Here is a 56478-nt window from a genome sequence, read left to right as displayed (position 1 = left end):
CGAAGCGCGGTACCTCCTCGCCGCTATGGAAGGTGGAGACGATCTTCTCCACGTGCTCCGGCAGCAGGATGTTCTGCGCACGCTCGGCGTGGAACTCTCGGTCGGCGTTGATGAAGAGGACCTTGTCGTCGCGACCCGCCCGCTTGCGGCCGTGGGAGCGCAGCACCAGGACACAGGCCGGGATGCCGGTGCCGTAGAAGATGTTCGACGGCAGGCCGATGACCGCCTCCAGCAGATCGGCCTCGATGAGCTTCGCGCGGATCCTCTCCTCCGCGCCGCCGCGGAACAGCACCCCGTGCGGCATGACCGTGAAGACCGAGCCGCCCCGGCGCACCACCATGTGCAGCATGTGCTGGAGGAACATCAGGTCGGCCTTGCCCTTCTCGGACGTCTGGCCGTACGGCATCCGCTCCTCGATGTCGGAGATCTGGGCGGCCTTGTAATCCATGGAGAACGGCGGGTTGCTGAGCACGATGTCGTACGACTCGTCCAGGTGCGCGGGGCTGGTGAGGGTGTCTCCGATGCGCAGGCTGAAGTCGGCGGCTCCGTGGAACAGCATGTTCATGGTGGCCATGACCCAGGAGCCGTTGTTGGCGTCCTGCCCGGCAAGCGCAAGGTCCTCGGTGTCGCCGCCGTGCTCCTCGATGTACTCTTTGGCGTGGATCAGCATGCCGCCCGAGCCGACGCACGGGTCGTACACCCGCTGTCCCGCACGGGGCCGCGCCAGCTCGACCATCATCCGCACCACCGCGCGCGGGGTGTAGAATTCCCCGCCCTTGGCGCCGGCCGAGTCGGCGAAGTCCTTCAGCAGGTACTCGTACGCGGCGCCGATGACGTCCGGGAACTCGAAGTCCTCACCGCGCAGCCGCATGCCGCCGAAGTGCTCGATGAGCCCTTGGAGCCGTTTGTCGGCAAGCTTGGCCGCCGCCGTACCGGTGCCCCCGCCGCCACCGATCCGGTTGAAGTTGACGTGGTCGAAGAGGTGGCGCAGCCGGGGGTTGTCGGCCTCCATCGCGTCGAGCGCGGGCTGGAGGTGCTTCGTGGCCACGTCGTCCACCGCACCGGCCAACCGCGCCCAGCGGGCAACCTCAGGGACGTACATCACACCGCGCGCCGTATACTTGGCCGGCTCGTCGGCCTCCTCCTCCGCCTCCTCACGCGTGGCGCCCGCCGTCATCTCCTCGGCGACGACCTTCTCCCAGACCGCCTCGAACTCGTCGTTGGCCCGCTTGAGGAAGAGCAGGACGAGCAGGAAGTCGCGGTACTCGGCGGCGTCCATGGTGCCGCGGAGAATGTCCGCGGCGGCGAAGAGGTGACGCTCCAGTTGTTCGAGCGTGATCCTGGCCACGTTACGGCTCCCTGTTCACGTGTGACGAGCGGTGGGGGGGGCAGCGGCCGACGGGTGGTGCCGTCGGTCCGCTGCGCGTACATCAGTGCAGCCTAGTAGCCGCTGAGAAGCAGTCCATCCTCCACGAAACGCCACATGTCCGTGTAGGGGTCCCAGTCGTTGGGATTGGCCGTGGAATGACCATCGTTGATCTTCTGGGCGTGCTTCTTGGCCGTCCTGTAACGGCTGAGGTCATCATCAGTGGCAGGGGTCAGTACCTGTCCCTCACGAACGTGCTTCGACTGCTGCTCGGTGACCGTCCGCACACCGCGTCCGTACGTCGCGGCAAAGCCGGGGCGGGAGCGCAACCGGCTGTTGGCGTCGCCGCACGCCCCGCCGAAGGTGGACGTGTAGTTGGTGTAGTGCAACAGCCGCCACAGCTCGAAGCACGGATGCGAGTAGGCGACGTGGACGCCCTCCTTCTCCGCGAGGTCCCGGGCTTCACGGATGCCCTGGTGGTCGTCGCGGTCGAAGAGAACCCACACCTGGGGCCAGTTCCAGTCCTTACCCCGCCTGATCCCGGCGTCCTCGGCCTCGCGCTCGACCTTGCGCAGGGTGCGGACGGCCTCCTGGACCATCCGTAACGGCTTGCGGTGCTTGCCCTCGGCGTTGGGGTTCGCGATGTGGTGCTGCACCGTGCGGCCCGGCTCGGCCCACGTGCCGCTGCGGACGATGATGTCGATGTACTCGGGCTCGGTCACCTCGCCCTCGGTGTAGACGTACACCTGACGTGCCCGGCCGGCCCGGCCCTTCGCGCCGCCGCCCTTCCTGCGGGAGACGCTGTCCCCTCCCCGTGCCCTCGCCATCAGAGCCCTTCCGTCCCCGTCCGTACGTCGTCGTCCGCTGTTTCGGCGTCCAGCGCGGCCGTCTCCTCCGTGCGCAGCAGTCGTCGGCCGACCTGGCCCTCCGACATCCTCGGTACGGCTCCGAAGGATCCAGCCAGGTAGGACGTCATCAGGTCCTCCTCCGCCGTCGGCTCCCAGTCGGCGACCGGGGTCAGGCTGGTGGCGCCCCGCTCGTCCTTCTCGGTGAGCCAGATCTGGCCCGGGTGCAGCAGCCGGCCGCCGCCCGGGGTCCGCAGGAGGGAGAGGTCGTGGGCGGTGAAGACGAGTTGCGCGCCCTTGCGGTTGAGCCAGGGGGCCTGGAAGAGGCGCACGACCTCGGCTGCGAAGCGCGAGTGCAGGCTGGCGTCGAGTTCGTCGACGAGGAGGACCGCTCCGGTGTCGAGGGCGAGCAGCAGCGGGCCGATCAGGGCGAACCAGGAGCGGGTTCCCCATGACTCGGCGTCCCAGTCGAGCGCGGTTCTCTCGCCGCTGCCCTCGTGGACGAGCCGTACCAGAGGCCTGTCGGAGGACGTCTGCTCGACCTCCACTCCGGCGATGCCCAGATCGGCCACCTTCAGCAGCTCCTCGGCACGTTTACGGAAGCCGTCGTCGCGCAGCAGCTTCAAAGCCGTGTAGTCCTCGCGCTGAGTCCGCTCGGTCTCGGGAGTGACATCCCAGAGGTTGTTCTTGAACCAGTCGAAGACGGGCGTGAGCTGGTCGTGTCCGTCGTTCGCGGCGCGGGTCAGCAGCAGGGCGTCCGGGCGGGTGGTGCGGGCCAGGCGGGTGCGGTCGTGGAGCCGCTCGCCGGGGAAGTCGAAGTCCTTCTCGCGGGTGGCGTCGCGCTCGAACCACACCTGGCGGCGGCCTTTGGGATAGGCGTAGAGCCACTCCGCTTCCACGCGTCGCTGCCCGAGTTCGAAGCCGTACGTCCAGCGCACCCCACCGGCGAGGACGAAGTCAGCCTCGTACAGCGAGGTCTCGGCGACCGCCTTGGGGTCCAAGGCGAACTCGTCACGAGGGATGCCGTCGTATGAGGTCCAGTCGGCATAGGACCGCAGTACGCAGTGGCGCATGTTCCGCAAGGCGGCGATCACGTTCGACTTGCCGGAGGCGTTGGCGCCGAAGACGCCGAGGACGGTGTGGACAGGGAGCCGCCTGCCGTCGGAAAGTTCCGTCTCGCGCGCCGTGGCCCGCTCGGTCTCGTCGTCCTCGGGCGCGACGAACGACAGTTCCTGCTCATCGCGCAGGGACCGGACGTTGGCCACTCGGAATCTCAGCAGCATCCCGCTTCCTTCACGACGGACAGAGTGGTCGTCTTCCCCATCCCGCTCGGCGCTGTAGACAATGGGATGGCCGGTCGGGTTCACCGCACCGGCCATCCCATCAGATCCCCGGGCCTCGGGAAAGGGACTCTCAGAGGAACGAGTTGATCTCGATCGTCTCGTCCCGGCCCGGGCCCACGCCGATCGCGGAGATCGGGGCGCCGGACATCTCCTCCAGCGCCTTGACGTAGTTCTGGGCGTTCTTCGGCAGGTCCGCGAAGGACTTCGCCTTGGTGATGTCCTCGCTCCAGCCCGGCAGCGTCTCGTAGACCGGCTTCGCGTGGTGGAAGTCCGTCTGCGAGTACGGCAGTTCCTCGACCCGCCTGCCGTCGATCTCGTACGCCACGCAGACCGGGATCTGCTCCCAGCCGGTCAGCACGTCCAGCTTGGTGAGGAAGAAGTCGGTCAGACCGTTCACGCGGGTCGCGTAGCGGGCGATGACGGCGTCGAACCAGCCGCAGCGGCGGTCACGGCCGGTCGTCACGCCCCGCTCGCCGCCGATCCGGCGCAGCGCCTCGCCGTCCTCGTCGAACAGCTCGGTCGGGAACGGGCCGGCGCCGACGCGGGTCGTGTACGCCTTCAGGATGCCGATGACCCGGCTGATCTTCGTCGGACCCACGCCGGCGCCGGTGCAGGCGCCGCCGGCGGTCGGGTTGGAGGAGGTGACGAAGGGGTACGTGCCGTGGTCGATGTCGAGGAGGGTGCCCTGACCGCCCTCGAACAGGACGACCTTGTCGTCCTCCAGCGCCTGGTTCAGGACCAGGACGGTGTCGGTGACGTACGGCTTGATCTGCTCGGCGTAGCCCAGCAGCTCCTCCACGACCTGGTCCACGGCGATCGCGCGCCGGTTGTACAGCTTGGTCAGGAGCTGGTTCTTGACGTCGAGGGCCGCCTCGACCTTCTGGGTCAGGATCGACTCGTCGTAGAGGTCCTGGACCCGGATGCCGACGCGGTTGATCTTGTCGGCGTAGGTGGGACCGATACCGCGCCCGGTCGTGCCGATCTTCCTCTTCCCGAGGAAGCGTTCCGTCACCTTGTCGACGGTCACGTTGTACGGCGTGATGACGTGCGCGTTACCGCTGATCAGGAGCTTGGACGTGTCGACGCCACGCTCGTTCAGACCGCTCAGCTCGGAGAGCAGGACCGACGGGTCGACGACGACACCGTTGCCGATGACCGGCGTACAGCCGGGGGAGAGGATTCCGGAAGGGAGGAGGTGGAGCGCGTACTTCTGGTCGCCCACGACGACCGTGTGGCCGGCGTTGTTGCCGCCCTGGTAGCGCACTACATAGTCCACCGAGCCACCGAGCAGGTCGGTCGCCTTCCCCTTGCCTTCGTCACCCCACTGAGCACCGAGCAGCACAAGTGCGGGCACGCGCGTACACCCCTTCCGGGCGGGGCATGTCCAAGGTCGGGGGCGTGGGCGTAAGGTTCACCGCCGCGTGCCACAGCGACCGCCGTTGGTCGCACAACCGTCGGACCGGATGCCCCGGAATAGACGAAGCCCCTGGCGCAATAGCGCAAGGGGCTCTTGCACAAAGATGCTACCCGAGGAAGCGAGGCAGGACCGAGGTGGCGACTTTCGCGATGTCCGACCAGCTGCTGGTGATCATCGATCCGGCGGCACGGCAGACGGACGGCGAGTCCGTTCGGATCGCGAAAGACGTGCTCAGCGCGGGTGCGGCGGCGAAAGTGTGCCTCCCGGACGGCCCCGAGGAATTCGCCCGGGCGCTGGGCCGAAGGGGTTCGCGGCGGCCGGTCGTCATCGGCGACGACCACGCTCTGCTACGGGCCGTCACGCTGCTGCACCGCGAGCGCGAACTGGCCGGATGCGGTCTGTCGGTGGTGCCGGTCGGCGGGGCGGGAGACACGTCCCTGACGGAGTCGCTGGGCGTGCCCGGCGGCGCGGTGGCGGCGGCCCGGGCGGTCCTGGAGGGCACCGAACGGCGGCTGGACCTGCTGGTCGACGACAGCGACGGGGTCGTCCTGACCGGGCTGGCGATCCCGCCGGCCCGGCGCGTCCCCGCGCCCGTGCCCGAACCGGTGGCGCCGGCCGCCGGCCGCTGGTACCGCACCCTGCTGGCCCGCACGCTGCCCGCACGCCCGCCCCGGCTCCCGTCGGTCCCCTCCCCCGGCCCCACCCGGCTGCGCGTCCAGCTCGACGGCGAGACGCTCGTGGACCTGGACGAGCCGCTGGAGTCCCTGACGGTGACTCCCGGAGCGCCGGGAGCACCCGGAGCGCTCGGCGCACCCGGGGCGCCCGGCGCCGGCACGGCCGAGGTGGAGTTCCGCCCCCTGTCGGTGGGCGCCGAGGCGACCCCGCTGCGGGCCTGCGGGCGGACGGTGACGGTCACGGGCCCGGACTTCCGCTACCGGGCCGACGGGACCGTCTCGGGCCCCGTACGCAGGCGCACCTGGAGGGTGGCGGAGGCGGCCTGGGGGCTGGTGCTGCCGTCCTGAGGGACCCCCACGAGCCGCCCCTAAAGGTCTGGTGACAAATATTTAACCCGGCCGACCCCTTCCCGCGGCCCCCGCTCGTCCACCATCCTGCTCCATCAGGACCCACCAGGACTCACGGACCGGACACGGAGGGGGCCACCCGATGGCAGTGGACGAGGGCGTTGCCCCGACGGCGGAGGCGGATGGCTCGGATGCGGTTCACCGGCTGAAACCCAACGCGGTCGGGTTGCTGGGGGTCGTCTTCATGGCCGTGGCGACCGCCGCGCCGATCACCGCGATGACCGGGAACGTGCCCTTCATGGTGTCGTCCGGCAACGGGATCGGGGCGCCCGCGAGTTATCTCGTGGCAATGGTCGTCCTGGCAATCTTTTCCGTCGGTTTCACCTCGATGGCGAAGCACATCACGTCCACGGGCGCCTTCTACGGGTTCATCTCGTACGGGCTGGGGCGGACCGTCGGGCTCGCCTCCGGGCTGCTCGCGACCTTCGCGTACGTCGTCTTCGAGCCCGCGCTCATCGGGATCTTCTCGACCTTCGCGACCACGACCCTGAAGGACCAGACGGGTGCGCACGTGCCCTGGTGGGCCTTCGCCGTGCTGATGCTCGCGATCAACGCGACCGGCACCTGGTTCGGGGTCAGCGTCGCCGAGAAACTGCTGGTGGTGCTGCTGGCGACCGAGGTGACCGTGCTGGCCGCGATGGCGGTGTCGGTCGCCCTCCACGGCGGCGGCCCGCACGGGTTCACCTTCGCGCCGGTCGACCCGGTCAACGCCTTCAAGGGCACGTCCGCCGGGCTCGGGCTGTTCTTCGCCTTCTGGTCCTGGGTCGGCTTCGAGTCGACCGCGATGTACGGCGAGGAGTCCCGCGACCCGAAGAAGATCATCCCCAAGGCCACGATGATCAGCGTCCTGGGCGTCGGCGTCTTCTACGTCCTCGTCTCCTGGATGGCCATCTCCGGCAACGGCGAGGCCGAGGCCGTGAAGGCGGCCTCCTCCGCCAACCCGCTCGCGATGTTCTTCAACCCCACCGAGCGCTACGTCGGGCACTGGGCCGTCGACGTCATGCAGTGGCTGATGATCACCGGCTCGCTGGCCTGCGGCATGGCCTTCCACAACTGCGCCGCCCGCTATCTCTACGCCCTGGGACGGGAAGGCGTCCTGCCCTCGCTCCAGCGCACCGTCGGCCGCACCCACGCCCGGCACGGCTCCCCGCACATCGCCGGGCTGGTGCAGACGGCGGTCACCGCGGTGTTGCTCGGCGCGTTCTGGGCCGCGGGCAAGGACCCGTACACCGGCACGTACGTCCTGCTCGCCATCCTCGGCACCATGGCGATCCTCGTCGTGCAGGCCGTGTGCTCCTTCGCGGTGCTGGCCTACTTCCGCTCCCACCACCCCGAGAGCCGCCACTGGTTCCGCACCTTCACCGCGCCGCTGCTCGGCGGCATCGCGATGCTCGCTGTCGTCGTGCTCCTCGTGTCCAACATGGGCGCGGCGGCCGGTCCCGAGTCCGGCTCGCTGGTGCTGAAGGCGACGCCGTGGCTGGTGGCCCTGGTCGCGGCGGCGGGGGTCGGGGGCGCGCAGTACCTCAAGCGGCGGGCGCCCGAGCGGTACGCGCTGCTGGGGCGGACGGTGCTGGAGGAGACGAAGGAGCGCTGAGCGGGCTCAGTCCCCGAACCTCTCCTGCCGGTACACCCGCCACCGCTCCATCATCAGGGCCACGTCCTGCTCGATGAACTCGAAGAAGGCCAGCGTCTGCGCGAGCCGGCGGCCCGAGGGGGTGTCGGCTCCGAGGCTGGCGACGCCCTCGCGCAGGGCGTCCTCCCAGCGCTTGATGATCGCCTCGCGGCTGGTGAGCGCCTCGTACCACTGGTCGCTGTGCACCCGGTAGCGCTCCCGGCGCGAGCCGGGCTCCCGCTCCCTCGACACCATGTGGACCTGGGCGAGATAGCGCACCGCCCCGGAGACGGCGGCGGGGCTGATCCGCAGTTGCTCGCTCAGCTCGGCCGAGGTCAGGGTGCCGGTGTCGGAGGCGAGCAGGGCCGCGAAGACACGGGAGGGCATGCGCTGCATCCCGGCCTCGACCAGCTGCGCCGCGAACCGCTCCACGAACCGCGAGACCGCCTCGGGGTCCCGCGCACTCCCTGACTCCGTCCCGTTCCCTGGCTCCGTCATGCCGCTCACCCTATCCGGCGTTCATGCATTTCCTTAACTTCACAAATTTCTGAAAGAAGCGTACGTTCTGATGCATGACCAAGGCAATCACGGTCTCCGGGCTCCACAAGTCCTTCGGCCGCACCCACGCGCTGGACGGCCTCGACCTGGACGTCGAGGCCGGTGAGGTGCACGGCTTCCTCGGCCCCAACGGCGCCGGCAAGTCGACCACCATCCGCGTCCTGCTCGGACTGCTGCGCGCCGACGCGGGCGCCGCCCAGGTGCTGGGCCGCGACCCCTGGCGGGACGCGGTCGAGGTGCACCGCCGCATCGCGTACGTCCCCGGCGACGTCACCCTGTGGCGCAACCTCTCCGGCGGCGAGGTCATCGACCTCTACGGCCGGCTGCGCGGAGGACTCGACCAGCGGCGCAGGGCTGAGCTGATCCAGCGCTTCGAGCTGGACCCCACCAAGAAGGGCCGCACCTACTCCAAGGGCAACCGGCAGAAGGTCGCCCTGGTCGCCGCCTTCGCCTCCGACGTCGACCTGCTGATCCTGGACGAACCGACCTCGGGCCTGGACCCGCTGATGGAGGAGGTCTTCCAGGCTTGCGTGGAGGAGGAACGCGACAGGGGCCGCACGATCCTCCTCTCCTCGCACATCCTCAGCGAGGTGGAGGAGCTGTGCGACCGGGTCAGCATCATCCGCAAGGGGCGCACGGTGGAGAGCGGCTCGCTCGCCGACCTGCGCCACCTCACCCGCACCAGCGTCAGCGCCGAACTCGCGGGCCCGCCCGACGGACTGGCCCACCTGCCGGGCGTGCACGACCTGGACATCCAGGGCCACCGGGTCCGGCTCCAGGTCGACACCGACCGGCTCGACGCCGTCCTGCGGTCGTTGAGCGCCACCGGAGTGCGCTCGCTCACCTCGACCCCGCCGACGCTGGAGGAGCTGTTCCTGCGGCACTACACGGAAGAGACGGCGCGGACCGAGGGGGCGTCGGCCTGATGCCCCGCCAACTGGCTGGCACCGGAACCCTGTTGAGGTTCGCGCTGCGCCGCGACCGCGTCATGCTGCCGGTCTGGGTCGCGGTGAACGCGCTGATGGTCCTCTCCATGCCGAACACCCTGAAGACCCTGTACGCCACCCCCGCCCAGCGCGCCGACCTCCGGCACCAGATGACCGGCAACGCCTCGCTGCGCGCCATGGTCGGCCCGGTCTTCGACGACTCGCTCGGCGCGCTGACCGCCTGGCGCGTCGGCGTGTACGCGGGCGCCCTCGCCGCCGTCATGAGCCTCCTCGTCGTCGTCCGGCACACCCGCGACGAGGAGGAGAGCGGGCGGCATGAACTGCTCTCCTCCGGGGCGGTCGGGCGCCGGGCGCCCCTGACGGCCGCCCTGCTGGCGGCGGCCGTCGCGAACACGGCCCTGTGCGTCCTGATCGTGGCCGGACTCGCCGGGCAGGGCACGGCCGGCGCCCTGGCCTTCGGGCTCGGGGTGGCGGGCGCGGGCATGGTCTTCGCCACGGCGGCGGCGATCGTCGCCCAGCTGACCGAGAGCGCCCGGCTGGCCCGGGGGCTGACGGCGGCGGTGCTCGGCGCGGCCTTCGTGCTGCGCGCGGCGGGCGACTCGGCCTCCTCCGACGGCTCGTCCGTCCTCACCTGGCTGTCCCCGCTGGGCTGGCTGGAGAACCTGCGCGCCTTCGCGGCCGAACGCTGGTGGGTGCTGCTGCTGTTCGTGGCGGCGACGGCCCTCCAGGCCTTCCTCGCCTACGCGTTGGCGGGCCGCCGGGACATCGGCATGAGCTTCCTGCCGACCCGGCCGGGACCGGCGGCGGGCCGGCTCGGCACCGCCGGCGCCCTGGCCTGGCGGCTGCAGCGCGGCAGCGTCCTCGGCTGGTCGATCGGCTTCTTCCTCGCCGGGGTCGTCTACGGCGGGCTGACCGACGGCGCCGCGAGGCTCGTCGGCGACAACGCCCAGGCGCGGGAGATCTTCCAGCGCATGGGCGGCCAGTCGGGGCTGACCGACGCCTTCCTCGCCGCGATGGTCGGCATGCTCGGCCTGGTCGCCGCGCTCTACGTCGTCTCCTCCGTGCTGCGGCTGAACGGCGAGGAGAGCTCCGGCCGCGCCGAACCGGTCCTGGCCGGCGCGGTGGGCCGGCTGCGCTGGGCGGCCGGCCACCTGCTGATCGCCTTCGGCGGCTCGGCCCTGATCATGCTGCTCGCCGGCCTGGGCTTCGCCGTCGGCTACGGCCGGCAGATCGGCCCGGTGCTGGGCGCGTGCCTGCTCCAGGTCGCCGCCGTCTGGGTGATCGGCGGCCTCGCCGTCCTGCTCCACGGCGTCCTGCCGCGGGGCGCGACGGCCGCCTGGGGCGTGGCGGGCGCGGCCCTGCTGATCGGCTGGATCGGCCCGGCGCTGAACGTCCCCCGTGCCGTCCTGGACCTCTCCCCCTTCGGCCACCTGCCGAAGCTCCCCGGCGGACACCTGGACTGGACTCCCGTGGGCGTCCTGCTGGCCCTGGCGGCGCTGCTGGTGGCGGGCGGCCTGGCGGGCCTGCGCCGCCGGGACCTGGCCGGCTGACCGCGCTGGTCAACCGGCCACCACGGGCAGCGCTTCCAGTCCGCGCATGACGAAGTGGGGCTTCCGCTCCGGTTCCGCGGCCAGGGCCAGGCCGGGAGCCCGCTCCAGCAGGGCCCGCATCGAGGCGCCCAGCTCGATCCGGGCCAGGGGAGCGCCGATGCAGTAGTGGATGCCCGCGCTGAAGGAGATGTGCGGGTTGTCCGCACGGGTCAGGTCCAGGCGGCCGGGGTCGGTGAAGACCGCCGGGTCATGGTTGGCGGACCCGAAGAGCATGGCGATCTCCGAACCCCTCGGGATCGTCGTGCCGCCGATCTCGATGTCGTCCAGCACCCAGCGCTCGAAGAGCTGGAGCGGGGTGTCGTAGCGCAGCAGTTCCTCGATCGCGGACGGGATCAGCGAGTGGTCGGCGCGGAGCGCGGCGAGCTGGGCGGGGTTCCGGAACAGCGCGAACCAGCCGTTGACCGTCGCGTTGACCGTGGCCTCGTGTCCCGCGTTGAGCAGCAGCACGGCCGTGGAGATCATCTCCTGCTCGGTCAGCCGGTCGCCCTCGTCGTGAGCGGCGATCAGCCCGGAGATCAGATCCTCCCCCGGCTCCCTCCGCCGCGCCGCGATCAGCTCGCGCAGGAACTCCGAGAACTCCACGGAAGCCCGGACGGCCCGGGCCGCGGTCTCCTGCGACGGGTTGAGCTCGTACATCCCGCAGATGTCCGCCGACCAGGGCCGCAGCGACGCCCGGTCCGCCTCCGGAATGCCCAGCATCTCGGCGATGACGGCGACGGGCAGCGGCTCGGCCACCTCCGCGAGCAGATCCCCGCCGCCCTCCCGGACCAGCCCGGCCACCAACTCGTCCGCGAGCCGGCGCACATACGGCGTCAGCCGCTCGACCGTCCTCGGCGTGAACGCCTTCGACACCAGGCGCCGGATCCGCGTGTGGTCCGGCGGCTCCAGATCGAGCATCCCGTGATCGTTGAGCGTGTGGAACGGCTCCTGCTCGGGCGGGGGCGCGCCGCGCCCGAAGTCCTCGTGCGAGAACCGGGGCCGGTACGTCCGCCCGAGCCGCCGGTCCCTGAGCAGCGCCGAGACGTCCGCGTGGTGCGGGACCAGCCACTGGTCGGTCGCCTCGTACCGGATCACCCTGCCCCGCGCCCGCAGCTCGGCATAGGCCGGGTACGGGTCGGCGAGGAACGCCGGGTCCCAGGGATCGAAGGTCACATCGGTAGCGCCAGCCATGCGCGGACGCTAACCCGCCGAGCGGGCCCGTGACCAGGGCGACCGGCGGAGCGATACGAAGCGATCAGCCCCGCTCCCCGTGCCGGACGCCGTAGTAGTCCCTCCCGCCCACGAGGACGGACGTGACGCACGACGGCAGACCGCCGGCGTCCCGGGGAACCTCCTGGGAGGTCTGCCGGGTGGAACCCAGCGACACACCGGGGATCACCGGGTACTCGGGCGCCGCCGTGCCGACTTCGTCCACCGGGTATGCGTAGCTGCTCTGGTTCGCAAGAATCACGTCGAGTTCCGGCAGGGCGTCGAAGCCCAGGTCGTTCTCCTCGATGGTGTGGCCCCGTTCCGCGAGCTGTCCGAAGAGGTCCTCGCCCGGAGTACGGAAGACGTCCAGTCCGTCGAGCAGCACCCGCACATCGGCGGCCTCGTTCCAGAACCGGTACAGCTCCACACCGCTCAGCGCGCCCTTGGTGAACCCGAGCACGACGTTCCTCTCGGATCCGTCGTGCGTGAGCACGATCTGCCCCGGCTCCTCGTCGCTCGAAACGGTCCGGAAAAGACCCCCCTCCGCCACCGCGGCGCGCGCGTCCTCGACCGACATGCCGAACCGGAAACGCCCTGTGCCGACGTGCGGCACGAGTTCCAGTTCCATGTTCACTCCCTTGGTTACGCGTCCCCGGCCCTCAGGCCAGCAGGGCGTTCGTGTCGCCTCCCCGTTGCCGCAAAAACCCTCGCACTTGCGCAGCTTCAGATGCGCATGTTCGAACATCAGGCGATGCAAGGCCTGTTCATGAGCAACGTGACGCAGCGTCAGGCCGGCGTGACCAAACGTGCCTCGTACGCGAAGACCGCTGCCTGGGTGCGGTCTCTCAGGCCCAGTTTCACCAGGATGCGGCTCACATGGGTCTTGATCGTCGACTCCGCCACCACCAGTCGCTCGGCGATCTCGGCGTTCGACAGGCCCTGGGCGATCAGGATCAGGACCTCCGTCTCGCGTTCGGTCAGTTCGCCGTAGGTCGCCTGGGCCGCCGGGATCAGGCGCGGAGGTTCCGAGAGGCGGGAGAACTCCGTGATCAGGCGTCTGGTGACCGAGGGAGCGAGCAGGGCCTCGCCGGCGGCCACCACCCGGACGCCGTCGGCCAGTTGCCGGGCCGAGGCGTCCTTCAGGAGGAAGCCTGAGGCGCCGGCGCGCAGGGCCTGGTACACGTACTCGTCCAGGTCGAACGTCGTCAGGACCAGCACCTTCGCCGCCGCGTCCGCCGCGACGATCTCCCGGGTCGCCTCGATGCCGTTCAGCTCCGGCATCCGGATGTCCATCAGCACGACGTCCGGGGCCAGCTCGCGAACCCGGTCCACCGCCTCCCTCCCGTTGACGGCCTCGCCGACGACCTCGATGTCCGGCATCGCGTTCAGCAGGACCGAGAAGCCCTCGCGGACCATCATCTGGTCGTCCGCGATCAGTACGCGGATGGTCATGCGTCCCCTTCGCTCGCGGCGGCCGGCACCGGCAGGAACACCGTCACCTCGTAGCCCCCGTCGTCCGTCGGGCCCGCCGTCATCTCGCCGCTCAGCATCGAGACCCGCTCCCGCATGCCCGTCACCCCGTGCCCGGCACCGGGCGAGGGATTTATCAGGTGGGGGGCCGGCGGCGGGGCGTTGACGATGCGCAGGCCCAGGCCACCGAGAACGTAGCCTATTTCCACCCGGGCGTCCGCTCCGGGGGCGTGCCGCAGGGCGTTGCTCAGCGCCTCCTGGACTATTCGGTACGCCGACAGCTCCACGCCCTGCGTGAGTTCGCGGACCGCGCCCGTCACCGCCTTGTCCACCACCAGGCCGGCCTCCCGCACATTGGCCAGCAGCCCGTCCAGGTCCGCGAGCGTGGGCTGCGGGGCCTCCGGCGCCTCGTAGTCCTCCGCGCGGACGACGCCCAGCACCCGGCGCAGCTCGGTCAGGGCCGCGACCGCGTTCTCCCGGATGGTGGCGAACGCCTTCTCCAGCTCCGGCGGCGGATTCTCCACCCGGTACGGCGCCGCCTCCGCCTGGATCGCGACCACCGACATGTGATGGGCGACCACGTCGTGCAGCTCGCGGGCGATGGTCGTGCGCTCCTCCAGCAGCGTGCGGCGCGAGCGTTCGTGCGCCGTCACCGTCTGCTGCGCGGTCATCTCCTGCTGGGCCTCCCTGCGTATGTGCCGGACCGTGACGATCAGCAGGAGCAGCGCCGACAGGAACAGCATCGGGGCGGTGTCCGTGCCGTACTCGTTCCCGCCGAGGACCATGTCGCAGAAGACGCCGAACACCGCGGTCAGCGCCCACATCCAGGCCGCCGTGCGCGGGCGGGTGCGCAGCGCGACGACCGTCAGCACCAGCAGGTGGGAGAGGAAACTGGCCGGCGCCCACGGCCAGCTGCCCTCTCCCCGGCCGATCACGGACATGACGACGGTGCCCGCGAGGGACGCCCAGAACGCCCCCACCGGACGCACCAGGGTCAGCAGCACCGGCACCAGCGCGCAGAGCCCGCACAGCAGGGCGAGCAACGGCGCTTCCTCGTCCGCCATGGCGACGAACAGGGCCACCGCACCGCCGAAGGCCACCAGCAGGTGCCGGGACCAGGCGCCGTACTCCCGCATCCGGCCCGGCAGGCGCCGGGTGAGCGGGCCCGCCTCGCCCGGCCGGGGCAGCGGGTCGTATCTGAAGGCGTCCTGGAACAGTTCCTGCCGCAGACCGCGCAGGGCGTCTGCGGCCAGCCACATCTCGGGGCTGCGCCGCCGGCCGGCCCGGCCCGGCGGTGTCGTCTGCGTGTGCGTCGTCTCGGTCACGTACAGAACGGTAGGCCGAGGCCATGGTCGCGGTCGTCCCCTTGGAGAGGGGTCCTGCGGGGTCCCTCTCAGGTACTACGGGTCGCCCCTCCCGGGCGGACCAGGCCCGACTCGAAGGCGAACACCGCCGCCTGCGTGCGGTCGCGCAGCCCCAGCTTCACCAGGATCCGGCCGACGTGCGTCTTCACGGTCTGCTCGGCCACGACCAGCCGCTCGGCGATCTCCGCGTTCGACAGACCCTGTGCGATCAGCGCCAGCACCTCCGTCTCCCGTTCCGTCAGATCGCCGACGCGCTGCTTGAGCGGGGCCCGGTTCCTGCCGTCCATGCGGGAGAACTCCGCGATGAGCCGCCGGGTGATGCCGGGCGCGAGCAGGGCGTCGCCCGCGGCCACCACCCGCACCGCCTCGGCCAGCTTGTCCGCCGAGGCGTCCTTGAGCAGAAAGCCGGAGGCGCCGGCCCGCAGCGCCTCGTACACGTACTCGTCCAGGTCGAACGTGGTCAGCACCAGCACCTTGACCGCGGGGTGCTCGACGGTGATCCGCTGGGTCGCCTCAAGGCCGCCCATCTCCGGCATCCGGATGTCCATCAGCACGACGTCCGGGGCCAGTTCGGCGGTACGGGCGATCGCGTCCAGCCCGTCCACCGCCTGCCCGATCACCTCGATGTCGGGCTGGGTGTTGAGCAGCACGGTGAAACCCTGCCGGACCATCTCCTGGTCGTCGGCGATGAGTACACGGATAGTGCCGGCACCGCTCGTCATGGGGACTGCTCTCCTGTCGGGGGCTCGGGACTGTGCGGGTCGGGGTCGGGGTCGAGCTCGGGGCCGGGGCCGGACGCGGAGGGGCGGGCCGGGTTCGCCGGCTGCGGGGTGCCCTCGCGCGGCAGGAACGCCGTCACACGGAAGCCGCCGTTCCGGTCGCCCGTCGCGACGACGTGTCCGCCCAGCATGGCCGCCCGCTCCCGCATCCCGAGCAGACCGTGGCCGCTGCCGGGGGACGGCGGGGCCGGGCGGGTGGGGCGGGAGTTGGTGACGTCCAGGCATATCCCGTGCGGGTAGTGGAGGACCTCCACGGTGGCCGACGCGCCCGGGGCGTGCCGCAGGACGTTGCTCAGGGCCTCCTGGACGATCCGGTACGCCGACAGCTCCACACCGGGCGGATAGCCGCGCGGCTCGCCCTCCGTCTTCATGACGACCTCCAGACCGGCCGCCCGGGTGTTCTCGATCAGCGCGTCCAGCCGGGCGAGGTTCGGCTGCGGGGCGTCGGGGGCCGGGCCGGTGCCGGGGGCGGACAGCCGGTAGGCGTCGTCCAGGGCCTCCGGGTCGTCCGGGCCCGCCGACCGCAGGACACCGAGCACACGGCGCAGCTCGGTCAGCGCCTCCAGGGCGTTGTTGCGGATGCCCGCCAGGTTCTCCTTCAGCTCCTCGGAGGGGTTCTCGACCAGGTGGGGGGCGACCTGGGCCTGGATCGAGATCACCGACATGTGGTGGGCGACCACGTCGTGCAGCTCACGCGCGATACGGCTGCGCTCCTCCAGCAGGGCGCGGCGGGCCCGCTCCTCCGCGGTGATCGTCGTCTGCTGGGCCAGCTCCGCCCGAGCCTCGCTGCGGCTGCGCAGGGCGGTGCCGATCAGGACCGCGACGGCGAAGAGGGCGACGGCCACGACACCGGTCGGGGAGTATCTCCGGGCACCGATGGGGGCCTCCAGCACCCACGTCACCACGACGGTGATGCCGAGCGCGGCGAGCGTGCCGCGCAGGCGGGTGCGCAGGGCGAGGAGGGCCAGCACGACCATCTGGGCCAGCAGGGCGGGCGTCGTCCAGGGCCAGCCGGAGTTGGCGGTCGCGTCCGTCGCGAGATGCGGACGGGCGAGGAGGGCGGTGAGCACGGCGGCGGCCAGGGACGCGGCCCAGGCGGGGACGGGGCGCCAGATCGCCACAACGACGACGGCCCCCTGGACGAGGCCGAGGAGCCAGCCGACGACGGCCGTCAGCCCGTACTCGTTCGCCAGCTGGTCCCCGCCGCCCAGGCCGATCCCCAGCGCGGCGTACGCGACGAACAGGTAGATGAGGAAGCGGAGCCAGCGGTGCCGGGCGAAGGGGGGTGACTGGGAAGAGGGGTTCTCGCCCAGCCAGGTGCGCAGGCGGCGGCGCCGGGTCGGGGTGGGCGTGACGGGTTCGGGTGTGGGGCGGCGCTGTCGGTCGTTCTCGTCGTCGGCGGCCGCGGGCTTCACGAGGTCAACATTAGGCATTGCGCGGGGTCTTTGCTGGGGGCAGGTGGCGGCGGACCACGTGCGACGTGCGGTCCCGGGGGCGGCGCGGGCCCTGTTCGTGGTGGCGGAAGGCCGTCCAGCACAGGGCCAGGACCAGAGCGAAGACGGGGAGCCAGGCGAGGCGGTACATCACCCAGTCCGGCGAGTCCGGTGCGGTGTGCAGACCGGGCAGGCGGCCCGCGGTCAGACCCGTCGCGGTCGTGGCCATCATGGCCGTCTGGTGCCACAGGTAGATCGTCATCGCCGAGAGGTTGACGAGGGCTGTCGCCGACCAGAGCAGCGGGCGCGTCATCGCGCGGCGCAGCCGGTCGCGCAGGAGCAGGGCCAGGCCGCACTGGGCGAGACCGAAGGCGACGGCCGCGAGCGTCGGCGGGTCGAGGTTGGAGATCCTCGCTCCGGGGACGCCGACCATCGACGCCGGGTAGCCGGCGAAGCCGACGAGCAACGCCGTCGCCGTCGTACCGCCGAGGAGCAGGACCCAGGCCGCGCGGCGGGTGTCCAGCTCGCCCCGGGTCCAGGCCGCGCCCAGCGTGTACGGCACGAGCCAGCCCGCCGGCAGGTTCAGCCAGGCGAGCCAGGCGGGGCCGAGGTGCAGGCCGAAGCGGAGCAGGTCGACGTGCAGGACGACGGCCAGCGGCCAGAGGGGGTTGAGGCGGGTGAGGAGCGGGGTGGCGGCCGTCAGGGCGGCGAAGACCAGCAGGAACCACAGCGGGGACAGGGCCAGTTTGACCAGGGTCTCGATCGTGGCCGGCGGGGTGCCGGTGAGGAGGAGGGCCGTGGCGGCCACCGCCCACAGGCACAGCAGCGCGGCCACCGGGCGCAGCAGCCGGGTCAGTCGGGCGCGCAGCCAGGCGCCGTAACTCTCGCCCCGGGCCCGGGCCGAGGCGAGGCTGCGCGTGGCCACATGGCCGCCGACCAGGAAGAACACGGCCAGGGTCTGGAACAGCCAGGAGACCGGGGCCAGCCACGGCATGTGCTGGAGCGGGCTGGTGGTGTGCAGGCCGCCGTCCCTCGCCACCAGCGCGGTCACCAGCCAGTGGCCCAGGACGACGCCGAGGATCGCGAAGGCCCGCAGGGCGTCGACCGCACGGTCGCGGTCGGCCGGAGTGGCGGAGTCCACCTGGTGGGCGCCGCGGCGAAGAGCGCGGACGGGGTGAGGGACGTGCGGAGGGCGGAGCAGGTGGCGTCGCGAGGGGTGGACAGGGTCGTGAACGGGGTGGAGTACGGCTGGCTCAGGCACGGGTCACCTCCGAGGTCTCGCCGAGGGTGATCCGGGCCAGGTTGGCGAGGGAGGCCGAGCCCGGGGTGAAGTAGCCGCTGTGCTGGGCGTCGCCGGCGTCGAAGACCCGGGCGCCGAAGGCGCGGGAGACCGGGTCGGTGCCGAAGCCGATGGCGGTGCCGAACAGGTGGACGCTGGTGTGCGGGACGTGCGCGATCCAGTCGTCGCCGCCCCGGGCCGCCCAGACGCGGGCGCGGGTGTGCAGGGCGGCGGCGGAGCCCGCTCCGGCGCCGGGGCTGCCGACCAGGGCGATGTCGTCGGCGTCCAGGCCGGGGGCGGCCCGGCCGCAGACGACCGAGCCGTAGGAGTGGCAGAGCAGGGAGAGGTGGGCGTGCGGCTCGGTCGCGGCCCGCAGGTCGCGTACGAAGGTGCGCAGGTGGGGAGCGGCTTCGTCGGCCCGGGTGGTCGTGGTGACGGTGGTGCTGACCGTGGCCGGGGTCTCGTAGCCGAGCCAGGCGATGACGGCGACGCGGGTGCCGTGGGGGGCGCGGTGCGTGAGGTCCGCGTACAGCGCCGCGGCGGTCTGGTGGAAGCGGGCGTAGGTGTCGAGGGAGGTGTCCGAGCCGGGGACCAGGACGGCGATGTGGTCGGCACGGGAGAGGTCGCCGAGGACCTCGGTGGCCCGGCCCGCGCCTCGGCCGTCGAAGGAGAGGAGGTTGCGGGAGGCGAGGGTGCGGTCGGCGGCGGCGCGGTCGGTGTCGCCGTGCTCCGCCGCCATGGTGGCCGCCGCGGTGGCGTCGGCCCGGTTGGCCTCGTAGGTCTTCTGAAGGGTGCTCGCCGTGAGTGGGGGCAGGGCGGAGGGGCGGGGGGCCGGGATCCGGGGGTGGGTGGTCGCGGCGGAGAGGGGGGCGGCGATGGCCGTGGTGAGGAGGGCGGCGAGGAACGCGCGACGCCAGTGTCTGCGACGCCTCGGCGGGAACAGGCCGCGCCTCGGCTTCGCCGTCGGCGCCGTGCTTCCCGCCCGCGCCGTCGGTGACCGCTGCGTCGCCGGGTGCGGGCGGCCCTCGTGGGGCGCACTCGCCATCGGCGGCTGCGGGTGGGAGGAGAGGCAGGGGTCGGGGGTGTGCGGGGGATGCTGCCCCATGGTCGGCTTCCTTTCAGAAAGCCCGGCCATCGGGCCTTTCTGACAAGGAAGTTATGGATCGGGTCCTGTCGTCGGCGTCCCGCCTGAGAGCGGTCCTTCGGGGTAGCTCTCAGGTACTACGGGTATGACCGGGGGCGGCCCCCAAGGGGCGGGCCGCGGCTGCCCCCCCCCAGGGAGCAACCACCCACATCACCAGGCCAGTTGGGCGATCTCCTCCGCCACCACCGCGCACGCGTCCGCCGCCGGGTCGATCAGCGGGAAGTGGCCCACGTCCTCCAGCAGGGTCAGGCCCGCCACCTCGCCCGCCTTCGCCGCGGCGTCCGCGTACGACTCGGCCACCGCCTGCGGCACCACCAGGTCCGTACGCCCCTGGACGAGCGTCGTCGCGATGCCCGTCGGGAGGAGGAGCACGGGGTCGGCGTACGGGCGGCGCGCGGCGAACCCCTCGTGGCCGCCGAGGAGTTGCAGGCTCGCGTTGCCGCAGACGTCCAGCTTCTCCGCCACCTCGAAGTCCGCGATCGGGGCGAGGGCGACGACGCCGCGGAGCAGGGCCGGGCCGGTGGTGCGCCACGGGGCGTCCGCGGGCAGGACGTGCCGGGCCGCCGCCCACAGCGCCAGGTGGCCGCCCGCCGAGTGGCCCGTCAGCACCGTGCGGCGCGGGTCGGCCTGCGGCAGCGCCGTGCGGACGAGGTCCGGCAGGGCGTCCAGGGCCGCCGCCACGTCGTCGAAGGTCTCCGGCCAGCGGCCCGCCGAAGGGGTGGCGCCGTCCCCGGCGCCTCCGTCCGCCGCCGTGCCCTGCCCCGGGATCAGGGGAGGCTCCCCGCCCCGGCGGTACTCGACGTTCGCCACCGCGAAACCCCTACGGGCCAGGTAGTCCGCGAAGGGGGTGATGTGCCGGCGGTCGTAGCGGGCCCGCCAGGCGCCGCCGTGCAGGACCACCACCAGCGGGGACGGGGAGTCCGGGGCGGTGGACCGGGGGGCGTAGAAGTCGATCACCTGGTCGGGGTGGTCGCCGTACGCGGAGCTGATGTCGGGGTCGACCGGGGGGTGCGAGAAGGCCGACTCCTCTTCGGCGGCGGCGCGGGCTGCTGCTGCGTCGTCCGGCATGCTCCAACCTCTCAGCGATGGAACGTTTTTGGCGTGTGACGGACCAGAGGGGGGAACTCCGCGTCCACCGTTGGCGGGGACGGTATCAGGCCGGTGACGTGCGCGGACATGGGGTTGTCACGCAGGGTGAGGGCGGAGCGGTCCGCACGGTGCCCCACGGCTCCCAGGGGGAGGGACCGGCTGTCCCGGACCCCTCCCCCGGACCCCTTTCCCGGGGCCGTCGCCTACGCCAGCTCCTCCCCCAGGATCCGCGCCGCCCGCTCCGCGTCGGCGAACCCGACGTACAGCGGGGTGAAGCCGAAGCGGAGCACGTCAGGGTGCCGGAAGTCACCCACGACACCCCTGCTGATCAGGCGTTTCATCACCTCGCCTGCGTCCGCGCAGCGCAGCGCGACCTGGCTGCCGCGCTCCTCGTGGCGCTCGGGCGTCACGGACTCGACGCGGCCCGGCTCCGTGTACGCCCGCACGCAGCGCAGGAAGAAGTCCGTCAGGGCGAGGGACTTCGCGCGGACCGCGGGGACGGAGACGTCGTCCCAGACCTCCAGGGCCGCCTCCAGGGCGAGCATGGAGAGGATGTCCGGGGTGCCCACCCGGCCGCGCAGCGCGCCCGGTGCCGGTGTGTAGGACGGGCTCATGCCGAAGGGTTCGGCGTGGGAGTTCCAGCCGGGCAGCGGGGAGTCGAAGCGGGGCTGGAGCTCCCGGCGGACGTAGAGGTACGCCGGTGAACCCGGGCCGCCGTTCAGGTACTTGTACGTGCAGCCGACCGCCAGGTCGACACCGTGCTCGTCCAGCCCCACCGGCAGCGCGCCCGCGCTGTGGCACAGGTCCCAGACGGCGAGGGCGCCCACGGCGTGGATCGCGGCCGTCAGGCCGGGCAGGTCGTGCAGCCGGCCCGTGCGGTAGTCGACGTGGTTCAGCAGGACCGCCGCCGTACGGGTGCTCAACGCCCCCGGCACCTCCGCCGGGGTCACCGGGCGCAGGGTGCGGCCGGTCAGGCGGGCCGCCGACTCGGCGATGTAGCCGTCCGTGGGGAACGTCGTCGCGTCGACGAGGATCTCGCTGCGGCCCCCGCCCGCCTCGTCCGCCATCCGTGCCGCCGCCACAAGTGCCTTGAATACGTTGACACTTGTGGAGTCGCCCACGACGATCTGGCCGGGGGCCGCGCCGACCAGCGGGGCGATCCGGTCGCCGATCCGCTCGGGCGCGGTCCACCAGCCGCTCTCGTCCCAGGAGCGGATGCGCAGCTCGCCCCACTGCCGGCGCACGACGTCCGCCACCCGGTCGGGGACGTGGGCCGGGAGCGCGCCGAGCGAGTTCCCGTCCAGGTACACGCCCGCGGCGTCAGCCGCGTGATCGGACACGGTGTCGAGGACGAAGCGGTCCCGCAGCGGCGCCAGCTCGTCCGCTGCGTCCAGTTTCTCCGCCTCCAGCGCAAGCTCAGACATGGGACCTCGCCGTCCACAGCTCCGGGAACACGTTCTTGCGGGCGCGCTTCTCCAGCCAGGCCACACCGGCCGAGCCGCCCGTGCCGGGCTTGGCGCCCATCGCGCGGCGGGTGGCGACCAGGTGGTCGTTGCGCCAGCGCCACACCAGTTCGGCCACGTCGGTCAACGCCTCGCCCAGACGCGCGAGTTCGGTGTCCGGATCGTCGGAGTAGACCGCCGCCCAGACCTTTTCGACCTGGTCGGAGGGCTCGTAGCGCTGGGAGACGTCCCGGTGCAGGACGGTGGCCGGGACGGGGTGGCCGTGCCGGGCCAGCAGGCGCAACACCTCGTCGTACAGGCTCGGCTCGTGCAGCGCCTTCTCCAGCTCCGCGTGGGCGCGCGGGGCGCCGCGGTGCGGTACGAGCATGGACGCGGACTTCTCGCCGAGCAGGAACTCCATGCGCCGGTACATCGCCGACTGGAAGCCGGAGCCCTCGCCGAGGGCGGAGCGGTAGGAGTTGAACTGGGCGGGGGTGAGCTGGGCGAGCGGGGTCCAGGAGGCGTTCAGGGCCGCCAGTTCCCGCACGGAACGCTTCAGGGCGGCGATCGCGGTCGGGACGTCGTCGGCGCGCAGGGCCTTGGCGGCGGTCTCCCACTCGTGCACGATCACCGTGAACCACAGCTCCATGACCTGGGTCGTGACCAGGAAGACCATCTCTCCGGGATCGTCGGAGAGGGTGTGCTGGAGGTGCGTGAGGACGTCCGCGCGGACGTAGTCCTCGTACGGCGTGGTGCCCTGGAAATCGAGATGCGGGGTCTCGGGCTCAGCGGCCTCGTGGGGGCGAGCCTGTTGGGACATCGCTGTCTCCTGTTGTACTCCGGGTAGCGGTCCGCCCCTGCCGATTCCGGCACGGGGGCCCCGGTCCCCACCCGCATCCTCTGTAATCGGCTCCTGTACGGCAAGGCCCGTCCATTGCGGGACGGGCCACACCGGCCCCGTCCGGGAGGTCGGCCCAGGGTCTGGGCGGCCGCCGGCGAGGAGTCCTTCAGGAACTGCGTGCAGGGCGGCGTGGATGTGGTCGAGCATGCGGTTCAGAGCCGCGCCGACCTGCCCGACCTCGGTACGAGGGCCGGTCTCCGGTTCGGAGACCGGCTCGCTGCGAGAGCGGTATGGCTCGTCGCAGACCGTCGGTGCCGTAGGCAAGACCACCTCGCTGCGCCAGGCGGGTGAGGTGACAGAGCCTCTCGTGGTCGGCGTGGTGATCTCACTCGTCACACCGGCGACCGAGGGGCTTTGGTGTCTCACCGCCTTCACGGGCGGCGAGCCGCTGTCGGAACGAACTGCCGGCCAGTCCGATACGAGGTCTCCATTCTGAGCGAGGGCCTTTGTGGCTTGGTCCCGAGGGGCTGCTGGTCAGTAGGTCAGTGGTGCTGGATTCCCAACTGGTGCGGACCGGAGGGAGGCGTCGTTGGTCGGCCGGGCCGCAGGCTGTCGTCAGTCGTCCAGCCAGCCGGCCCGCCGGGCGTAGCTGCCCGCCTGGAAGCGGCTCTGGGCGCCCAGTTCGGCCAGGAGCTCCGAGACATGGCGGCGGTAGGTGGTGGTGGACATGGAAAGCCGGCGGGCGGCCATCTCGTCCTTCATGCCGGACTCCAGCATGCGCAGCACCTCCCTGCGCACGTCGTCCTTGGGGGCGGCCGAGGGGTCCCCGTCGGACGCCGTGAAGGGCCGCCCGTACTCCCACATGCTCTCCCAGGAGCGGTACAGGAAGCGGACGAGCGAGCGGTCCCGCACGACCAGCGCGCCTCGGTTCGGGGGCTGGTCGGGATCGGCCACGACGGCCGTGTCCGCGTCGAAGAGGATGATCCGGTCCGGTATGTGGCCGATGGTGCGGAACTGCACGCCCGCTCCGGCCGCCGTGCCCATGTGCTGCCGCATGTAGGGGTGGGACAGCACGGAGTGCGGGTACAGCGTGCGGAGCCGGAGGCCGCGCTCGGCGGCCTCCGTGGTGCGTCCCCGGCCCTCCTCGATCACCGGCTGGGCGGGCAGCGAAGGGTGAGCGGAGGCGATCTCGACGCCCGCGGTCAGTGTGAGCCGTTCCAGGACGCTGCGGATCGCGTCGATTCCGGTCAGCCGCTCCACCCCGGTGCGGGTGACGTGGCTCTGCCACGCCTCCTCGAACACGCCACGCATGGTCATCACGTGGTTGTTGACCTGGTCCGAGCGCTGTCGCAACTGCCGTATCCGGGCCTCAACGGGGCCGTTGAGATGGGCCGTGGCGACATCGGGGCTGTTGGCGGTATAGGTGGGGGACGACCCGGGGTCCTCGCCCGAAGCGTCGGCGCCGGCCTGCGTGGGATGCAGCAGATGGAGGGCCGCGAGGTCGCGCACCGCCTCCGCGATCTCGGCGATCGGCCTGTCGAGTTCCCGCGCCACGAGCGCGGTGTGCAGGATCCCGTTCTCCAGTGCGATGCGATAAAGACTCTGGTGCAGTTCGAGCAGCTGCGGCAGCTTCGGGTCCGCCCCCACCCCCGTACCGGTGTCCATCTTGCCCACTTTTCCTATGCTCTACGCGGATTGCCTGTGACAATAACTTGTCAGTGACTTTTCATCATCGGCTTTCAGTGGCCACGGACACTCCCGCTCCGGCAAGATTTCTGTCGGGCGAGGGAAAACCCTTCACCCATAAAACTGGGGGAGAAAAGCGTGAGCACCAGGCGTTCCACAGTCGCACTCATCGCCGCAATTTTCCTTGCCGGAATTCTCGGAACGGCGACGGCGGCCGGCGCGGACACCGCCACGAACAGCCACGTCAGCGCGGATGACATCATCTGGGGCGCCGTCGAAAGATGACGTCACGCCCATACGTCCCCCTCCTCCCCGCACTCGTTCACCCTTTTCGAAATCGCGATCAATGGCGACCGGGTAATCAGATGAACTGTACCCGACAGGGTCGCGGGGTGGCGGGAGGGTTGGGCTGTGCCGACCCAGGTCGGCGGCGAACCAGGCAGGGGAAACCCCCGAGTGCCGGACAACAGCAGGCGAAATCTGAGCCACAAGCGAGGAAAGAATCGTGAAGATTGCCATAGTCGGCGCGGGGGGCATCGGAGGGTTCTTCGGAGGCCGGCTGGCCGCCGCCGGACACGATGTGCGGTTCGTAGCCCGGGGCGCCCACCTGGAGGCGTTGCTCCGGGACGGGCTCACCGTGCGCGGACCCGCCGGCGACCTTGTCGTCGAGGGGGTGCGGGCGACCTCCGACGCCCGGGAGATCGGCGAGAGCGACTTCGTGCTCCTGTGTGTCAAGACCTGGCAACTGACCCCCGCCATCGAGGCGTTGAAGTCCCTGGTGGGACCGGAGACCGGCGTGGTGACGCTGCAGAACGGCGTCGAGGCACCGGAGCTGGTCGCCGCGGCCGTCGGCCGGGAGGCGGTGCTGCCCGGCGTCGCGAAGGTCATCGCGCGGCTGGCCGGGCCCGGCCTCATCGAACACGTCGGCGGCGAGGGATCGCTGACCTTCGGCGAGTGGGACGACCGGGTCACCGACCGCGCCGTACGGCTGCGGGACGCGCTCTCCGGTGCCGGGGCGACCGGTGTCGTCGCCGACCGGATCTGGGCCGAACTGTGGGCCAAGTTCCTGTTCGTGGTGCCGTTCGGCTCGCTCGGCGCCGTGACGGACGCGGGGTTCGGCGAGTTGCGCTCCCGTCCCGGCACCCGCCGGCTGCTGGCCGACGGCATGGCCGAGGTGGAGCGGCTGGCCCGCGTCGCGGGCGTCGAACTGCCCGACGCCATCGTCGAGTCCACGCTCGCCTTCATCGACCGCCAGCCCGCCCAGGGCACTTCCTCACTCCAGCGGGACATCCTGGCCGGCCTGCCTTCCGAACTCGACGCCTGGACCGGCTCGGTGGTGCGTCTCGGCGCCCGCCTCGGCACGCCGACGCCCGTGCACGACGTGCTGTACGAGGTGCTGAGCCTGCGCGAGGAGCGCTCGCGTGCGGAGCGCACGAAGGATGACGGCGACGACGGTGGAGACGGTGGAACCGAGGGTGGCCGGCGGTGACCCGAGCAGCCGAGACCACCACGGACACAGCCGGCGCGCCGGCGAGCACAGCCGACACACCCGGCACACCTGATCCGGCTGACGCGGCCGACACAGCCGACATAGCCGTCATCGGCGCTGGACCCTCCGGCCTCCACGCCGCCTACTACTCCGGTTTCCGCGGCCTGACCTGCGTCGTCATCGACGCCCTCGACCATCCCGGCGGCCAGGTGGCCGCGCTCTACCCGGAGAAGGCGCTCTACGACATCGCCGGGCACCCCGCGATCAAGGGCCGCGAGTTGATCGACAACCTCGTCGCGCAGGCGGCCGTCTTCGAGCCGCGGTATCTGCTCGGCCACACGGCGACGACGCTCACGCGACGCGCCGGGGGCGGCTGGACCGTGTCCACCGACCGCGGCCGGCTCGTGCACGCCGGGGCCGTCGTGATCGCCGCGGGCCTGGGCCGGTTCACGCCCCGCGCCCTGCCCTGCGCTCTGCCGTACCTGGGCCGGGGCGCCGCGTACCACGTGCCGCGCCCCACGGACCACGCCGGGCGGGACGTAGTGATCGTCGGCGGCGGGGACAGTGCCGTGGACTGGGCGCTGGCCCTCGCCCCGATCGCCCGCAGCACCACTCTGGTGCACCGGCGCGGCTCCTTCCGGGCCCACGAGCACAGCGTGAAGCAGCTGTACGACGCCCCCGTTCGGATCCTCACGGACGCGCAGGTGACGGCCTGTCACGGCGAGGGCCGGCTGGAACGCGTGACGGTCACCCACGGCGAGCAGTCGGCGCAGGCGCCGGCGCAGGCGCTGGTCGCCGCGCTGGGCTTCTCCGCGAACCTCGGCCCGCTCGCCGACTGGGGGGCGCGGCTGGAGCACCGCGCGTTTCAGGTTGATCCCGCCACCCAGCGCACCAGCCTGCCAGAGGTGTACGCGGTCGGCGACGGCTGCGCCCGCCCCGGCCGGGTCCCACTGATCTCGGTCGGCTTCGGCGAGGCGGCCACCGCGGTCAACCACGCCGCCGTGGCCCTGCGCCCCGGCAGCCGGCTGGCCCCCGAGCACTCCTCCGACGTCCCCCCACCTGGCCGCGCCGCGCGAAAAGGCTGGTGACGCCGTGCTGTTGAAGAAGCTGACCGTGCTGCCCCACGGGCTGGACATCATGCTGCCCGCGGGCTCCCCGCTCACCGACATCGAGTTCGAGACCCCCGAGCGCGTCATCCCCTTCGGCTGTCGCTCCGGCGCCTGCGGTGCGTGTGTCGTCGAGGTCCTCGACGGCGCCGACGCGCTGGGCGAGAGCGACGACGAGGAGCTGGACTTCCTGGCGGACCTCGGCAGGTCCGAGGGCTCCTACCGCCTGGCCTGCCAGTGCCGGCTCCACGACTCGGCGACCATCCGTCTCGCCGACTGACGCCGCCCCCTCACCCTTCCTGACCCACCGCGCACAGCACGCCGTACCGCCGTGGCCCGACGGCCCGCGGTGCCGGCCGCGTGCGCCCCCGAACCATCCCCGTCCCGGAACAAACCTGCCCGACAGGGCACAGCAAAGGGAGACCCATGTCCAACCGAGTGATCAACGTCGGCTACGAGAACCGCCGTCCGTTCCTGAACGCGGCCGCCTCCGCCGAGCTGCGCGCCGAGATCGACGTGCAGATCGACCGGCAGATCGAGGAGTGGTACGAGACCGTCCCGGCCGCCGCCCACCTGGAGGGCAAGGACGTCAACTCCGCCTATTACAAGCGCAACCTGGTGGAGACCGCCTGGCGCATCCGCCTGCTGCGCGTGGCCGAGTCCAAGGCGCTCACCGAGATAGCCAAGCGCAGCCCGGAGGCCGCCCAGGTGTGGGCGAACTACGAGCAGGAGGAGATGCTCCACGACGAGTTGTTCATCGACGACCTCGCCAAGGTCGGCGTCAGCCGCGAGGAGTTCCTCTCGATCGAGCCGTACCTGTCGACCAAGCTGCTCACCGGCTACTTCTCGTACCTGCTGGACCACGAGGGTCCGCTCGGCGTGGTGGCGTACTCGTACCTGGTCGAGTACGTGAACGTGAAGCTGGAGCCGCGCAAGCTCGTCGCCCTCAAGGAGTCCGTCGGCGAGGGCAACATCGGCGGCCAGATCAGCCACTCGCACACCGACATCAATGACGACCACCCCGGCGAGGTGTGGGCGGCGCTGCGCTTCCTGATCCGCGGCGAGCAGGACGTCGAGGCGCTCAAGCGGTACCTGCAGGAGCACCAGCGGCTGCTCGCCCTGTACTTCGAGGAGCTGTACGCCAACACCCTCGGCACCGGCGAGAAGGCGACCCTCGCGGCCTGACCCGCCCCTGACGCTCCTCGCTCCCCTCCCTCCCCTCTTTCCCCGTGCATCCGAGGAGGCGGAGGGAGGAGCACCCCGCACCCGCCCACACCGAAGGGACCGCACAGTGAGCCACCCGGCCACGGCACACGGCGAGGGAGTCCTGCTGCTCAGCCACGTCGGCTTCTCCTTCATGGAGGATCTGATCGCCGCGCTGGACGCACGCGGACTGGCGTCCTACGTCCTCAGCTCCCTGCCCGAGCCGGAGCACGTGCCCGCCCGGCAGGCCGACCTGGAGGCGAAGGCGAGCCGCGTCCGGTGCACCGACGACCATGTGCTCACCCGCGCCGACGTGGAGTCGTACCTGGCGGAACTGCGCGAGCGCGGCGAGCGTGTCCTGGCCTGCGTCACCGTGTGGGAGGGCTACCGCCATCTGATGGCGCACGCCAACGCCCTGCTCGGGGCGCCCGACCTGGACCCGAAGCAGGTGCTGGCGCTGCGTGACAAGCTGACGCTGCGCCAGGAACTCGCGGAGGCCGGCCTGAGCCGGGTGCGCGCGGTGGCGCTCACCGAGGAGTCGCTGGCCCTGTACCGGCGGCGCCCGGGGCGCTACTTCGTCAAGCCCGTGAGCGGCATCGCCTCCTACGGCACCTTCCCGCTGTCCGCCGCCACCACCTGGGCCGGGATCCAGCGGATCACCGAGGAGTCCCGGGACGACACCGTGTACGCCTCCGCCTTCGGTGACGGCGGGCTCTCCTTCCTGATCGAGGACTACCTGCCGGGACGCGAGTTCAGCTTCGAGGTGCTCGTCGGCGACGGCGAGGCGTTCGTGGTCGCCGTACACGAGAAGCGCGAGGTGACCGAGACCGACGGGGCCGTCCTGGAGAACGCCTGCACCAGCCCGCCCGTCTCCGTCGGCCCGGAGCAGACCGCCGCCGGCCTCGCCTGGGTCACCGGTCTGCTGGCCCACCTGGGACTGCGCTGGGGCTGCTTCCACGTCGAGGCCCGGTACGACGGCTCCCGGTGGGACCTGATCGAGGTCAACCCGCGCGTCGGCGGCAGCCTGATCTCGCCCAGCGTGCGCGAGCTGAACGGCGAGGCCGGGCTGCTCGACCTCTGGCTGGACCTGCTGCTGCGTCCCGCGGACCGGGACCGGCTGCGCCGGCTGTCGTTCCGGGCCGACGGCACCACCCCGGCGCCGAACGCCACCTTCTTCCGCGTCTTCTTCGCCGAGCCGGGCCGGATCGACCGCATCGGCGTCGCGGACGACCTGCCGCTCGCGCCCGCGCTCGCACAGATCCTCCTCAGCGAGGGCGACACGGTCGAACCCCGCGCCCGCGAGGTGTTCCTCGGGCAACTGCTGTGGCGCTTCCCGCTCACCGAGCGGGACCGCCTCCTGCCGGAGCTGGAGCGGGCCTCCGCACACGCCCTCGACGTGCGCTACGGCCCCCTGCCGCGCTGACCGCCAGACCGCCTACCTCAGGAGACGACCCTCATGCCCACCGCACCGCCCAGATTCCTGATCGTCGACTACAACCTGAGCCGCGTCGACGACGTACGGCACATGCGCCGGTACGCGCGGGAGCGGCACGGCGCGCTCACCACCCTCGTCCGCGCCCGGCCCACCGAGACCGACACCCGGATCAGCGACGAGGTGATCGACCTCGACCCGCTCGACGCGGACTTCGCCGGGAAGGGCGAGAAGCTGCTGGGCCCGCGCAGAGCGGAGTTCGCGGCGGGCATCGTCTTCTCGGACAACGCGGTGCACAGCGGTGCCGAACTGCTGCGCCGGCTGGGCCTCAGGGTCGACGCGCCGGAGCCGGCCGCGGCCGCGTACTGCAAGCTCACCTACCGTGACGCGGAGAGCACCAACGGCGCCCTGCTGAGCGCCCAGCGGGTCCTGGTGCCCGACTTCGCTCGGGTCGAATCCGTCGCCGACCTGCGGGAGTTCGCGCTGCGCCACCCCGACGGCTTCGTCGTCAAGCCGGCCAAGGAGGGCAACAACCGCGGCGTCGTCCTCGTCCGCCCCGGCGACGATCTGGACACGGCGTTCGCGGAAGTGAGGCCGTATGTCCGCGACGGCGTGTTGTGCGAGCAACTCATCCCCTACCGGCGCGAGTTCTCCTACGACGGCCTGGGGAGTCTGTCCTTCGTCACCGAGAAGCTCAGCGCGGCCGGCCGCTACCCGGTGGAGGTCGCCCAGGTGCTGCCCGCCCGGGTGAGCCCCGCCGGACACGCCACGCTGCGCCGCGCGGGACGGCTCGCGAACTGGCTCGTCGGCCAGTGCGACGGCCCCTACCACAACGAGATCAAGCTCAGCGACGACGACACCCACGCCGCCGTCGTCGAACCCAACCGCCGTCCGGCCGGCATGAAGATCTGGTCGCTGGCAGCCTGGGTGCACGGTGTCGACCTGTACGAGAAGTGGGTCGACGCGGCCTTCGGCCTGCCGGTGGACACCGAGCTGCCCGCCGCGGACCGCTCCGCCGCCACCGTGATGCTCGGCGTCGGCTCCGACCGCGGCTTCGCCCCGTCCGACGTGCTTCCCGACGCGGTCCCCTTCGAGGACGCCCTGGCCGCCACCCGCGCCCGCCACGGTCTCGCCGCCGACGAGCTGACCGCGACCGAGTTCGGCTGGCTCGCGCACAGGCGCCGCGACGTGCATGCCGTGCCCCACGACAACGCCGACTTCGCCGCTCAGTGCTGTGTGCTCCTGCACTGCGCGCACGCCGACATCCGGGACGTCGTGCACACCCTGCGCGAGGTGTGGCCGGCCGCGCTGGACGCCGCCTGCGACGCCCCGGGCACCCACCGCGGGAGCACCTTGCTGGAGGCTTGCTGATGAAGATCCTGATACTCCACCGCATTCCCTATCCGAAGATCGAGTACCACCGGGGAATCGACCACGAGCGGCACGACGTCACCTACCTCGGCACCGCGGCCGCTCTCGCCACCCTGCCCGCGGACCTGCGCGCCACCCGCGTGGCCCGCCCCGGGCACGGATCCGCGTACGACGAGGCCGTGGCCTGGCTCGACGGACAGGACGGGCAGGACGGGCAGAAGGTCCGGGAGGGGCACTTCGACCGGATCATTTCCATGTCCGAGTACGAACTGCTGGACGCGGCCCGGCTGCGGGAGCGGCTCGCAGTGCCCGGCGCCCCGGTGGAGAGGGTCCTGCTCGCACGCGACAAGGTGCTGATGAAGAGCGCCGTCGAGCGGGCCGGGCTGCGCGTCCCGCGCTTCCTGCCGCTCGGCGATCTGCTGAAGCGGGGCGGCGCCGCGCCCTGGCCGGGCCGGACCGTGCTGAAGCCGCACCGCGGCGCCTCCAGCGAGAACGTCGTCGTCTTCGGCACCCCGCGCGAGGCATACGAGGCCGTCACCTCCCGGCGCTCCTCGGCGGCCGATCTGGACGCGCCGGACGACAACGGCGAGGCGGTGGCCTCGTACGAGGTGGAGGAGTTCGTCGACGGGCCGGTGCTGCACTTCGACGGACTGGTGCAGAACGGACAGGTGCTCGCCCTGACCGGCAGCGAGTACCTTGGCACCTGCCTCGGCTACGCCCAGGGCCGGCCGCTGGGCTCCTTCCAGATCGAGCTCGCGGACGGCGCCGCGTGGTGGGTGGACCGCGCCCTGGACGCCGTCGGCATCCGCGACGGCAGCTTCCACCTGGAAGCCATCCGGGACGGCGCGGGCGAGCTGGTGTTCCTGGAGGTCGGCAACCGAGTCGGCGGCGCCGACGTGGCCGACACCTTCGAACGGCGCACCGGCGTGCACCTGCCCTCCTGGGAGCTACGCGTCCTGCTCGGCGAGGACGTGGCCGGCCGGCTGCCCGAACCGCCTGCCGACCGCGCCTGGTACGGCTGGTTCGTCCACCCCGGCCACCACCTCGGCGCCGGTGTCCTGGAGCGCCTCGACGGCACGGACGGGTTCCGGGCCGAGGCGCTGACCTGGCACGAACTGCCCGCCGGGGCACCGCTGCCCGACCACATCACCTACGGCGCGCACGAGACCGTCCTCACCGGGACCGTCGGCGCCGCCTCCCCGGACCGGACCCGGGACTGGATGACCCGCCTGTTCGGTTCGCTGCGCCTGCGCACCGCGGCGCACCCGCACGAAGGAGCAAGGACATGACCGAGCTGAGGTTCCACTGGGGATCGGCGCTGGACAGTGGTCAGAAGAAGTCCACCGAGAAGTACCGCTCGGACGTCCTCGACCTCGACGGCGCCCTGGACTTCGCCCGGGAGGCCGACACACTGGGGGTCGAGTCCCTGCTGATGGCGCAGAGCTACAGCCTGCCCGATCCCGTGCCGCTGCTCGGCGCGATGGTGCGCGAGACCCGGCGCGTGAAGTACATCCTGGCGTACCGCCCCGGCCTGCTGTCCCCGACCCTGTTCACCCAGATCGTGAACACCGTCTCCTGGATGTCCGAGGGCCGCATCGCGCTGAACCTGGTCGCCGGCATCTCCCCGGTGGAGCAGGCGTACTACGGCGACTTCCTCGCCCACGACGACCGGTACGCGCGCGCCACCGAGTTCCTGGACGTCCTGCACCGCTTCTGGCGGGGAGAGACCCCGCTGACGTACGAGGGCGCCCACTACCGTCTTAAGGACGCCCAGCTGGGGCTGGCCCCCTATCGGGGACGGCGTCCCGAGATCTATGTCAGCGGTGCCTCCGAGCCCGCCCAGCGGATGGCGCTGGCGTACGGGGACTGCTGGTTCCGCTACGGCGATGTCCCCGAGGAGATCGCCAAGGCGACCGGGCGGTTCCTGGAGCGGGGCCGTGAGGTCGGCCTGCGCATGCAGGTGTTGGCGCGGCCGACCCGCGAGGAGGCCCTGGCCGACCTGGCCGAGGTGATGAGCGAGACCGACGAGAACCACCGGGAGTTCGTGGCCCGCTTCGTGGCGGCCGCCGACTCGCAGGCCGTGCGCAACTCCTTCCGGCTCGCCGAGGAGGCGGACGGCGGCTGGCTCTCCCCGCTGCTGTACTCCGGCGCCGTCGCCTACCGCGGTGGCCCCGCGTTGTGCCTGGTGGGCAGTTACGCCGAGGTGGCCGCATACCTCATGGAGTACAAGGCGGCCGGCGTGGGCCAGTTCATCTTCTCCGGATGGCCCGCCCGGGACGAGATGAGGCACTTCTTCACCGGTGTGCTGCCGCTGGTGCGCGAGTCGGAGGCCGCGCACCGGCACGCCGTGGCGGCCGGGGGCACGCGGTGAAGCGGACCCGTGCCGAGCGCGTGCGCCGGTTCCTGTTCGGCACCGGAGTGCTGGCTGGGCTGATGGCGGAGCAACTCGTCCTGTTCGCCGTCCCGTTGCTCATCTACCAGGAGACCGGGAAGGTCACCACGCTGGGTGCCTCCTTCGCCCTGGAGTGGCTGCCCGCGCTGGCGATGTACCCGTTCGCCGGGTTGCTGGCCGACCGGGACGGCGGCACCCGGCTGTTCACACGCGCCAACTCGGCCCGCGCGGCCGTGCTGGTGGTGACGCTGACGCTGTGTCTGGCCGTCCCCTCCTGGACCGTCGGACTGCTGATGGCCAACGGGGCGCTGCTGGCATCGGTCATGCCCGCCGTCCGTATGTCCGTGGAGAAGGTCGTGCCGCGGCTCGCCCAGGGCGACGACCTGCCGCGCACCCAGGCCCTCTTCCAGAACATGGAGCTGCTGGCCCAGGCCCTCGGCCCCGGCCTCGCCGTGCTGGCCGCGGCGGCGCTCGGCAAGATCTGGCTGCTGGGCCTCGCCGCCTCGCTGTTCGCCATCGGCGCCGCCTGCTGGCTCGGCCTGCCGCGCCTCGCCGGCTCGGGCGACGGACCCGGCAGCGCGCGGGTGATTCTCTCCGACCTGGGGCTCGGCTGGCGGCTGCTCGTGACCAACCGCCCGGTGCTGCTGCTGGCCGGCCTCAACTTCGCCATCAACCTGGCCTTCGCGACGATGCTGAGCGCCAACGCCGCGGTGGTCACCGGCGAACTGGGCGCCCCGGAGTCGTCCTTCGCCCTGCTCAACACGCTCGTCGGGATCACCGGACTGGCCAACCTGGCGCTCACCCCGCTGCTGGTGCGGCGGTTCGGCGTGCCGTTCCTCGGTGTGGTCGGCTACGTCGTCCAGTGCGCCGCGCTGCTGCTGCTCTCCTTCGCCCCGACCTTCGCGCTCTACGCCACCGGGTTCGTGGTCGCGATGGGCGGGGTGGCCTACTTCAACGTCTTCAACCGCACTGAACGCGTGAAGATCATCCCCGGTGAGCATCTGGGCAAGGTCATGGGTCCCTTCTTCCTCGTGGGTCTGACGCCCTACCCCGTCGGCGGCCTGCTCGTCAGCACCCTGGGCGCGACGGTGGGACCGCAGCACCTGGTCGCCGGGCTCGCGGTGCTGCTCGCCGCCGTGGGCGCGATCGCCCTGCCGGTGACCCTGCGCAGCTTCCGCTCGGCCCTGACGGCGTCGCAAGCGCCGGACGCCCACGCGGACGCGCTGTCGACTCCAGCGGAGGCATGAGCATGACCGACACCTACGCTGAAGAGCTGCGGCGCACCGGTCCGGTGGACGGTGGTCCCGTGGGCGGCGCCACTTTCCGTGCAGCGATGTCACTGCTTGCCGCGCCGCTGACGGTGGTCACCACCACGGACGCGGCGGGGCGGCGCTGGGGGTTCACCGCGAGCTCCGTGACCTCCGCGTCGCTGGAACCGCCGCTGGTCCTGGTCGGCATGTCCCACGACTCCAGCTGCCGGCCCGCGTTCGAGGGGGCGGTCGAGTACGTGATCAACATTCTCGCCGAGCGGCATGCGGGCGTGGCCCGCGCCTTCGCCGCCCGAGGCGTCGACCGGTTCGCCGGGCATGTCTTCGAGGACTGGCCCGGCAGCCGGCTGCCCCGCCTCGTCGGAGCACAGGCTGCCCTGCGCTGCCGCCTCGTGGACCGCGTCCCGGTCGGCGACCACCAGTTTCTCGTGGGCGAACTGACCGGCCTGCACTGCGGTCCGCCGGCCCGCCCGCTGCTCTGGCACCGGCGGGACTTCTGCACGGGCACGGAGGCCGGCCAGGACATGGAAGAACCGGAGAACCCCTTGCGATGAAAGCCCGACATGTGCTCCTCGCGGTGGCGATCACCGCGATCTGGGGATTCAACTTCTCGGTGACGAAGATCGGCCTGGAATCGGTGGACCCGTTCCTGCTGACCGGCATCCGCTTCACGCTCACCGCCTTTCCCGCGGTGCTGGTGGTCCGGCGCCCCGACGTGCCCTGGCGCTACCTCGCCGGATACGGCCTGGTCTTCGGCGTCGGCCTGTGGGGCGTGGTGAACCTCGCGGTGAAGGCGGGCGTGTCCGCGGGCATCGCCTCGCTGGTGCTGCAGCTCAGTGCGTTCCTGACGATCCTCCTCGGCGCGGTCGTCTTCCGGGAGAAGCTCGCCCGTCACCAGATCGCCGGCACCGTCATCGCTCTCGGCGGCCTCGCCTGCACCGCGTTCCTCACCGACGGCAGCGTCACCGCCGCGGGCCTCGCCCTGGTCGTCCTCGGCGCGTTCTCCTGGAGTGCGGCCAACGTCCTGCTGAAGAAGGCGGCCCCCGACCGGGTCGCAGCGTTCCTGGTGTGGTCCTGCCTGTTCTCGCCGATACCGCTGTTCCTGCTGGACCTCGCGGTGGGCGGCGTCTCCGGCTTCGAGCGCCTCGGCTCCGGGCTGGACCTCACCGCCGTGGCCTCGATCCTCTTCCAGGCATATCCCAACACGCTGTTCGCGTACGCCGTCTGGAACTGGCTGCTGAAGGAGTACCCGGTGTCCACCGTCGCCCCTCTGTCCCTGCTCGTGCCCCTCTTCGGCATCACCGGCTCGGTGCTGATCTTCGGTGAACAGCTGCCCGCGCTCAAGGTGCTGTCGGGTCTGCTGATCATCGCCGGGCTGGTGGTCAGCCTGTACGGCGGCCGCCTTCGGGCCGCCGTGTTCCGGCCCCGCTCCGCCCAGGCATCCGGCGCCGCGTCCCCGTCCGAGGAGGCCACGGCATGACGACGCCCTCGATGATCCCGGGGGTGGTGGACGGAACGGTGACGGCGTCGACAGAAGTGGACGGAACCGTCTCGTTGCGCATCACCATCGGCGACCGCACCGGTCACGGTGACTACGTGGAGCTGATCATCGCGGGCGAGCACGCCGGCCGTATCGCCGCGACCCTGCTGAGCCCAGCGGACACCGCCGCGCCCACAACGGCACCCTGCTCGGTCGGAGTCCGCCTCACCACCGGTACTACAAGGGCGCTCTGGAGGTGAAGGTGGCCCCCGCGACAGCGCGACGGCTTCGAGCCGCAGATCGTCAAGAAGCGCCGGCGCTGGGACGAGGCATGGACCGCCGGGCGTGAACGAACGAAGCCGGATCCCCGACCACAACGGGGACCCGGTTTCCCCTTGTCACCTGAGCACCGGCTCGATGTCCGCCGGGTCGAAGATCGGCCCGTTGGACGCGGGCTTGACGATGACCGCGCGGAAGACCTTGAGGACGGCGGCCCGCTGCTGCTCGATCGCCGGCTTCTCCCACCTGCCGCGTATGTCGACGGGGCCGGCCACGAAGGTCGCTGCTTCGGCGCGGTGCAGGGCCCGTTCCCGGTGCAGTTCCGCGATCTGCTTCTCCAGGTCCTCGGTGAGCGCGATGCAGCGGGCGGCCGACATGCGCTTCTCCTGCCACGCTTGCCCGAACTCGGCCATATCCCTTTCCAGGGAGGCCAGTTGCGCCTCCCTGGTCCATTCCGGCGCCCGCTCGCGGACGTTCGCCAGTGCCCTGTCCGAGCTGAGGAACACGGCGTTCCTGATGAGGCGGTCGACGGGTTCGGCGGCCCTGGCCACTCCCCCGCATCCTCCGTCGTCCTTGCCGGGGCACGCGTACGTGAACTGTGATGGCGTCTTCGACTTCCGGTACGACGGGAAGGCCCGCATCTTCGTACCGCACCGCCCGCACCGGGCTGTCTCCCGCCGGACCTTCGCCGTGAGCAGATGCCACTCCTCCGGGGTGATGATCGGCTCCCAGTCTCCGACGACGGGCTCACCACCCTCGTCCAGGAAGTCCTTCACCGCCTTACGGAGGTGCTCGGCCTTCTCCGGCGCCAGCGTCCTGCGGTCCTCGCGGTTCCATCCGTACGGTGCCCGGCCGCCGGGGAGCTTGCCCTGCGCCGCCAGTTCCAGGTGCTTGCGCTGCGTACGCCGTGAGGTGTCCGCCGAGGACTTGTCGGCGATGGTGGCCTCGATCCTCGCGATGAACCGGCCGTTCTCCGTGGACAGGTCGATGTCCGACGCGGACACGGAGTCGAAGACGAGCCGACGGCCTCGGCGCTCGGCCTCTTCGTACTCGTCGATCCACGCCTCCAGTTCGCGCGGCTGACGCGAGGAACGGCCGATGTCCCAGGCGACCACCCCGTCGATCCGCCCGGCCTTCAAGTCCTCCGGCATCTGCCGGAACTCGGGGCGTACCGTCCTGCGCTTGTACGCGGAGAGGTCGTTGTCCTCGTAGACCTCGGCGACCTCCCACCCCCGGGCGGCACAGTGCCGTCGGCAGTCCTCCTCCTGCCGTGCGACGCCGAGCCCCTCCGCCTCGTCGTCCTTGCCGATCCGGGTGTGGATGCCCACCTGAATGGCCCCGGAGGACTCCCGTCGTGCCGCCCTGCGCCGGATCGTCGCAGATCCCGAAGCCCCGGCCACAGGTGGCAGACTGCTTCCATGACGACGCACAAGAACCTGCTCGGCGGCCCGGAGCCGACGTACCTCCCGGAGAACGAAGAGGCGTACCGCCTGCTGGGCGAGGAGTCCCAGCCGCCGACCGAGGTCGCGGCGAAGTACCCCACGTTCTCGCTCGCCTGGGCGATGCTCGCGGACGACGCCTTCGAGGCGGGGCGGGTGGTCGAGTCGTACGCGTACGCGCGTACGGGCTATCACCGCGGTCTGGACGCGTTGCGTCGGGCCGGCTGGAAGGGGCATGGCCCCATCCCTTGGGACCACCGGGCCAACCGCGGGTTCCTTCGCTGCCTCGCCGCCCTCGCCCGCGCCGCCGGCGAGATCAACGAGAAGGACGAGACGGAGCGTTGCTGGCAGTTCCTCAAGGACAGCAGCACCGAGGCGTACGCCGAGCTGAAGCGGTAGTCACCACGGCAGAAAGGACTGTGCCGCCGTCCCTCAACAGGAGACGGCGGCACGGGATGCACGTAGGCGTACGACTCCACGACCGCGCCGCGCGTGAACGCCTCGTCGGGGAGGTGCGTCGGGGGCGGGCCGCCGAGGAGGTTCTCGTGAATCGTCATGGAGTCCGGTGCGGCTCACCGGGCGGCGCCGTGGCGCACTGAAGGGGCGCGGTGCACTGCGCGAGCACGCCGCCTCGACCCGCACCCGGAAGACCGGGCCCGGTCACCGCTCCCCCTCCAGCGGCGGCACCGTCACACTCCCATAGGTCCGGCATTCCGGTCGCGCACAGCCCGGACCCGGTCGGCGGACCAGCGCGAAAGCCAACGCCGAGCCCAGCAGCAGCGTGCCCGCGCAGATCGGCATGGCGCGCCGGAACGCCGCGTCGAACGCCGACGGCAGCCGGTACGCCTCCGGGCCCATCCCCGCCAGCAGCGGCAGCGCCGCCACCGCGATCAGGCCGGCGGCCCGCGCCGCCGCGTTGTTGATGCCGCTGGCCAGGCCCGCGCGGGCGGTGTCCACCGAGGCGAGGACCGTCGCCGTCAGGGGGGCCACCAGGGTGACCATGCCGGCGCCCATCACCAGCAGGGCGGGCAGGACGTCCGTCAGGTAGTCGGCGTGCGGCCCCACCCGCAGCATCAGCAGCATCGCCGCCGCGCACAGGAGCGGACCGACCGTCAGGGGCAGCCGGGGGCCCGTGTGGTCGGCGAGGGCGCCGGAGCGGGCCGAGAAGAGCAGCATCAGGGCCGTCGTCGGGAGCATCGCCGTACCGGCCGCGAGCGGGGAGTAACCCGCCACCACCTGGAGCTGGAGCGCCGTCAGGAAGAAGAACCCGCCGAACGCGGCGTACACGCACAGGGTGACCAGGTTGACCGCCGTGAACTGGCGCGAGGCGAACATGTCCGGCGGGAGCATCGGGTCCGGACGGTGCCGTTCGACGTACCCGAAGGCCACCGCCGCGGCCAGCCCGGCCGCCGCGCTCACCGCCACCACCGCCGAGCCCGCCCGCGCCTCGATCAGCGCGTACGTCAGCAGGGCCAGGGCCAGGGCGCCCAGCACCGCGCCGAGGACGTCGAAGCGGCCGTGCTCGACGCTGTCCCGGGACTCGGGGACGTGCCGGAGGGCGACCGGTACGCACAGCAGGGCCAGCGGGACGTTGAGCAGGAACACCCAGCGCCAGCCGGGGCCGGTGACCAGCCAGCCGCCCAGGAACGGGCCGATGGCCGCGCCGATGCCCCCGAAGCCCGACCACAGCCCGACCGCCCGGCTTCGGTCGTCGGGGTGGAAGGAGGCCTGGATCAGCGCCAGGGAGCCGGGCGTGAGGAGCGCCCCGCCGATGCCCTGCAGGGACCGGGAGGCGATCAGCACGGCGGAGTTCGGCGCCAGGCCGCACAGCAGGGACGCGGCGGCGAACCAGACCACGCCCAGCACGAAGATCTTCCGGCGCCCGTAGTGGTCGCCGAGCGAGCCGCCCAGCAGGATCAGGCCGGCCAGCGTGACCATGTACGCGTTGACCGTCCACTGGAGTGCGGCGAGGCTCGCGCCCAGGTCGCGGCCGATGCGCGGCAGCGCGACGTTGACGACGGTCGAGTCCAGCAGGGCCATGCTGGAGCCGAGGACCGTGGTGAGCAGGATCCACTTGCCGCGGGTCGAGGCCAGCCGGACATCGGGCATGTCCTCAGGTATACAGCGGGCCCGGCGCCGTAGACAGCCGCCGGGCCCACCGAAAGGTGCCGCTTACTTGATCTTGTTGCCCGCCGAGCGCAGGTTCTGCGTCGCCTCGACGACACGCGCGGCCATCGACGCCTCGGCCAGCTTGCCCCAGGTGCGCGGGTCGTAGGCCTTCTTGTTGCCGACCTCGCCGTCGACCTTCAGGACGCCGTCGTAGTTGGCGAACATGTGGCCCGCGACGGGACGGGTGAAGGCGTACTGGGTGTCCGTGTCGAGGTTCATCTTCACGACGCCGTTCTCCAGCGCGGTGGCGATCTCCTGCTCGGTGGAGCCGGAGCCGCCGTGGAAGACGAAGTCGAACGGGGACTGCTTGCCGAACTTGGCGGCGACGCCGTCGTTCAGCTCCTTCAGCAGCTCGGGGCGGAGCACGACGTTGCCCGGCTTGTAGACGCCGTGCACGTTGCCGAAGGACGCGGCCAGCAGGTAGCGGCCCTTCTCGCCGAGGCCCAGGGCCTCCGCCGTGCGGATCGCGTCGTCGACCGTGGTGTAGAGCTCGTCGTTGATCTCGTGCGAGACACCGTCCTCCTCACCGCCGGTCGGGGTGATCTCCACCTCCAGGATGATCTTGGCGGCCTGGGTGCGGGCCAGCAGTTCCTGGGCGATGGCGAGGTTGTCGGCGAGGGTCTCGGCCGAGCCGTCCCACATGTGCGACTGGAAGAGCGGGTTGCGGCCGGCCTTCACGCGCTCCTCGGAGATCGCGATCAGCGGACGTACGTACCCGTCGAGCTTGTCCTTCGGGCAGTGGTCCGTGTGCAGCGCGATGTTGACCGGGTACTTCTCGGCGAGGATGTGCGCGTACTCGGCGAGCGCGACCGCGCCGGTCACCATGTCCTTGCTGTACTGACCGCCGAGGAACTCGGCACCGCCGGTCGAGATCTGGACGATGCCGTCGCTCTCCGCCTCCGCGAAGCCGCGCAGCGCCGCGTTCAGGGTCTGGCTCGAGGTGACGTTGATGGCCGGGTAGGCGAACTTGCCTGCCTTCGCCCGGTCGAGCATCTCGTTGTAGACCTCGGGGGTTGCGATGGGCATCTGTCCGCTCCTTGTGTTGCGGGTTGGCGTTGTGCGTTAAGGCCCTGACCTAGACCTGGGGGGTTCGACGCCGTCGTCGGCCCCATCTTTCCAGACCTGGCGCCGTCGTCGGCGCACCGGTCAAGTCCAGGTCGAACCGCCCGTTCAGTCCAGACCCAGTTCATCCTTCGAGAAGGCGAACCGGTACGGAACGCCCGCGCCGGCCTCGATCTTCTCGGCAGCGCCGGTCGCCCGGTCCACGATCGTGGCGACGGCGACGACCTCCGCGCCCGCCTCGCGCACGGCCTCGACGGCGGTGAGCGGGGAGCCGCCGGTGGTGGAGGTGTCCTCGACCACGAGCACGCGGCGGCCGGTGATGTCCGGGCCCTCGACCCGGCGCTGCATGCCGTGCGCCTTGGCCGCCTTGCGGACGACGAAGGCGTCGAGCCGCTTCCCGCGCGCGGCGGCGGCGTGCAGCATGGCCGCCGCGACCGGGTCGGCGCCCATGGTCAGGCCGCCGACCGCGTCGAACTCCAGGTCGGCCGTCAGATCCAGCAGCACCTGCCCGACCAGCGGGGCGGCCTCGCCGTCGAGGGTGACGCGGCGCAGGTCGACGTAGTAGTCGGCCTGCAGCCCCGAGGAGAGCGTCACCTTGCCGTGCACCACGGCCTTGTCCTTGATCTGCTGCAGCAGCGCGCCGCGTACGTCCGTCATGCCGACCAGCTTAGAGGCGCCGCCAGCTCCAGGTCGTCGACGCCTCCAGCGGGTCCACGGGGGTGACCAGGCGTGCGGCGGTGTTCAGGCCGTTGGGCGGGCCGGTCTGCGGCTCCACGCACACGGCCTCGGCCTGCTCGTCGTAGACGACGACCCACTCCTCGCGGCTGGTCACCCTCAGCTCCAGCTGTCCGGGCCAGGTGAGGGTCACGTCGACGCCGCCGGGCATGCCGAAGCAGTCGTCCCAGGGGCCGGGCGTGCGGTCGATGCGCTTGCCGGTGGGCAGGTGGTCCGCGCCGCGCTCCTCCTGCCAGGCGGGCTCGAAGGCGAGGGTCGCGCCCGCGCCGACCACACCGTCCTCGCCCGTGAGGGTCCGGTTGAACCAGGGGTGCCAGCCGATCTGCGCCGGGAAGGAGTCCGCCGTCGCCTCGACGCCCATCGTCAGGGTCAGGCTGTCCTCGGCGATCTCCACGAGCTGGGTGACCCGGCCGGGGTAGGGCCAGGGGGCGACCAGGTCGTACGTGATCGCCGCCGTGTCCTGCGTGACCTTGGCGACGCTCCAGTCGCCGTCGCGGGCGGTGCCGTGGATGGCGTGCGGCGGGGAGTTGAGCGGCATCTGGTGGACGGTCCCGCCGTCCAGGAAGCGGCCCTCCCTGATCCGGCCGCACCAGGGGACCATCGGGAAGCAGCCGAAGCGGTCCCCCTGGCGGAGCAGTTCCGTGGAACCGACCTTGAGGCCGCTGATCCGGCCGCCGTTGGCAGGGCTGACGCGTACCTGTGCGTCGCCCGCTGTCAGCGTGATGTCTTCGTTACTCACGGGATGACAGTACTGGGCGCCGCCCCGGGGTCTTCCGGGCTCACCGGCGTTTGCGCAGTGCCCGGGTGACGACGATCGCCGACGCCACGGCCAGCGCCGCCGCCGGGGCCGCCCAGCGCAGGGCCTGGCTGCCCGCGACCGTCTGGGGGGCCGGGACCGGGGCGTAGCGGCCGCGCGGCGGGGCGTGGTCGACCTCCTCGGCGCTGCGGCCGATCATCGTGCGACGGGCGTGCGCGGCCTCGGCGGGGGGTTCGCCGGTGTCGGCGAAGTCCTCCGCGAGCCGGTCCGCCTCGGGGTCCAGGGACGGCGGCGGCACCTCGGTGTCGAAGACCGAGGTGTGCGCCTCGTCCCCTGACTCCGCCGGCTCCCCTGTTTCCGCCGGCTCCGGTTCCGGCTTTTCCGGCGACGGCTCCGCTCCCAGGTTCTCCACGAAGCGGCCGAGCAGGCGCACGGCCGCCGAACTCACCGCGTCCGCGGGGAGTTCCGTGATCCGGCCGGCCGCGTCCGCCGTGCCCTCGGCCTTGACCGTCGTACCGCCCTCGGTGTCCGCGAGGCGCAGGGTGAGGGCGAGTTGGACGGTGCCGGTGCCGCGGGCCTCGGTGGCGTCGCCCGTCACGTCGTACCCGCCGTCCTCGCGAGGCGTGATCCGGACCGTCCCCCGGTAGGTGACGGAGTGACCGCCGACGCGCAGTTTCAGGCGGCCGGCGACGGGTTCGGCACCGGCGTCCTGCTGAAGGCCGGGGATCGCGCGGGCGACGCGCGCGGGGTCGGCCAGCGCGGCCCGCAGTCGCTCGGCGGGGACCGGAACGAAGACCTGGTGCTCCATGTCGGCTGAGCCTACCCACGCGTGGCCGGAACGTACCCTCGCATCGCGGTCCCCGCCCGCCCCACCGTCAGTAGCGCGGATGGACCAGCGTCGACGCCGGCAGTCCGGGGATCCGGGTGCGCCGGGCCGCCGCCGCGTCCGCCGTGAGACCGGCCTGGGTCAGGGTGTGCGGCGGGCCGGGGTCCAGGCGCAGCGGCGGCGGGGCGGCGGGGGCCGGGGCGGCCAGCAGGAAGCCCCAGTCGTGCGGGGCGCGGGAGGCACCGGCGGCCGAGCGGTCGGGGCCGGCCGCGAAGCCGGAGTCGCGGCCGAGGACCCGGTAGGCGGAGGTGGCGAAGCCGGCCGCGCGCAGCGTCGCGGCGACCGTCCAGAAGCCGCGGGGGCGGGTGCTGACCGCTCCGGCGTGGACGACGAGCCGGCCGCCGGGGGCGAGGACGCGGCGGGCGAGGCCGTAGAACTCCTGGGAGTACAGCTTGGTGCTGGCGGTGATGCCGGGGTCGGGCAGGTCGGCGATCACGACGTCGTACGCCGCCGTGGGCGCCCCGCGCAGCCAGTCGAAGGCGTCGGCCGTGACGACGTGGACGCGCGGGTCGTCGTAGGCGTGGCCGTTGGCCGCGGCGAGGCCGGGGTCGTGGCGGGCCAGCCGGACCAGGCCGGGGTCGATCTCGACGAGGTCGACCCGGCGCACCCCGCGCTCGTCCAGCGCCTCGCGGGCGGCCAGGCCGTCGCCGCCGCCGAGGATGAGCACGCGCGCGTGGGCGCCGCCGGACAGGGCGGGATGGACGAGGGCCTCGTGGTAGCGGCGTGCGTCACGGCCGCCGGCGCGGAGCCGGCCGTCGAGGAAGAGGTCGAGGGGCCTGCCGTCGGTGCCGCCGGCCAGGACGACCTCCTGGACGCCGGTGCGCACGGCGACCCGGACGTCCTCACCGTAGACGGCGTGCCGGGCGGCGCGGTCGAAGTCGCCGGTGAGGGCGGCGGCGGAGGCGAGGACGCCGAGGACGGTGAGGCCGACGAGGAGCAGGGTCCAGCGGGCCCGGCGGGACAGGTCTCGCCGGAAGAGGCCGAGGACGAGGGCGCCGCCCGCGACCACGTTGACCGTGCCGGTGACGAGCGCGCCGGTCAGCTGGCCGAGGAAGGGCAGCAGGAGGAAGGGGAAGGCCAGACCGCCGACCAGCGCGCCGACGTAGTCCGCGGCGAACAGGTCGGCGACCGCGCCGCCCGCGTCCTGGCGTCGGATGCGCTGGATCAGCTCCATCAGCAGCGGGACCTCGGCGCCGATGAGCAGGCCGATGGCGAGGGAGAAGGCGACCAGCAGGAAGCGGGGGCCGTCGGCCCACATCCCGCCCCAGCCGCCGGTCCAGGCGAAGACGGCGTACAGCGTCATCGCGCTGCAGCCGCCGACGAGCGCGAGGGCGATCTCGATCGCGCCGAAGCCGGCGGCCGCGTGCCAGCGCAGCCGCTTGGCGGCGAGCGAGCCGATGCCCATCGCGAACACCATGACGGACAGCACGACGGATGACTGGGTGACCGAGTCACCGATCAAGTACGAGGCGAACGCGACGAGTTCGAGTTCGTACACGAGTCCGCAGGCCGCGCAGACGAAGACGCACAGGAGGACCAGGAACCGCCCGGTCCCGGGCCGCACGGGCAGCCGGGCGGGGCCTGTCCAGTGGGGCGGGGCGCCCGGGGGCGCGGGGGCGTGCGGTTCGATCACGGTGCGACGTTACGTCACGCGCTCGGCACGCTTCGTCACCCACACGTGTGGATCTGGGGCGAGTTGGGGCCGATCATGTTTATCCGCCTCACGCGGTCGGCGTCGACACCCGCACGCCCACGCGGGTGCGGGTGGCCACCAACTGGCCGTCCTGCGGGTAGGCGTGCCAGGTCCGCCAGTGCACCTGGCCCTCGTGCCGCTGGGCGAGCATCGCGGTGAAGGCGTGCGGGCTGCCCGGGAAGACGCCCGCGAGGCCGTGCGGATGGTCCGAGACGAGAGCGAGCAACTCCTGGGCGCGGCCCGCGAACGAGCCCGGCGTGAGCAGTTCGACGCGGGCGGCGAACTCGTACTCCCAGTCGCCGACGCGTTTGGCGACGCCGAGCGGCAGCGGGGTGCTGGAACCGGGGATGCATGCGACCGTCTCCGAGCAACTGCCGTGCTTCTCCTCCAGCAGCACTTGGTGGGACGCGCCGAGCAGTCTCAACTGGAGCTGTGCACCGGTCAGTTCGAGGTCGAGCGTGGCCAGGGCGGGCAGTGGCTCGCGCCCCAGGGCCCAGGCGAGGTCGGCGGCGCGCGTATCGGTGTAGGAGGTGTTCAGGGTCGTGAGCATGGATCGGCTCCGCTAACACACGATGAGGGGGAGATCAGCCATGGCAGACAGGTCGGCGCCCCGGCCGTCCCGGCCGGAGGAGGGGTTCTGCGGGACGTCCGAGGGGCTGCGTTGGCGATTTAGAGGGAATCATGAACAGAGCAGCCGCCACAGCGTTTTTACCCAACTTCGTGGGCTTTCCATCCCTCAGAGGGCTCCACTGCTCAACTGTTCAACCATGGCGTACGCCTGGCGCGCACGAACAACGGCCGGGCGCCCGCCGGCCGCCTTCGCCGACGGGCGCCCGTGATGCGGCCCGTCCCCCGATCCCCCCGGCCCCCCGATCCCCCCGATCCCCCCGGGGAAGCTCAGCTGCCCCGTGTCAGCTGCCTCCCCCGCATCCGCCCCCGCCGCACGAGGAGCCCCCGCCGCAGGAATGCCCGCCCCCGCAGGAGTGGTGGCCGCCGCCGCACGAGTGGTGGCCACCGTGGTGTCCCCCGTGACCTCCCGAGGACGACGAGCCCGAGTCACCGGCCCACCAGCTCGCGCCGCCGCCCGCGTACCCGGCCGAGGACGACGACGCCGACGAGCGGATCGACCGGGACCGGCCGCCGCGCTTGCTCAACGACACCTGCGCCCGCCGGCTCCTGCCCCGGCTCCGCAGCGCCCCGATGGTCATGAACCCGACGACTGCCAGCACGACCACGATGACGATGCCCATGGGCGTCACCTTCTTTCCGTTCCCCCGGATTTTCCGTTGCCCCGCGCAGGCCCCCGTGGACCGCGGTGAACGGGGGATGCCCGGCCGCCCGGGGGCTCAAAGCAGAGTTGAGGAACTCCAGAGCTTGGGCGCAGGATGACCGGCATGACCTCCACCGCGCGCCCCCACCTCAATCGCCGCCTCGCCGAGTTCGGGACGACGATCTTCGCCGAGATGTCCGCGCTCGCCACCGCGACCGGCGCGATCAACCTGGGCCAGGGCTTCCCCGACACGGACGGCCCCGAGGAGGTCCGCGAGGCCGCCGTACGGGCGCTGCGCGAGGGCCGGGGCAACCAGTACCCGCCGGGTCCGGGCATCCCCGAGCTGCGCACCGCGATCGCCGCACACCAGCAGCGCCGCTACGGGCTGTCCTTCGATCCCGACACCGAGGTGCTGGTCACGGCCGGCGCGACGGAGGCCGTCGCGGCCTCGATGCTGGCGCTGCTGGAGCCGGGCGACGAGGTCGTGGCCCTGGAGCCGTACTACGACTCCTACGCGGCCTCCATCGCCATGGCGGGCGGCCGCCGCGTCCCGGTGACCCTGCGCCCGGACGACACCGGCTTCCGCCTCGACCTGGACGAACTCCGCGCCGCCGTCACCGACCGCACCCGCCTGCTGCTGATCAACACCCCGCACAACCCGACCGGCACGGTCCTCACGCGCGCGGAGCTGACCGCGATCGCCGAGCTGGCGGTCGAGCGGGATCTGCTGGTGGTGACGGACGAGGTCTACGAGCACCTGGTCTTCGACGGCGCCGAGCACCTGCCGCTCGCCACGTTCCCGGGGATGCGCGAGCGCACGGTCACCATCGGCTCGGCCGGCAAGACGTTCTCCTTCACCGGCTGGAAGGTCGGCTGGGTGACGGGCTCGCCCGAACTGGTCACCGCCGTGCGCTCGGTGAAGCAGTTCCTGACGTACGTCTCCTCGGGCCCCTTCCAGTACGCGGTCGCCGAGGCCCTCGCCCTCCCGGACTCCTACTTCGAGGACTTCCGCCGCTCCATGCAGACCCGCCGCGACCTCCTCGCCGAGGGCCTCACGGCGGCCGGCTTCCGGGTCTTCGCCCCGGCCGGCACGTACTTCATCACCACCGACATCCGCCCCCTCGGCGAGAAGGACGGCTTCGCCTTCTGCCGCGCCCTGCCCGAACGGGCCGGCGTGGTGGCCATCCCGAACGCGGTCTTCTACGACGACCGGGACGCCGGGGCACCGTTCGTACGGTTCGCGTTCTGCAAGCGGGAGGACGTGCTGCGGCAGGCGGCGGAACGCCTGCGCGCGATGTGAGCAGCCCGGCCCGGGCAGCCGCGCGGCACGCCACGGCGGGCCCGCAGACGGGCGACGGCGGGTGGACCCTCGGCGCGTCACCGCACGGCCGAACGGCACTGTCGCGCAGGGTGCTCAGATGTGACCACCGCCAGTCCCGTCCGCACCGTCAGCACCGTCCTCGCCATGCCCAGGCAGGCGCAGCGTCTCGTCGCCGTAGGCCTCTTCCTCGGTGCCCGGCTGGTCGGCGCGGCCGTGCTCACGCTCGTCGCCCAGCACGCCGGCCGGCACCCGCTCGCGCTGCTCGGGCGGTCCTGGGACTCGGTCTGGTACCTGGGCATCGCCGGGCACGGCTACGGCCACGACCTGCCCTCCCCGGCGCCGGGGGTGCACAGCGACCGCGCGTTCTTCCCGCTGTACCCGGCGCTGGTGCGGGCGCTGACCGCGGTGCTGCCGCTGAGCGGGGGCGCCGCCGGGCTGGTGATCTCGTGGGCCTCGGCCATGGTGGCCGCCGCCGGGATCCACGCGGTCGGCGCGCGGCTGTACGGCCGGGCGACCGGGATCGCGCTGGTGCTGCTGTGGGGCCTGCTGCCGCACTCGGTGGTGCTGTCGATGGCGTACACCGAGCCGGTGCTGACCGCGCTCGCGGCCTGGGCGCTGTACGCCCTGCTGGCCGGGAACTGGCTGTGGGCGGGCGCCCTGGCGGCGCTCGCGGGGCTGGCCCGGCCGAACGGGTTCGCGGTCGCCGCCGCCGTCCTCGCCACCGCCGGCTGCCAGGTGTGGCGGCGGCGCGGTGAGCTCCCCCGGGTTTCCCACAGGCTGTGGACGGGCGCGGCGCTCGCCCCGCTGGGCTGGACGGCGTACGTGCTGTGGGTCGGCCGGTGCGAGGGCGACCTGCCGGGCGGCTACTTCGAGGTGCAGCGGGCGTGGGGCTCGACGTTCGACTTCGGGCGGGGCTCGCTGCACTCCGTGCATGTGATGCTCACGCACGGCAGCCGGTTCGAGTTCACGACGGCGCTGCTGACCGTGGCGGCCGCGGCGGTGCTGTACGCCCTGCTCCTGCTGGACCGCGCCCCGCTGCCGCTGCTCGTGCTCAGCGGGGCGCTGCTGCTGGTCGCGCTCGGCGGGTCGGGCTTCTTCGAGTCCAAGCCGCGGTTCCTGCTGCCGGCGTTCCCGCTGCTGCTGCCGCTCGCCCGGGGCCTGGCACAGATGGCGAAAACCCGGCCCTGGCACGCGACCGTGCTGGTCGCGACCCTGGCCGGGTTCAGCTGTCTCTACGGCGCGTACCTGCTGGTGTACGCGGACGCGCCGCTGTAGGACCCGCCGGAGGACTACTCCGCGTCGCCCTCGGGCGTCTCGCCCTGGTCCGCCTGGCCGGCGTCCGGCTCCAGGCCGAGCTGCTCGACGAGCCACTTGTCGAACTCGATCGCGGCCCGCACCCAGCTGACCGTCGAGGAGACGAAGTGGTTGATGTCGACGCCCGTGCCGATCAGCATCTGCGCCTCGCCGATGAGGCGGACGGTGCCGTCGTCGTGGGTGTGGGTGTAGACCTTGGGCCACAGGGTGCGGCGGTTCCAGTCGTCGACGGACTCCAGCAGCTGGGCCTTCTCGTCGATCTTGTGCGGGCGGTCGTAGAAGGTCCGCACCGAGAAGACGGCCTGGTCGGCCTCCCCGCGGAACATGAAGTACGTGCGGAACTGCTCCCACGGGGCCGCGAGGTCGCCCTCCTCGTCGACGACGTACTTCAGCTCCATCTGGTCGAGGAGCTGCTTCACGAGGTCCTGATCCGGGAGGACGGGGCCCGCCGGTCCCTGGGGCTGCGGTTCGGGCTGGCCCCCGAAGTTCGGAATCGAGGACGGGTCGATGCTCACCGTGAATTTCCCTTCATTGGATTCCGCCATCCTCCCCCATCCGGGGAGGGGGGAGGCAAGCCCCGGCGACCCCGTGTCAGCCCAGGGCCGACAATCCACCTCACTGGAGCGTCTTGCCGGTGGCCGGGCCCACCAGCAGGCCCTCGCCGAAGCGGTCCACCCGCACCGTGTCACCGTCCTTGACCTCGCCGGACAGGATCTCGCGGGCGAGCCGGTCGCCGATGGCGCTCTGGACCAGGCGGCGCAGCGGCCGGGCGCCGTACGCCGGGTCGTTGCCCTCCTCCGCGAGCCAGGCCAGCGCCTCGGGCGTGACGTCCAGGGTGAGCCGGCGCTCGGCCAGCCGCCGGCCGAGGCGGTCGATCTGGAGCTGTGCGATCCGCTCCAGCTCGGACTTGTCGAGCGCGGAGAAGACCACCAGGTCGTCCAGCCGGTTGAGGAACTCGGGCTTGAAGGAGGCCCGGACGGCCTCCAGGACCTGCTCCTTCTTCACCTGCTCGCTCGTCGTCGGCTCGACCAGGTACTGGCTGCCCAGGTTGGAGGTGAGCACCAGGAGGGCGTTGCGGAAGTCGACCGTGCGGCCCTGCCCGTCGGTGAGCCGGCCGTCGTCCAGGACCTGGAGCAGGATGTCGAAGACCTCGGGGTGGGCCTTCTCCACCTCGTCCAGCAGGACGACGGTGTACGGGCGGCGGCGGACGGCCTCGGTGAGCTGGCCGCCCTCCTCGTAGCCGACGTAGCCGGGGGGCGCGCCGACCAGGCGGGCCACGCTGTGCTTCTCGCCGTACTCCGACATGTCGATGCGGACCATGGCCCGCTCGTCGTCGAAGAGGAAGTCGGCGAGGGCCTTCGCGAGCTCCGTCTTGCCCACGCCCGTCGGGCCGAGGAAGAGGAAGGAGCCGGTGGGGCGGTCCGGGTCGGCGATGCCCGCGCGGGAGCGCCGTACGGCGTCGGAGACCGCGCGGACGGCCTCGCTCTGGCCGATGAGGCGCTTGCCGATCTCGTCCTCCATGCGCAGCAGCTTCTGCGTCTCGCCCTCCAGCAGGCGGCCGGCCGGGATGCCGGTCCAGGCGGCGACGACGTCCGCGATGTCGTCGGAGCCGACCTCCTCCTTGACCATGGTGTCCCTGGCGGCTTCCTCCTCGGCCTCGGAAGCCTCCTCCAGCTCCTTCTCCAGCGTCGGGATCTCGCCGTACAGCAGCTTGGCCGCGCGGTCGAAGTCGCCGTCGCGCTGGGCGCGTTCGGCCTGGCCGCGCAGGTCGTCCAGCTTCTCCTTCAGCTCGCCGACCCGGTTGAGGGACTGCTTCTCCTTCTCCCAGCGGGCGGTCAGGCCGCGCAGTTCCTCCTCCTTGTCGGCGAGGTCGCGGCGCAGCTTGTCCAGGCGGGCGACGGAGGCCGGGTCGGTCTCCTTGGCGATCGCCAGCTCCTCCATCTTCAACCGGTCGACGGCGCGCTGGAGTTCGTCGATCTCGACGGGGGACGAGTCGATCTCCATGCGCAGGCGCGAGGCGGCCTCGTCGACGAGGTCGATGGCCTTGTCGGGCAGGAAGCGGGAGGTGATGTAGCGGTCGGAGAGGGTCGCGGCGGCCACCAGCGCGCTGTCCGCGATCTGCACCTTGTGGTGGGCCTCGTAACGGCCCTTCAGGCCGCGCAGGATGGCGATGGTGTCCTCGACGGTCGGCTCCGCCACCAGCACCTGCTGGAAGCGGCGCTCCAGCGCCGGGTCCTTCTCGATCCGCTCGCGGTACTCGTCCAGCGTCGTGGCGCCGACCATGCGCAGCTCACCCCGGGCGAGCATGGGCTTGAGCATGTTGCCCGCGTCCATGGCCGAATCGCCGCCGGCGCCCGCGCCGACCACCGTGTGCAGCTCGTCGATGAAGGTGATGATCTGCCCGTCGGAGTCCTTGATCTCGGCGAGCACGGACTTCAGCCGCTCCTCGAACTCGCCCCGGTACTTGGCGCCGGCGACCATCGCGCCGAGGTCGAGGGAGACCAGCCGCTTGTCCTTGAGGGACTCGGGGACGTCGCCCTTGACGATGCGCTGGGCGAGGCCCTCGACCACGGCGGTCTTGCCGACGCCGGGCTCGCCGATGAGGACGGGGTTGTTCTTCGTACGGCGGCTGAGCACCTGCACGACCCGCCGGATCTCCTGGTCCCGGCCGATCACCGGGTCCAGCCGCCCCTCGCGGGCGGCGGCGGTGAAGTCGGTGCCGAACTTCTCCAGGGCCTTGTACTGGCCCTCGGGATCGGCGGTGGTCACGCGGCGTCCTCCCCTGGCCTTCCTGAAGGCCTCCAGCAGCTTCTTCGCCTCGGCGCCCTGCGCCCGGAGCACCTCGGCCACCCGGCCGCCCCTGGCGGCGATGCCGATGAGCAGGTGCTCGGTGGACAGGTACTCGTCGCCGAGCTCCTTGGCGCGCTCGCCGGCGTCGGCGAGCACGGCCAGCAGTTCACGGTCGGGCTGCGGCGGCGCAACGGTGGATCCGGCCACACTCGGCAGCGAGGCGAGGATCTTCTCGGTCCCGGAGCGCACGGCGGCCTGGTCGGCGTCGACGGCCGCGAGCAGATCGACGATGTTCTCGTTGTCCTGGCCCTGGAGCAGCGCCAGCAGCAGATGGCCAGGGGTGAGGTCCGGGTGTCCCTCGGTCACGGCCCGCTTGCTCGCCGCGTTGATCGCGTCCCGGCTCCTGTTGGTCAGCTCGGCGTCCACGTGTCCGTTCTCCTCCTGCGCGACTCTTCTCTCCAGTGCTGACTTAGTCAGCGTACACAAAGTTGAGTCTATTCCGCTCAAGGTGCACGGGGAGACCGTGCGGGGACTAGGTTGCGGGGCATGGCGAAGCACTCTGAGGAGTACCTGACGTTCTGGCGGGAACGCCACCTGTGCACCCTGACCACGCTCCGGCCCGACGGCAGCCCGCACGTGGTGCCGGTCGGTGTCACGTACGACGCGGAGGCCGGGCTGGCCCGGATCATCACCAACGGGACCAGCGCGAAGGTGCGGCATGTGCGCGCGGCCGGCACGGCGGGCGCCCGGGTGGCGGTGTGCCAGGTGGACGGCCGGCGCTGGGCCACCCTGGAGGGGCGGGCCCGGGTCCGGACGGAGCCGGAGCGGGTCGCGGAGGCGGTACGGCGCTACGCCGAGCGCTACGAGCGGACCCCGGGGCCGAATCCGGCACGCGTGGTGATCGAGATCGAGATCGAGCGGGCGCTGGGGCACGGGTGAGACGCGGGACCCCGGCGGTGAGCGGCGGGGCTTTGACGGCGGGACGCGGGGCTCGGACGGAATGGGCGAGATGACCGAGCATTTTCAGCCACCGTGGAAGCGCGCCCATACCCCGAAATGTCCCCAAAAACTACAGCGGCGTCACCGTGTTCAGGTCACGGTGACGCCGCTGCGGGGGGAAGCACCTGAGCGATCTTTTACGACGGGGGAATCGCGTCAGGCACTGCGGGGGGTGGCCGAGATGGTTCGCAGGTCAGGTTCCGCCGGCTCGGCAAGCCGGTGGTCCCGCTGGTCCAGGTTCACAAAGATCATTCCGTACCGGATGGCACAGCGCACCGGCTGGGGCGCGCCACGCGGCTTGCGCAGGCACCGGTACGCCCGCAGATCCCCGTCCTCGTCGCGCGTCACGACCACCGGTTCTCCGAACACCGTCACCATCAACGAGTCACCACTGTGGGGGATGGCGGTGACCAGGTCGATGAAGTGCCAGCCGGAGCGGTAGGCCGTGGCCATCTCGCGGCGAAAGGATCGGTCGTCGGGTGGAGTGGTCACGTCAGCTCCCGGCTCCATCGGTCGCGGAATCGGTACTGCTGGTCGCGGAGCTCGCGACGGGCCACGTGCTGTTCGCGGGGTTCGCAACCACCGCGGGCCAGGTGCTGTTCGCTCGAACCTCGCTCTTTCCTGCGGCGGCGAAGCCACTCAGCGCACCGAGGGCTGCAACGGCGGAGAAGGCGGCGACAAGCACCGAGCGAAGCAGTCTGTTACGCATAATCGGCTTCGTCCTCACTTGAAGGTCCCCTTTTCCCCCGTCACGTACGACGATGGCTCATTCGGGCACGTCATGGCCACACAATCGGTGCATCATGTTCCTGCATGTTCAGGACCCTGGGGGGTGGAGATTTGACAACGAATCACTCAAAAGCGACACATCCCCACCCCGTGAACGAGCTGTGTGAGGAAGGCAGTCGCCTGTATGCGGCCGCGCTGCGGGCGGGACGGATCGCGCGCACGGAAGCGGAGCCCGCTCCCTGCCTGATGGACTTCGCCCTGCTGCATCCCGATCCGGACGATCCGGACTGGCTGCGCCCCGTGCCGCCGGCCCTCGCCCTCGCCCAGCGTCTCAACCCCCTCGAACGCGAGATCACCGAGCGCCGCCAGCTGGCCACCGACATCTCCACCGCCTTCGAGCCGTTCATGTCCATCAACGGCCAGTCGGCGCCGGGCGGCGGCTCGATCACGGTGCTGGAGGGCGGCGAGCGCATCAACACCGCGCTCAACCTGGCCACGGCCCAGTGCCACACGGAGATGCTCACCGTCCAGCCGAGCGACCGCGTCTCCGAGCGCAGCGTGCTGCGCGGGCTGGAACGCGACAGGCCGCTCATAGAGCGGGGCGTGCGGATCCGGACGCTGTATCAGCACACGGCCCGCTACAGCCCGGAGAAGCTGGCCTACGCGGCGGAGCTCGCCGACGGCAAGGTGGAGTACCGCTCCATCGACGAGCTGGTGGAACGCCTGATCATCTGCGACGAGACGGTCGCCTTCATCCCGACCCGGGACGACCAGCAGGTCGCGCTGGAGCTGCGCCATCCGGGCCTGGTCCGCTACCTCATCAAGGTGTTCGAGTTCATGTGGGACCGGGCGGTCCCGCTGAGCGCCGGCGGCCGCTACGAGACGGCGCCCGACGGCATCACCGAGATCCAGCACTCCATCGCCAAACTCCTCGTGGAGGGGCACGTGGACGAGGCCATCGCCCGCCGCCTGGGCATGAACGTCCGCACCTGCCGGGCCCACATCGCCAAGCTCGCACAGGCCCTCGGCAGCGGCAGCCGCGCCCAACTCGGCTATCTCATCGCCCAGTCCGGCATCCTCGACCGGGAGCGGTGACGGCCGGCAGGAGCGCGACCCGGCCCGCTCAGCGCACGGTCGGGGATTCCTGGTCGGGAGTCGTGAAGGCCGCGGGCGCCGACGGCGGGCCGGGCCGGTGGACGTCCAGGCCCACCTGGGCGATGCGCACGCCCAGCTGGGTCCGGCTGGCCGCGCCCAGGGTCTCCGAGAGGCGGGCGATGTGGGCGCGGCAGGTGCGGACGCTGATGCCGAGGCGTTCGGCGATCACCGCGTCCTGGTGCCCCTCCGCCAGCAGGGCCGCGATGGACTGCTCGCGGTGGGAGATGCCCTCGATGCCGGTGTCGGGGAGCGGGGCCGTCAGGGGGATGGCGAGGCGCCACAGCCGTTCGAAGACCGTGACCAGGTATTCCACCAGCGCGGGATGACGCAGCTCCAGGGCCATCGTGCGGTCTGCGTTGGCGGGGATGAAGGCCACCGTGCGGTCGAAGAGGATCAGCCGGTCGATGACCTCGTCCAGGGTGCGGGCCTCCACCGTGTCGCCCATCAGCTCCAGGTAGTTGAGCAGGCCCTGGCCGTGGCGGGCCACGTGGGTGTAGAGGTCGCGCATGCGCACGCCCCGGCCGCGCAGGGCCAGGGCGCGGTGCAGGCCCTCCGTCAGTTCCGCCTCACGGCGGATGCCGCCGGGCTGCACGGTGAGCACCTCGGCCGTGCACGCCTCGGTCGCCTCGTCCATCGCCGCCTGGATCCGGGAGAGGCCGTCCAGCACGCGGATCGCACTGCCCTCGGCGGGGCCCCTCAGCGCGTGCAACTGACGGCCCAGCCCGGCGTACCACTCGAACGCGGCCACCGCCGAGCCCATCCGGCGCTGGCTCGCGCTGACCTCGTCGTAGACCCCGCGCAGCAGCCGGGTCATGACCTCCTGCGGGGAGGTCGGCACCAGCCAGTCCATGTCGTCGGGGTCCGGGTGCAGCAGGGCCAGCTCCAGCAGGCAGGGCACCGTCTCGACGTCACCGCGGGGCACCCGCCCACGGCGTACGGCCCGGGAATACAACCGGTCGCCGGCCGCGCACAGTCGGTCGGCGCCGTGTGGATGCTCCTCCGCCCCGCGCCCGGCCATCGCCCATTTCACCCCCGGTGTGCTGCCACTTCCGCAGCGCAACTATGCGCGGCGCCGACCGGGTCCGCAACACGGCTCTCTCCGACAGGGCTGCCATAAACGGACGTTATGCCCGGATATCGACCGGGCTCCGGCTCTCGCCTGCGCAGGAAGACGAACGGGCGGACGATGAACGGGCGGAAGGCGAACGGGCTGAAGGTGAACGCCGGCGCGGGGCCCGCTACTTCAGACCGATCGCCGTGCACGCCGCCTTGAACTTCACCGTGCAGATGTCGCCCACGGTGTAGATGCCGTCCGAGATGACCGTGGACTTGATGTTGCTCTTGGTCAGCGCGATCGGCTGGATCAGCTTGGCCGGGATGTTCTTGGTGGTGGGGCTGTCGGCCTTGTCCTGGGTGAGGGCGTCGAACTGGATGTCCTTGCCCTGGACCTTGGCGACGGCCATCTGGGCCGCGGCCTGGGCCTCGTCCGGGTAGGACTTGTAGACGCTCATGTACTGCTCGCCGGCCACGACCCGCTGGACGCCCTCCAGCGAGGCGTCCTGGCCGGTGATCGGCGGCAGGGAGGTGACGCCGGCCGCCTCCAGGGCCTTGATGACGCCGCCGGCCATGTCGTCGTTGGCGGAG

General features: G+C 71.8%; 53 protein-coding genes and 1 pseudogene (2 of these 54 running past the window's edge). 22 read left to right on the top strand and 32 right to left on the bottom strand.

The window, feature by feature from the left end:
- From AC4OXY_RS27285 to AC4OXY_RS27270, 4 genes are all read right to left on the bottom strand, one after another.
- A protein-coding gene (locus tag AC4OXY_RS27285; protein ID WP_491991232.1) for a type I restriction-modification system subunit M crosses the window boundary here: on the bottom strand, positions 1-1348 show its 5' portion. 1355 nt of this gene lie to the left of the window's left edge; the window shows 1348 of its 2703 coding nt (coding positions 1-1348); the start codon lies at positions 1346-1348; the stop codon falls past the left edge of the window.
- 92 nt (positions 1349-1440) lie between these two features.
- The gene (locus tag AC4OXY_RS27280) at positions 1441-2193 is read right to left on the bottom strand and encodes an RloB family protein (protein WP_491991231.1); all 753 of its coding nucleotides are present in this window, start codon (positions 2191-2193) and stop codon (positions 1441-1443) included.
- On the bottom strand, positions 2193-3494 hold the full coding sequence (locus tag AC4OXY_RS27275) for an AAA family ATPase (protein ID WP_491991230.1): 1302 nt from the start codon (positions 3492-3494) through the stop codon (positions 2193-2195). Before AC4OXY_RS27275 ends, AC4OXY_RS27280 begins: the two co-directional genes overlap by 1 nt.
- A 130-nt stretch (positions 3495-3624) precedes the next feature.
- Positions 3625-4908: an adenylosuccinate synthase gene (locus tag AC4OXY_RS27270; protein ID WP_356029776.1), complete on the bottom strand. Its 1284-nt coding sequence runs from the start codon at positions 4906-4908 to the stop codon at positions 3625-3627.
- 212 nt (positions 4909-5120) lie between these two features.
- Between AC4OXY_RS27270 and AC4OXY_RS27265 the strand changes: the two genes are divergently transcribed.
- Positions 5121-5993, top strand: coding sequence for a diacylglycerol kinase (locus AC4OXY_RS27265; protein ID WP_356029778.1), 873 nt, complete (start codon positions 5121-5123; stop codon positions 5991-5993).
- Positions 5994-6135: 142 nt separating this feature from the next.
- Complete coding sequence (locus AC4OXY_RS27260) at positions 6136-7647, top strand: APC family permease (protein WP_356029780.1); 1512 nt, start codon at positions 6136-6138, stop codon at positions 7645-7647.
- A 6-nt stretch (positions 7648-7653) separates the two neighbouring features.
- Here AC4OXY_RS27260 and AC4OXY_RS27255 read toward each other — a convergent pair whose 3' ends face one another.
- Positions 7654-8163, bottom strand: a complete 510-nt coding sequence (locus AC4OXY_RS27255; protein ID WP_362822364.1) for a GbsR/MarR family transcriptional regulator — start codon at positions 8161-8163, stop codon at positions 7654-7656.
- A gap of 74 nt (positions 8164-8237) precedes the next feature.
- Here AC4OXY_RS27255 and AC4OXY_RS27250 point away from each other — a divergent pair, with 74 nt between their 5' ends.
- Both AC4OXY_RS27250 and AC4OXY_RS27245 read left to right on the top strand, forming a co-directional pair.
- Positions 8238-9149, top strand: coding sequence for an ABC transporter ATP-binding protein (locus tag AC4OXY_RS27250; protein WP_491991229.1), 912 nt, complete (start codon positions 8238-8240; stop codon positions 9147-9149).
- Complete coding sequence (locus AC4OXY_RS27245; protein ID WP_491991228.1) at positions 9149-10720, top strand: ABC transporter permease; 1572 nt, start codon at positions 9149-9151, stop codon at positions 10718-10720. Before AC4OXY_RS27250 ends, AC4OXY_RS27245 begins: the two co-directional genes overlap by 1 nt.
- A 9-nt stretch (positions 10721-10729) precedes the next feature.
- Here the strand turns inward: AC4OXY_RS27245 and AC4OXY_RS27240 are convergent, their stop codons facing one another.
- The 12 genes from AC4OXY_RS27240 to AC4OXY_RS27185 form a co-directional block, all read right to left on the bottom strand.
- Positions 10730-11950, bottom strand: a complete 1221-nt coding sequence (locus tag AC4OXY_RS27240; RefSeq protein ID WP_356029786.1) for a cytochrome P450 — start codon at positions 11948-11950, stop codon at positions 10730-10732.
- 64 nt (positions 11951-12014) lie between these two features.
- Positions 12015-12596, bottom strand: a complete 582-nt coding sequence (locus AC4OXY_RS27235; RefSeq protein ID WP_491991227.1) for a hypothetical protein — start codon at positions 12594-12596, stop codon at positions 12015-12017.
- Positions 12597-12754: 158 nt separating this feature from the next.
- On the bottom strand, positions 12755-13420 hold the full coding sequence (locus tag AC4OXY_RS27230; protein WP_356029790.1) for a response regulator: 666 nt from the start codon (positions 13418-13420) through the stop codon (positions 12755-12757).
- On the bottom strand, positions 13417-14763 hold the full coding sequence (locus AC4OXY_RS27225; RefSeq protein WP_491991226.1) for a sensor histidine kinase: 1347 nt from the start codon (positions 14761-14763) through the stop codon (positions 13417-13419). The genes AC4OXY_RS27230 and AC4OXY_RS27225 overlap by 4 nt, the downstream gene beginning before the upstream one ends.
- A 68-nt stretch (positions 14764-14831) precedes the next feature.
- On the bottom strand, positions 14832-15524 hold the full coding sequence (locus tag AC4OXY_RS27220; protein WP_356029793.1) for a response regulator: 693 nt from the start codon (positions 15522-15524) through the stop codon (positions 14832-14834).
- Positions 15521-16996, bottom strand: coding sequence for a sensor histidine kinase (locus AC4OXY_RS27215; protein ID WP_402068444.1), 1476 nt, complete (start codon positions 16994-16996; stop codon positions 15521-15523). The genes AC4OXY_RS27220 and AC4OXY_RS27215 overlap by 4 nt, the downstream gene beginning before the upstream one ends.
- A gap of 10 nt (positions 16997-17006) precedes the next feature.
- Positions 17007-18215, bottom strand: coding sequence for an acyltransferase family protein (locus AC4OXY_RS27210; protein WP_491994648.1), 1209 nt, complete (start codon positions 18213-18215; stop codon positions 17007-17009).
- A gap of 52 nt (positions 18216-18267) precedes the next feature.
- Entirely contained in the window at positions 18268-19398 is a 1131-nt protein-coding gene (locus tag AC4OXY_RS27205) for an alpha/beta hydrolase (protein WP_491991225.1), read from the bottom strand.
- Positions 19399-19587: 189 nt separating this feature from the next.
- Positions 19588-20505: an alpha/beta hydrolase family protein gene (locus tag AC4OXY_RS27200; protein WP_356029798.1), complete on the bottom strand. Its 918-nt coding sequence runs from the start codon at positions 20503-20505 to the stop codon at positions 19588-19590.
- A 224-nt stretch (positions 20506-20729) separates the two neighbouring features.
- Positions 20730-21950 carry a kynureninase gene (gene kynU, locus AC4OXY_RS27195; protein WP_356029800.1) on the bottom strand — a complete coding sequence of 407 codons (1221 nt, stop codon included), beginning with the start codon at positions 21948-21950 and terminating at the stop codon, positions 20730-20732.
- Positions 21943-22788, bottom strand: coding sequence for a tryptophan 2,3-dioxygenase family protein (locus tag AC4OXY_RS27190; protein ID WP_356029801.1), 846 nt, complete (start codon positions 22786-22788; stop codon positions 21943-21945). The genes kynU and AC4OXY_RS27190 overlap by 8 nt, the downstream gene beginning before the upstream one ends.
- Before the next feature lie 636 nt (positions 22789-23424).
- Positions 23425-24474, bottom strand: coding sequence for a helix-turn-helix transcriptional regulator (locus tag AC4OXY_RS27185; protein ID WP_491991224.1), 1050 nt, complete (start codon positions 24472-24474; stop codon positions 23425-23427).
- A 159-nt stretch (positions 24475-24633) separates the two neighbouring features.
- Here AC4OXY_RS27185 and AC4OXY_RS27180 point away from each other — a divergent pair, with 159 nt between their 5' ends.
- The 13 genes from AC4OXY_RS27180 to AC4OXY_RS27120 all read left to right on the top strand — a co-directional run bounded on the left by AC4OXY_RS27180 (position 24634) and on the right by AC4OXY_RS27120 (position 36496).
- Positions 24634-24780 (top strand): hypothetical protein, encoded by a 147-nt coding sequence (locus AC4OXY_RS27180; protein WP_491991223.1) that lies wholly within the window; start codon positions 24634-24636, stop codon positions 24778-24780.
- Positions 24781-25000: 220 nt separating this feature from the next.
- The gene (locus AC4OXY_RS27175) at positions 25001-25984 is read left to right on the top strand and encodes a 2-dehydropantoate 2-reductase (RefSeq protein WP_491991222.1); all 984 of its coding nucleotides are present in this window, start codon (positions 25001-25003) and stop codon (positions 25982-25984) included.
- A complete protein-coding gene (locus AC4OXY_RS27170) occupies positions 25981-27072 on the top strand; it encodes an NAD(P)/FAD-dependent oxidoreductase (protein ID WP_491991221.1) in 1092 nt (363 codons plus the stop codon). Before AC4OXY_RS27175 ends, AC4OXY_RS27170 begins: the two co-directional genes overlap by 4 nt.
- 4 nt (positions 27073-27076) lie before the next feature.
- Positions 27077-27370, top strand: coding sequence for a 2Fe-2S iron-sulfur cluster-binding protein (locus AC4OXY_RS27165; protein ID WP_491991220.1), 294 nt, complete (start codon positions 27077-27079; stop codon positions 27368-27370).
- Positions 27371-27516: 146 nt separating this feature from the next.
- Complete coding sequence (locus AC4OXY_RS27160) at positions 27517-28275, top strand: hypothetical protein (protein WP_491991219.1); 759 nt, start codon at positions 27517-27519, stop codon at positions 28273-28275.
- Between the two features lie 106 nt (positions 28276-28381).
- Positions 28382-29716 (top strand): ATP-grasp domain-containing protein, encoded by a 1335-nt coding sequence (locus AC4OXY_RS27155; RefSeq protein WP_491991218.1) that lies wholly within the window; start codon positions 28382-28384, stop codon positions 29714-29716.
- Positions 29717-29749: 33 nt separating this feature from the next.
- Positions 29750-31096, top strand: coding sequence for an ATP-grasp domain-containing protein (locus tag AC4OXY_RS27150; protein WP_491991217.1), 1347 nt, complete (start codon positions 29750-29752; stop codon positions 31094-31096).
- Positions 31096-32385, top strand: coding sequence for an ATP-grasp domain-containing protein (locus AC4OXY_RS27145; protein ID WP_491991216.1), 1290 nt, complete (start codon positions 31096-31098; stop codon positions 32383-32385). Before AC4OXY_RS27150 ends, AC4OXY_RS27145 begins: the two co-directional genes overlap by 1 nt.
- Positions 32382-33467 carry an LLM class flavin-dependent oxidoreductase gene (locus tag AC4OXY_RS27140; RefSeq protein WP_491991215.1) on the top strand — a complete coding sequence of 362 codons (1086 nt, stop codon included), beginning with the start codon at positions 32382-32384 and terminating at the stop codon, positions 33465-33467. Before AC4OXY_RS27145 ends, AC4OXY_RS27140 begins: the two co-directional genes overlap by 4 nt.
- Positions 33464-34735 carry an MFS transporter gene (locus tag AC4OXY_RS27135; RefSeq protein WP_491991214.1) on the top strand — a complete coding sequence of 424 codons (1272 nt, stop codon included), beginning with the start codon at positions 33464-33466 and terminating at the stop codon, positions 34733-34735. Before AC4OXY_RS27140 ends, AC4OXY_RS27135 begins: the two co-directional genes overlap by 4 nt.
- Positions 34736-34737: 2 nt before the next feature.
- Entirely contained in the window at positions 34738-35310 is a 573-nt protein-coding gene (locus AC4OXY_RS27130) for a flavin reductase family protein (protein ID WP_491991213.1), read from the top strand.
- A complete protein-coding gene (locus tag AC4OXY_RS27125; RefSeq protein WP_491991212.1) occupies positions 35307-36236 on the top strand; it encodes an EamA family transporter in 930 nt (309 codons plus the stop codon). Before AC4OXY_RS27130 ends, AC4OXY_RS27125 begins: the two co-directional genes overlap by 4 nt.
- Positions 36233-36496, top strand: coding sequence for a hypothetical protein (locus AC4OXY_RS27120; protein WP_491991211.1), 264 nt, complete (start codon positions 36233-36235; stop codon positions 36494-36496). The genes AC4OXY_RS27125 and AC4OXY_RS27120 overlap by 4 nt, the downstream gene beginning before the upstream one ends.
- A 138-nt stretch (positions 36497-36634) precedes the next feature.
- Here the strand turns inward: AC4OXY_RS27120 and AC4OXY_RS27115 are convergent, their stop codons facing one another.
- Complete coding sequence (locus tag AC4OXY_RS27115; protein ID WP_491991210.1) at positions 36635-37843, bottom strand: recombinase family protein; 1209 nt, start codon at positions 37841-37843, stop codon at positions 36635-36637.
- A gap of 90 nt (positions 37844-37933) precedes the next feature.
- On the opposite strand from AC4OXY_RS27115, the gene AC4OXY_RS27110 reads away from it, so the two are divergent.
- Complete coding sequence (locus AC4OXY_RS27110; protein WP_356029804.1) at positions 37934-38353, top strand: DUF3151 domain-containing protein; 420 nt, start codon at positions 37934-37936, stop codon at positions 38351-38353.
- Positions 38354-38415: 62 nt separating this feature from the next.
- On the opposite strand, the pseudogene AC4OXY_RS27105 reads toward AC4OXY_RS27110, so the two are convergent.
- From AC4OXY_RS27105 to AC4OXY_RS27065, 9 genes and pseudogenes are all read right to left on the bottom strand, one after another.
- Positions 38416-38511: pseudogene (locus AC4OXY_RS27105) on the bottom strand (DUF3151 domain-containing protein); the annotation flags it as partial.
- Between the two features lie 103 nt (positions 38512-38614).
- Positions 38615-40063 (bottom strand): MFS transporter, encoded by a 1449-nt coding sequence (locus AC4OXY_RS27100; RefSeq protein ID WP_491991209.1) that lies wholly within the window; start codon positions 40061-40063, stop codon positions 38615-38617.
- Positions 40064-40126: 63 nt separating this feature from the next.
- Positions 40127-41149 carry a class II fructose-bisphosphate aldolase gene (gene fbaA, locus AC4OXY_RS27095; RefSeq protein WP_356029807.1) on the bottom strand — a complete coding sequence of 341 codons (1023 nt, stop codon included), beginning with the start codon at positions 41147-41149 and terminating at the stop codon, positions 40127-40129.
- 144 nt (positions 41150-41293) lie between these two features.
- Positions 41294-41842, bottom strand: coding sequence for an orotate phosphoribosyltransferase (gene pyrE, locus AC4OXY_RS27090; RefSeq protein WP_356029809.1), 549 nt, complete (start codon positions 41840-41842; stop codon positions 41294-41296).
- Positions 41843-41852: 10 nt separating this feature from the next.
- Complete coding sequence (locus AC4OXY_RS27085) at positions 41853-42659, bottom strand: aldose epimerase family protein (protein ID WP_491991208.1); 807 nt, start codon at positions 42657-42659, stop codon at positions 41853-41855.
- A gap of 40 nt (positions 42660-42699) precedes the next feature.
- A complete protein-coding gene (locus tag AC4OXY_RS27080) occupies positions 42700-43485 on the bottom strand; it encodes an SRPBCC domain-containing protein (RefSeq protein ID WP_491991207.1) in 786 nt (261 codons plus the stop codon).
- 67 nt (positions 43486-43552) lie between these two features.
- A complete protein-coding gene (locus AC4OXY_RS27075) occupies positions 43553-45196 on the bottom strand; it encodes a polyamine aminopropyltransferase (RefSeq protein WP_356029814.1) in 1644 nt (547 codons plus the stop codon).
- Positions 45197-45284: 88 nt separating this feature from the next.
- On the bottom strand, positions 45285-45806 hold the full coding sequence (locus AC4OXY_RS27070; RefSeq protein WP_362822374.1) for a DUF2617 family protein: 522 nt from the start codon (positions 45804-45806) through the stop codon (positions 45285-45287).
- Between the two features lie 361 nt (positions 45807-46167).
- On the bottom strand, positions 46168-46506 hold the full coding sequence (locus tag AC4OXY_RS27065) for a hypothetical protein (protein WP_356029817.1): 339 nt from the start codon (positions 46504-46506) through the stop codon (positions 46168-46170).
- Positions 46507-46641: 135 nt separating this feature from the next.
- Here AC4OXY_RS27065 and AC4OXY_RS27060 point away from each other — a divergent pair, with 135 nt between their 5' ends.
- The gene (locus tag AC4OXY_RS27060; RefSeq protein ID WP_356029819.1) at positions 46642-47826 is read left to right on the top strand and encodes a pyridoxal phosphate-dependent aminotransferase; all 1185 of its coding nucleotides are present in this window, start codon (positions 46642-46644) and stop codon (positions 47824-47826) included.
- A gap of 165 nt (positions 47827-47991) precedes the next feature.
- Positions 47992-49122, top strand: coding sequence for a hypothetical protein (locus AC4OXY_RS27055; protein WP_356029869.1), 1131 nt, complete (start codon positions 47992-47994; stop codon positions 49120-49122).
- 14 nt (positions 49123-49136) lie between these two features.
- On the opposite strand, the gene AC4OXY_RS27050 is transcribed toward AC4OXY_RS27055, so the two are convergent.
- Together AC4OXY_RS27050 and clpB are read right to left on the bottom strand one after the other, a co-directional pair.
- On the bottom strand, positions 49137-49676 hold the full coding sequence (locus AC4OXY_RS27050) for a YbjN domain-containing protein (protein ID WP_376288004.1): 540 nt from the start codon (positions 49674-49676) through the stop codon (positions 49137-49139).
- A gap of 100 nt (positions 49677-49776) precedes the next feature.
- Positions 49777-52377 carry an ATP-dependent chaperone ClpB gene (gene clpB, locus AC4OXY_RS27045; RefSeq protein ID WP_376288003.1) on the bottom strand — a complete coding sequence of 867 codons (2601 nt, stop codon included), beginning with the start codon at positions 52375-52377 and terminating at the stop codon, positions 49777-49779.
- 120 nt (positions 52378-52497) lie between these two features.
- Between clpB and AC4OXY_RS27040 the strand changes: the two genes are divergently transcribed.
- Positions 52498-52890: a pyridoxamine 5'-phosphate oxidase family protein gene (locus AC4OXY_RS27040; RefSeq protein ID WP_356029823.1), complete on the top strand. Its 393-nt coding sequence runs from the start codon at positions 52498-52500 to the stop codon at positions 52888-52890.
- A 216-nt stretch (positions 52891-53106) separates the two neighbouring features.
- Here the strand turns inward: AC4OXY_RS27040 and AC4OXY_RS27035 are convergent, their stop codons facing one another.
- The gene (locus AC4OXY_RS27035) at positions 53107-53442 is read right to left on the bottom strand and encodes a Rieske (2Fe-2S) protein (RefSeq protein ID WP_079172852.1); all 336 of its coding nucleotides are present in this window, start codon (positions 53440-53442) and stop codon (positions 53107-53109) included.
- Between the two features lie 321 nt (positions 53443-53763).
- Here AC4OXY_RS27035 and AC4OXY_RS27030 point away from each other — a divergent pair, with 321 nt between their 5' ends.
- Positions 53764-54774, top strand: a complete 1011-nt coding sequence (locus AC4OXY_RS27030) for a helix-turn-helix transcriptional regulator (RefSeq protein ID WP_356029825.1) — start codon at positions 53764-53766, stop codon at positions 54772-54774.
- Between the two features lie 28 nt (positions 54775-54802).
- On the opposite strand, the gene AC4OXY_RS27025 is transcribed toward AC4OXY_RS27030, so the two are convergent.
- Complete coding sequence (locus AC4OXY_RS27025) at positions 54803-55852, bottom strand: helix-turn-helix transcriptional regulator (protein ID WP_356029870.1); 1050 nt, start codon at positions 55850-55852, stop codon at positions 54803-54805.
- A 220-nt stretch (positions 55853-56072) separates the two neighbouring features.
- Positions 56073-56478, bottom strand: partial view of a sugar ABC transporter substrate-binding protein gene (locus tag AC4OXY_RS27020; protein WP_356029827.1) — the final stretch only. The gene runs 701 nt beyond the window's last position; 406 of the gene's 1107 nt are visible here — the last part of the coding sequence; its start codon lies off the right edge, out of view — the gene reads right to left on this strand; the stop codon is at positions 56073-56075.

Source organism: Streptomyces sp. HUAS MG56 (assembly GCF_058673395.1).
This window is presented reverse-complemented; position numbering and strand designations above follow the sequence as displayed.

Coding starts and splice junctions, on each gene's coding strand:
- AC4OXY_RS27275 (WP_491991230.1), bottom strand. CDS start 3,494: ATGCTGCTGAGATTCCGAGTGGCCAACGTCCGGTCCCTGCGCGATGAG.
- AC4OXY_RS27065 (WP_356029817.1), bottom strand. CDS start 46,506: ATGGGCATCGTCATCGTGGTCGTGCTGGCAGTCGTCGGGTTCATGACC.
- AC4OXY_RS27205 (WP_491991225.1), bottom strand. CDS start 19,398: ATGGGGCAGCATCCCCCGCACACCCCCGACCCCTGCCTCTCCTCCCAC.
- AC4OXY_RS27060 (WP_356029819.1), top strand. CDS start 46,642: ATGACCGGCATGACCTCCACCGCGCGCCCCCACCTCAATCGCCGCCTC.
- AC4OXY_RS27230 (WP_356029790.1), bottom strand. CDS start 13,420: ATGACCATCCGCGTACTGATCGCGGACGACCAGATGATGGTCCGCGAG.
- AC4OXY_RS27140 (WP_491991215.1), top strand. CDS start 32,382: ATGACCGAGCTGAGGTTCCACTGGGGATCGGCGCTGGACAGTGGTCAG.
- AC4OXY_RS27190 (WP_356029801.1), bottom strand. CDS start 22,788: ATGTCCCAACAGGCTCGCCCCCACGAGGCCGCTGAGCCCGAGACCCCG.
- AC4OXY_RS27030 (WP_356029825.1), top strand. CDS start 53,764: ATGTTCAGGACCCTGGGGGGTGGAGATTTGACAACGAATCACTCAAAA.
- kynU (WP_356029800.1), bottom strand. CDS start 21,950: ATGTCTGAGCTTGCGCTGGAGGCGGAGAAACTGGACGCAGCGGACGAG.
- pyrE (WP_356029809.1), bottom strand. CDS start 41,842: ATGACGGACGTACGCGGCGCGCTGCTGCAGCAGATCAAGGACAAGGCC.
- AC4OXY_RS27250 (WP_491991229.1), top strand. CDS start 8,238: ATGACCAAGGCAATCACGGTCTCCGGGCTCCACAAGTCCTTCGGCCGC.
- AC4OXY_RS27200 (WP_356029798.1), bottom strand. CDS start 20,505: ATGCCGGACGACGCAGCAGCAGCCCGCGCCGCCGCCGAAGAGGAGTCG.
- AC4OXY_RS27130 (WP_491991213.1), top strand. CDS start 34,738: ATGACCGACACCTACGCTGAAGAGCTGCGGCGCACCGGTCCGGTGGAC.
- AC4OXY_RS27245 (WP_491991228.1), top strand. CDS start 9,149: ATGCCCCGCCAACTGGCTGGCACCGGAACCCTGTTGAGGTTCGCGCTG.
- AC4OXY_RS27080 (WP_491991207.1), bottom strand. CDS start 43,485: ATGGAGCACCAGGTCTTCGTTCCGGTCCCCGCCGAGCGACTGCGGGCC.
- AC4OXY_RS27055 (WP_356029869.1), top strand. CDS start 47,992: ATGCCCAGGCAGGCGCAGCGTCTCGTCGCCGTAGGCCTCTTCCTCGGT.
- AC4OXY_RS27255 (WP_362822364.1), bottom strand. CDS start 8,163: ATGACGGAGCCAGGGAACGGGACGGAGTCAGGGAGTGCGCGGGACCCC.
- fbaA (WP_356029807.1), bottom strand. CDS start 41,149: ATGCCCATCGCAACCCCCGAGGTCTACAACGAGATGCTCGACCGGGCG.
- AC4OXY_RS27120 (WP_491991211.1), top strand. CDS start 36,233: ATGACGACGCCCTCGATGATCCCGGGGGTGGTGGACGGAACGGTGACG.
- AC4OXY_RS27280 (WP_491991231.1), bottom strand. CDS start 2,193: ATGGCGAGGGCACGGGGAGGGGACAGCGTCTCCCGCAGGAAGGGCGGC.
- AC4OXY_RS27040 (WP_356029823.1), top strand. CDS start 52,498: ATGGCGAAGCACTCTGAGGAGTACCTGACGTTCTGGCGGGAACGCCAC.
- AC4OXY_RS27070 (WP_362822374.1), bottom strand. CDS start 45,806: ATGCTCACGACCCTGAACACCTCCTACACCGATACGCGCGCCGCCGAC.
- AC4OXY_RS27220 (WP_356029793.1), bottom strand. CDS start 15,524: ATGACGAGCGGTGCCGGCACTATCCGTGTACTCATCGCCGACGACCAG.
- AC4OXY_RS27235 (WP_491991227.1), bottom strand. CDS start 12,596: ATGGAACTGGAACTCGTGCCGCACGTCGGCACAGGGCGTTTCCGGTTC.
- AC4OXY_RS27025 (WP_356029870.1), bottom strand. CDS start 55,852: ATGGCCGGGCGCGGGGCGGAGGAGCATCCACACGGCGCCGACCGACTG.
- AC4OXY_RS27125 (WP_491991212.1), top strand. CDS start 35,307: ATGAAAGCCCGACATGTGCTCCTCGCGGTGGCGATCACCGCGATCTGG.
- AC4OXY_RS27145 (WP_491991216.1), top strand. CDS start 31,096: ATGAAGATCCTGATACTCCACCGCATTCCCTATCCGAAGATCGAGTAC.
- AC4OXY_RS27185 (WP_491991224.1), bottom strand. CDS start 24,474: ATGGACACCGGTACGGGGGTGGGGGCGGACCCGAAGCTGCCGCAGCTG.
- AC4OXY_RS27260 (WP_356029780.1), top strand. CDS start 6,136: ATGGCAGTGGACGAGGGCGTTGCCCCGACGGCGGAGGCGGATGGCTCG.
- AC4OXY_RS27240 (WP_356029786.1), bottom strand. CDS start 11,950: ATGGCTGGCGCTACCGATGTGACCTTCGATCCCTGGGACCCGGCGTTC.
- AC4OXY_RS27150 (WP_491991217.1), top strand. CDS start 29,750: ATGCCCACCGCACCGCCCAGATTCCTGATCGTCGACTACAACCTGAGC.
- AC4OXY_RS27100 (WP_491991209.1), bottom strand. CDS start 40,063: ATGCCCGATGTCCGGCTGGCCTCGACCCGCGGCAAGTGGATCCTGCTC.
- AC4OXY_RS27265 (WP_356029778.1), top strand. CDS start 5,121: ATGTCCGACCAGCTGCTGGTGATCATCGATCCGGCGGCACGGCAGACG.
- AC4OXY_RS27110 (WP_356029804.1), top strand. CDS start 37,934: ATGACGACGCACAAGAACCTGCTCGGCGGCCCGGAGCCGACGTACCTC.
- AC4OXY_RS27160 (WP_491991219.1), top strand. CDS start 27,517: ATGTCCAACCGAGTGATCAACGTCGGCTACGAGAACCGCCGTCCGTTC.